Annotated in this window: 49 protein-coding genes, 1 tRNA gene and 3 pseudogenes (1 of these 53 running past the window's edge); 33 read left to right on the top strand and 20 right to left on the bottom strand. The window is 61.0% G+C overall.

All coding sequences use genetic code 11. The annotated features are described in order from the left end of the window. A protein-coding gene (kynU, locus tag AC0ZT5_RS03685) for a kynureninase (protein WP_488495326.1) crosses the window boundary here: on the top strand, positions 1-95 show its 3' end. The gene continues 1153 nt to the left of window position 1, outside the view; only the last 95 of its 1248 coding nucleotides appear in the window; its start codon lies beyond the left edge, outside the window; its stop codon occupies positions 93-95. A 28-nt stretch (positions 96-123) separates the two neighbouring features. Here the strand turns inward: kynU and kynA are convergent, their stop codons facing one another. Both kynA and AC0ZT5_RS03675 read right to left on the bottom strand, forming a co-directional pair. After that, positions 124-960, bottom strand: a complete 837-nt coding sequence (kynA, locus tag AC0ZT5_RS03680; protein WP_488495325.1) for a tryptophan 2,3-dioxygenase — start codon at positions 958-960, stop codon at positions 124-126. Continuing rightward, positions 957-2582 (bottom strand): AMP-binding protein, encoded by a 1626-nt coding sequence (locus AC0ZT5_RS03675; protein WP_488495324.1) that lies wholly within the window; start codon positions 2580-2582, stop codon positions 957-959. Before AC0ZT5_RS03675 ends, kynA begins: the two co-directional genes overlap by 4 nt. 311 nt (positions 2583-2893) lie before the next feature. On the opposite strand from AC0ZT5_RS03675, the gene AC0ZT5_RS03670 reads away from it, so the two are divergent. Next, on the top strand, positions 2894-3724 hold the full coding sequence (locus AC0ZT5_RS03670) for an alpha/beta hydrolase (protein WP_488495323.1): 831 nt from the start codon (positions 2894-2896) through the stop codon (positions 3722-3724). A gap of 45 nt (positions 3725-3769) precedes the next feature. Here the strand turns inward: AC0ZT5_RS03670 and AC0ZT5_RS03665 are convergent, their stop codons facing one another. From AC0ZT5_RS03665 to AC0ZT5_RS03645, 5 genes are read right to left on the bottom strand one after another with little or no spacing between them, the layout of a single operon-like run. After that, on the bottom strand, positions 3770-4975 hold the full coding sequence (locus AC0ZT5_RS03665) for a molybdopterin molybdotransferase MoeA (RefSeq protein WP_488495322.1): 1206 nt from the start codon (positions 4973-4975) through the stop codon (positions 3770-3772). After that, positions 4975-5457, bottom strand: coding sequence for a cyclic pyranopterin monophosphate synthase MoaC (gene moaC / locus AC0ZT5_RS03660; protein ID WP_488495694.1), 483 nt, complete (start codon positions 5455-5457; stop codon positions 4975-4977). Before moaC ends, AC0ZT5_RS03665 begins: the two co-directional genes overlap by 1 nt. Before the next feature lie 2 nt (positions 5458-5459). Next, the gene (gene trpC, locus AC0ZT5_RS03655) at positions 5460-6272 is read right to left on the bottom strand and encodes an indole-3-glycerol phosphate synthase TrpC (RefSeq protein ID WP_488495321.1); all 813 of its coding nucleotides are present in this window, start codon (positions 6270-6272) and stop codon (positions 5460-5462) included. 3 nt (positions 6273-6275) lie between these two features. Beyond that, positions 6276-7286: an anthranilate phosphoribosyltransferase gene (gene trpD, locus AC0ZT5_RS03650; protein ID WP_488495320.1), complete on the bottom strand. Its 1011-nt coding sequence runs from the start codon at positions 7284-7286 to the stop codon at positions 6276-6278. Further along, positions 7283-9175 carry a SurA N-terminal domain-containing protein gene (locus AC0ZT5_RS03645; protein ID WP_488495319.1) on the bottom strand — a complete coding sequence of 631 codons (1893 nt, stop codon included), beginning with the start codon at positions 9173-9175 and terminating at the stop codon, positions 7283-7285. The genes trpD and AC0ZT5_RS03645 overlap by 4 nt, the downstream gene beginning before the upstream one ends. A 143-nt stretch (positions 9176-9318) precedes the next feature. Here AC0ZT5_RS03645 and tpiA point away from each other — a divergent pair, with 143 nt between their 5' ends. The 5 genes from tpiA to AC0ZT5_RS03620 all read left to right on the top strand — a co-directional run bounded on the left by tpiA (position 9319) and on the right by AC0ZT5_RS03620 (position 14595). Next, a complete protein-coding gene (gene tpiA, locus AC0ZT5_RS03640) occupies positions 9319-10086 on the top strand; it encodes a triose-phosphate isomerase (protein WP_477288683.1) in 768 nt (255 codons plus the stop codon). A 148-nt stretch (positions 10087-10234) separates the two neighbouring features. Beyond that, positions 10235-10711, top strand: coding sequence for a preprotein translocase subunit SecG (secG, locus tag AC0ZT5_RS03635; RefSeq protein WP_457152008.1), 477 nt, complete (start codon positions 10235-10237; stop codon positions 10709-10711). A gap of 211 nt (positions 10712-10922) precedes the next feature. Next, positions 10923-12041: a L,D-transpeptidase gene (locus AC0ZT5_RS03630; RefSeq protein WP_488495318.1), complete on the top strand. Its 1119-nt coding sequence runs from the start codon at positions 10923-10925 to the stop codon at positions 12039-12041. Positions 12042-12282: 241 nt separating this feature from the next. Then, positions 12283-13920 (top strand): CTP synthase, encoded by a 1638-nt coding sequence (gene pyrG, locus AC0ZT5_RS03625; protein WP_488495317.1) that lies wholly within the window; start codon positions 12283-12285, stop codon positions 13918-13920. A 135-nt stretch (positions 13921-14055) separates the two neighbouring features. Next, positions 14056-14595: a DUF1697 domain-containing protein gene (locus AC0ZT5_RS03620; protein ID WP_488495316.1), complete on the top strand. Its 540-nt coding sequence runs from the start codon at positions 14056-14058 to the stop codon at positions 14593-14595. Positions 14596-14633: 38 nt separating this feature from the next. Here the strand turns inward: AC0ZT5_RS03620 and AC0ZT5_RS03615 are convergent, their stop codons facing one another. Further along, positions 14634-16091 carry an NCS1 family nucleobase:cation symporter-1 gene (locus AC0ZT5_RS03615; protein ID WP_488495315.1) on the bottom strand — a complete coding sequence of 486 codons (1458 nt, stop codon included), beginning with the start codon at positions 16089-16091 and terminating at the stop codon, positions 14634-14636. 297 nt (positions 16092-16388) lie between these two features. Here AC0ZT5_RS03615 and AC0ZT5_RS03610 point away from each other — a divergent pair, with 297 nt between their 5' ends. Then, the gene (locus AC0ZT5_RS03610; RefSeq protein WP_477288674.1) at positions 16389-16691 is read left to right on the top strand and encodes a DUF982 domain-containing protein; all 303 of its coding nucleotides are present in this window, start codon (positions 16389-16391) and stop codon (positions 16689-16691) included. A 124-nt stretch (positions 16692-16815) separates the two neighbouring features. Here the strand turns inward: AC0ZT5_RS03610 and AC0ZT5_RS03605 are convergent, their stop codons facing one another. Beyond that, a complete protein-coding gene (locus AC0ZT5_RS03605) occupies positions 16816-17175 on the bottom strand; it encodes a YybH family protein (protein ID WP_488495314.1) in 360 nt (119 codons plus the stop codon). Positions 17176-17256: 81 nt separating this feature from the next. On the opposite strand from AC0ZT5_RS03605, the gene AC0ZT5_RS03600 reads away from it, so the two are divergent. Further along, positions 17257-17333, top strand: a tRNA-Ala gene (locus AC0ZT5_RS03600). Positions 17334-17422: 89 nt separating this feature from the next. Here the strand turns inward: AC0ZT5_RS03600 and AC0ZT5_RS03595 are convergent. Together AC0ZT5_RS03595 and AC0ZT5_RS03590 are read right to left on the bottom strand one after the other, a co-directional pair. Beyond that, positions 17423-18232, bottom strand: a complete 810-nt coding sequence (locus AC0ZT5_RS03595; RefSeq protein WP_488495313.1) for an MBL fold metallo-hydrolase — start codon at positions 18230-18232, stop codon at positions 17423-17425. Between the two features lie 51 nt (positions 18233-18283). Then, positions 18284-18652 (bottom strand): nuclear transport factor 2 family protein, encoded by a 369-nt coding sequence (locus tag AC0ZT5_RS03590; RefSeq protein WP_488495312.1) that lies wholly within the window; start codon positions 18650-18652, stop codon positions 18284-18286. Positions 18653-18821: 169 nt separating this feature from the next. On the opposite strand from AC0ZT5_RS03590, the gene AC0ZT5_RS03585 reads away from it, so the two are divergent. From AC0ZT5_RS03585 to AC0ZT5_RS03560, 6 genes and pseudogenes are all read left to right on the top strand, one after another. Then, complete coding sequence (locus tag AC0ZT5_RS03585) at positions 18822-19706, top strand: LysR substrate-binding domain-containing protein (protein WP_488495311.1); 885 nt, start codon at positions 18822-18824, stop codon at positions 19704-19706. Between the two features lie 9 nt (positions 19707-19715). Further along, positions 19716-19805 (top strand): annotated as a pseudogene (locus AC0ZT5_RS03580) (aldehyde dehydrogenase family protein); the annotation flags it as partial. Positions 19806-20469: 664 nt separating this feature from the next. Then, positions 20470-21612 (top strand): hypothetical protein, encoded by a 1143-nt coding sequence (locus tag AC0ZT5_RS03575; protein ID WP_488495310.1) that lies wholly within the window; start codon positions 20470-20472, stop codon positions 21610-21612. Between the two features lie 52 nt (positions 21613-21664). After that, positions 21665-23731, top strand: coding sequence for a caspase family protein (locus AC0ZT5_RS03570; RefSeq protein ID WP_488495309.1), 2067 nt, complete (start codon positions 21665-21667; stop codon positions 23729-23731). Between the two features lie 110 nt (positions 23732-23841). Continuing rightward, positions 23842-24507 carry a lysozyme gene (locus tag AC0ZT5_RS03565; protein ID WP_488495308.1) on the top strand — a complete coding sequence of 222 codons (666 nt, stop codon included), beginning with the start codon at positions 23842-23844 and terminating at the stop codon, positions 24505-24507. A 205-nt stretch (positions 24508-24712) separates the two neighbouring features. After that, entirely contained in the window at positions 24713-28306 is a 3594-nt protein-coding gene (locus AC0ZT5_RS03560) for a caspase family protein (RefSeq protein WP_488495307.1), read from the top strand. Between the two features lie 376 nt (positions 28307-28682). On the opposite strand, the gene AC0ZT5_RS03555 is transcribed toward AC0ZT5_RS03560, so the two are convergent. The 3 genes from AC0ZT5_RS03555 to AC0ZT5_RS03545 are packed head-to-tail and all read right to left on the bottom strand — an operon-like array spanning position 28683 to position 31145. After that, positions 28683-29570: an SMP-30/gluconolactonase/LRE family protein gene (locus tag AC0ZT5_RS03555; protein WP_488495306.1), complete on the bottom strand. Its 888-nt coding sequence runs from the start codon at positions 29568-29570 to the stop codon at positions 28683-28685. Position 29571: 1 nt separating this feature from the next. Beyond that, on the bottom strand, positions 29572-30372 hold the full coding sequence (locus AC0ZT5_RS03550) for an SDR family oxidoreductase (RefSeq protein ID WP_488495305.1): 801 nt from the start codon (positions 30370-30372) through the stop codon (positions 29572-29574). Further along, complete coding sequence (locus tag AC0ZT5_RS03545; RefSeq protein ID WP_488495304.1) at positions 30369-31145, bottom strand: SDR family NAD(P)-dependent oxidoreductase; 777 nt, start codon at positions 31143-31145, stop codon at positions 30369-30371. Before AC0ZT5_RS03545 ends, AC0ZT5_RS03550 begins: the two co-directional genes overlap by 4 nt. 256 nt (positions 31146-31401) lie before the next feature. Here AC0ZT5_RS03545 and AC0ZT5_RS03540 point away from each other — a divergent pair, with 256 nt between their 5' ends. Continuing rightward, positions 31402-32796: a flavin-containing monooxygenase gene (locus tag AC0ZT5_RS03540; protein ID WP_488495303.1), complete on the top strand. Its 1395-nt coding sequence runs from the start codon at positions 31402-31404 to the stop codon at positions 32794-32796. A gap of 7 nt (positions 32797-32803) precedes the next feature. Here the strand turns inward: AC0ZT5_RS03540 and AC0ZT5_RS03535 are convergent, their stop codons facing one another. Beyond that, positions 32804-33883 (bottom strand): helix-turn-helix transcriptional regulator, encoded by a 1080-nt coding sequence (locus tag AC0ZT5_RS03535; RefSeq protein WP_488495302.1) that lies wholly within the window; start codon positions 33881-33883, stop codon positions 32804-32806. Positions 33884-33968: 85 nt separating this feature from the next. Between AC0ZT5_RS03535 and betI (AC0ZT5_RS03530) the strand changes: the two genes are divergently transcribed. From betI (AC0ZT5_RS03530) to AC0ZT5_RS03505, 6 genes are all read left to right on the top strand, one after another. Then, positions 33969-34601 carry a choline-binding transcriptional repressor BetI gene (betI, locus tag AC0ZT5_RS03530; RefSeq protein ID WP_488495301.1) on the top strand — a complete coding sequence of 211 codons (633 nt, stop codon included), beginning with the start codon at positions 33969-33971 and terminating at the stop codon, positions 34599-34601. A 144-nt stretch (positions 34602-34745) separates the two neighbouring features. After that, a complete protein-coding gene (locus tag AC0ZT5_RS03525) occupies positions 34746-35552 on the top strand; it encodes an SDR family oxidoreductase (RefSeq protein WP_488495300.1) in 807 nt (268 codons plus the stop codon). Positions 35553-35618: 66 nt separating this feature from the next. Further along, on the top strand, positions 35619-36557 hold the full coding sequence (locus AC0ZT5_RS03520; protein ID WP_488495299.1) for an ABC transporter substrate-binding protein: 939 nt from the start codon (positions 35619-35621) through the stop codon (positions 36555-36557). 82 nt (positions 36558-36639) lie between these two features. Further along, complete coding sequence (locus tag AC0ZT5_RS03515; protein ID WP_488495298.1) at positions 36640-37746, top strand: quaternary amine ABC transporter ATP-binding protein; 1107 nt, start codon at positions 36640-36642, stop codon at positions 37744-37746. Then, entirely contained in the window at positions 37743-39836 is a 2094-nt protein-coding gene (locus tag AC0ZT5_RS03510; protein WP_488495297.1) for an ABC transporter permease, read from the top strand. The genes AC0ZT5_RS03515 and AC0ZT5_RS03510 overlap by 4 nt, the downstream gene beginning before the upstream one ends. A 68-nt stretch (positions 39837-39904) precedes the next feature. Next, complete coding sequence (locus AC0ZT5_RS03505) at positions 39905-41029, top strand: serine hydrolase domain-containing protein (RefSeq protein ID WP_488495296.1); 1125 nt, start codon at positions 39905-39907, stop codon at positions 41027-41029. Positions 41030-41107: 78 nt separating this feature from the next. Here the strand turns inward: AC0ZT5_RS03505 and betI (AC0ZT5_RS03500) are convergent, their stop codons facing one another. After that, complete coding sequence (gene betI, locus AC0ZT5_RS03500) at positions 41108-41728, bottom strand: transcriptional regulator BetI (protein WP_488495295.1); 621 nt, start codon at positions 41726-41728, stop codon at positions 41108-41110. 415 nt (positions 41729-42143) lie between these two features. On the opposite strand from betI (AC0ZT5_RS03500), the gene AC0ZT5_RS03495 reads away from it, so the two are divergent. The 7 genes from AC0ZT5_RS03495 (at position 42144) to AC0ZT5_RS03465 (ending at position 50354) form a co-directional block, all read left to right on the top strand. Continuing rightward, a complete protein-coding gene (locus AC0ZT5_RS03495; RefSeq protein ID WP_488495294.1) occupies positions 42144-43112 on the top strand; it encodes a thiamine pyrophosphate-dependent dehydrogenase E1 component subunit alpha in 969 nt (322 codons plus the stop codon). 13 nt (positions 43113-43125) lie between these two features. Continuing rightward, positions 43126-44151, top strand: a complete 1026-nt coding sequence (locus AC0ZT5_RS03490) for an alpha-ketoacid dehydrogenase subunit beta (RefSeq protein WP_488495293.1) — start codon at positions 43126-43128, stop codon at positions 44149-44151. Further along, a complete protein-coding gene (locus AC0ZT5_RS03485) occupies positions 44151-45284 on the top strand; it encodes an acetoin dehydrogenase dihydrolipoyllysine-residue acetyltransferase subunit (protein ID WP_488495292.1) in 1134 nt (377 codons plus the stop codon). Before AC0ZT5_RS03490 ends, AC0ZT5_RS03485 begins: the two co-directional genes overlap by 1 nt. Then, on the top strand, positions 45281-46057 hold the full coding sequence (locus tag AC0ZT5_RS03480) for an SDR family NAD(P)-dependent oxidoreductase (protein ID WP_488495291.1): 777 nt from the start codon (positions 45281-45283) through the stop codon (positions 46055-46057). Before AC0ZT5_RS03485 ends, AC0ZT5_RS03480 begins: the two co-directional genes overlap by 4 nt. A 56-nt stretch (positions 46058-46113) precedes the next feature. Next, on the top strand, positions 46114-47058 hold the full coding sequence (locus AC0ZT5_RS03475) for an ABC transporter substrate-binding protein (RefSeq protein WP_488495290.1): 945 nt from the start codon (positions 46114-46116) through the stop codon (positions 47056-47058). Positions 47059-47343: 285 nt separating this feature from the next. Further along, positions 47344-48249, top strand: coding sequence for an ATP-binding cassette domain-containing protein (locus tag AC0ZT5_RS03470; RefSeq protein WP_488495289.1), 906 nt, complete (start codon positions 47344-47346; stop codon positions 48247-48249). After that, positions 48246-50354, top strand: a complete 2109-nt coding sequence (locus AC0ZT5_RS03465) for an ABC transporter permease (RefSeq protein WP_488495288.1) — start codon at positions 48246-48248, stop codon at positions 50352-50354. Before AC0ZT5_RS03470 ends, AC0ZT5_RS03465 begins: the two co-directional genes overlap by 4 nt. A gap of 1016 nt (positions 50355-51370) precedes the next feature. On the opposite strand, the pseudogene AC0ZT5_RS03460 reads toward AC0ZT5_RS03465, so the two are convergent. Together AC0ZT5_RS03460 and AC0ZT5_RS03455 are read right to left on the bottom strand one after the other, a co-directional pair. After that, positions 51371-51733, bottom strand: a pseudogene (locus AC0ZT5_RS03460) (alpha/beta fold hydrolase); the annotation flags it as partial. Beyond that, positions 51733-52360, bottom strand: a pseudogene (locus AC0ZT5_RS03455) (recombinase family protein); the annotation flags it as partial. The pseudogenes AC0ZT5_RS03455 and AC0ZT5_RS03460, both read right to left, overlap by 1 nt. Between AC0ZT5_RS03455 and AC0ZT5_RS03450 the strand changes: the two are divergent. The 4 genes from AC0ZT5_RS03450 (at position 52314) to AC0ZT5_RS03435 (ending at position 55846) form a co-directional block, all read left to right on the top strand. Next, a complete protein-coding gene (locus tag AC0ZT5_RS03450) occupies positions 52314-52583 on the top strand; it encodes a winged helix-turn-helix transcriptional regulator (protein WP_488495287.1) in 270 nt (89 codons plus the stop codon). The pseudogene AC0ZT5_RS03455 and the gene AC0ZT5_RS03450 overlap by 47 nt on opposite strands. Before the next feature lie 428 nt (positions 52584-53011). Next, on the top strand, positions 53012-53917 hold the full coding sequence (locus AC0ZT5_RS03445; RefSeq protein WP_488495286.1) for an SMP-30/gluconolactonase/LRE family protein: 906 nt from the start codon (positions 53012-53014) through the stop codon (positions 53915-53917). Then, positions 53914-55164: an alpha-hydroxy acid oxidase gene (locus tag AC0ZT5_RS03440; protein ID WP_488495285.1), complete on the top strand. Its 1251-nt coding sequence runs from the start codon at positions 53914-53916 to the stop codon at positions 55162-55164. Before AC0ZT5_RS03445 ends, AC0ZT5_RS03440 begins: the two co-directional genes overlap by 4 nt. Further along, positions 55157-55846 carry an RraA family protein gene (locus AC0ZT5_RS03435; RefSeq protein WP_488495284.1) on the top strand — a complete coding sequence of 230 codons (690 nt, stop codon included), beginning with the start codon at positions 55157-55159 and terminating at the stop codon, positions 55844-55846. Before AC0ZT5_RS03440 ends, AC0ZT5_RS03435 begins: the two co-directional genes overlap by 8 nt. A gap of 933 nt (positions 55847-56779) precedes the next feature. Here the strand turns inward: AC0ZT5_RS03435 and AC0ZT5_RS03430 are convergent. Further along, complete coding sequence (locus tag AC0ZT5_RS03430) at positions 56780-57106, bottom strand: hypothetical protein (RefSeq protein ID WP_488495283.1); 327 nt, start codon at positions 57104-57106, stop codon at positions 56780-56782. 37 nt (positions 57107-57143) lie between these two features. Next, a partial coding sequence (locus AC0ZT5_RS03425) for a hypothetical protein (protein WP_488495282.1) occupies positions 57144-57671 on the bottom strand: 528 nt, incomplete at its 5' end.

The following is a 57671-nucleotide window of genomic DNA, read 5'->3' as shown; positions in this document are numbered from 1 at the left end:
AGGATGTCTGGCAGGCGGTCGAGGTGCTGGAAGACATCTTGCGCACGGGTGCCTGGCAGGATGCGCGCTTCGCGGTCAAGACCGCGGTCACGTGAGTGTACGTCGCCCAAAAGCAAAGACAGATCAGAGCCGGGTGCGAACTGTCCAGAGTTCCGGAAACAGGACGACCTCGAGCATCTTCTTCAGGTAGGACGCACCCGACGTGCCACCGGTGCCGCGCTTTAGGCCGATGATGCGTTCGACCGTGGTGACGTGGTTGAAGCGCCAGCGGCGGAAATAATCCTCGAAGTCGACCAGCTTTTCAGCCAGTTCGTAGAACATCCAGTAGCGCTGCGGGTCGCGATAGACCGTCTGCCAGGCAACCAGGACCGCTTCATTCTCGGTGCGCGTCTCGCGCCAGTCGGCACGGTTGGCGTCGTCACCGATGTCGAATCCGTTGCGGGCGAGCAGCAGCAGCGCTTCGTCGTAGAGCGACGGCTCGGCCAGGATCGCCTCAAGCTTCCCGCTGAGGTCCGGCCGGTGCTTGTGCGGGCCGAGCATGGCGAGGTTGCGGTTGCCGGCCATGAACTCGATGGCGCGATACTGCCAGGACTGGAAACCCGAGGATTGGCCTAGCGCGTCGCGGAACTCTGTGTATTCGCTGGGTGTCATCGTCCGCAGCACGTCCCAGGCGTTGTTCAACTGCTCAAAGATGCGGGCGACGCGCGACAGCATCTTGAAGCTTGGCTCGAGGCGGTCGGCGCGGATCGAGCGGATCGCGGCACCGATCTCATGCAGGGCAAGCTTCATCCAGAGCTCGGAGGTCTGATGCTGGATGATGAACAGCATCTCGTCGTGTGCCGACGACAGCGGCGTCTGGGCCTCCAGCACTTTCTCCAGATGCAGATAGTCGCTGTAGGACATGCGCTCCTTGAACGACATCTGTGCGCCTTCGGATGCCGGATCGTATGGTTCGCTCAATTGATTTTCTCCGTGCGAAGCCGGAAGCGCTGGATTTTGCCGGTCTGCGTCTTGGGCAACGCAGCAATGAACTTCACAGATCGCGGATACTTGTAGGGCGCGATCGTCGCTTTGACATGGTCCTGCAGGCGCTTGATGGTCATCGCGTCAGGTGCCACACCTTGCACCAGCACGACATGCGCCTCGACGATCTGGCCGCGTTCGGCATCCTCAGCGCCGATCACAGCGCATTCAGCGACATCCGGATGCGCCAGCAGCGCCGCCTCGACCTCGGGGCCGGCGATGTTGTAGCCGGCGCTGACGATCATGTCGTCGGAGCGGGCGGCGAAATGGAAGAAGCCGTTTTCGTCCTGCGTGAAGGTGTCGCCGGTGAGGTTCCAGCCGTCGCGAACGTACTCCTTCTGCCTGTCGTCAGCCATGTAGCGGCAGCCGGTCGGGCCGCGCACCGCCAGCCTGCCGGTCGCGCCGCGCGGCACCTCGTGCATCTCGTCATCGACAATGCGCGCCTCGTAGCCGCCCACCGGCTTGCCGGTCGACGCAGGCTTCATATCGTCGAAGCGGTTGGAGATGAAGATGTGCAGCATTTCGGTGGCGCCGATGCCGTCGAGGATCGGCTTGCCGGTCTTTTGCGTCCACTCCTCGAAGACCGGGGCGGGCAAGGTCTCGCCGGCCGAAACGGCGACGCGCAGCGATGACAGGTCGGCACCCTCATCCATGGCCTTCAGCATGGCGCGATAGGCGGTCGGCGCGGTGAAGGAGATGGTTGCTTTGTAGGTCTCGATGATGTGGATCATGTTGGGTGGCGTCGCCTGTTCGAGCAGCGTCGCCGCCGCACCGAAGCGCAGGGGAAAGATGGCGAGGCCGCCAAGGCCAAAGGTGAAAGCCAATGGCGGCGAGCCCACAAAGATGTCGTCCGGCGTCACCTGGAGGATTTCGCGGGCATAGGCGTCGGCGATGATCAGGAGGTCGCGGTGGAAATGCATCGTAGCCTTCGGCACGCCTGTCGTGCCCGAGGTGAAGCCGAGCAGCGCGACGTCGTCGCGGCCAGTGTTGACGGCGCTGAAAACGACCGACTTGTCGAGGGCCGCCCGATCAAGTTCGGCATCATGATTGGCGGTGCCGTCGAAGCCGATGACCTGCTTGAGGAACGCGCTGTCCTTGGCGCAAGCGGTCATCTCGTCCATCAGCCTGGTGTCGCAAAGCGCGATCGTGATTTCCGCCTTGTCGACGATCTTGGCGAGCTCGCCGGCGCGTAGCATCGGCATGGTGTTGACGACCACGGCTCCGACCTTGGTGGCGGCCAGCCAGCAGGCGACCATGGCGGGGTTGTTGGCCGAGCGGATCAGCACCCGGTTACCCGGCTTGACGCCGTAGTTCTCGACCAGCGCGTGGGCCAGCCTGTTCGTCCAGTCGGACAGTTCCTTGTAGGTGCGGCGGCGGCCATTGCCGATCAGGGCGGTGTGGTCACCCAGGCCCTTCTCGACCAGCCTGTCGGTGAGTTCGACGCCTGCGTTGAGATGTTCGGGATAGTCGAAACCGTCGAGCAGGAAGTCCGGCCATTGCTCCGGCGGCGGCAGGTGATCGCGCGTGAACGTGTCGATATGCGCTGAAGGCCCAAGCATGTCGCCGCTATCCTGTCTGCTGCCTGGCCAGTGCGCGAAGGCGCCTGGCCTGATGGGGTGGATCTGAAGGTCCTGCTTTTGAGGAGGTTTTCGTGCTGCCAGTCGCACCTTGCTCGACACGACCCGAAAGGGCGTACATTGCAGGTTTGGGCAACACAGCAGACCTCCCATTGTCGGCTGTTCTTGACGGCAAGATCGCACCAGTCGAAATTTGTTTCAAGCCTAAAATGTTTTTGTCCTGGAGCATTGACGCATGGCGTGGCGGTGGCCATTGCTAGCGCAGAAACGATGCCGTTTGGGGGAGGGTACCGATGCCTAGACATCGCATTGCCGATTGGGACAATGCTTATGCCAACAGCGCGAACATCGCCGGCAGCGACCGCTGGCCAACCGCGTGGGTGGAGCCGGCGCAAGCGTTTCGTGACGCGCTTTCGGCAGAGGGTCGGGCACGGCTCGACATCACCTATGGCGGCGGACGGCGCAATCGCCTCGATCTTTTCCTACCCAGTGCCACGCCCAAGGGATTGGTGGTGTTCATCCATGGCGGTTACTGGATGGCGTTCGACAAGAGTTTCTGGTCGCATCTCGCCAATGGTGCGGTCAGCAGCGGCTTTGCCGTGGCGATGCCTTCCTACACGCTCTGCCCCGAAATCCGCATCGCCGGCATCGTCCAGGAGGTCGGCGGGGCGATCGGCAAGGCGGCAGGACTGATCGACGGGCCGCTGATGTTGACCGGCCATTCGGCCGGCGGACATCTCGCCAGCCGCATGGTGACGGCGACAACGCCCCTGGCGGCCGATGTGGCGCGGCGCATACGCCACGTCGTTTCGATTTCAGGCCTCCACGACCTGCGCCCGATCATGCGCACCGAGATGAACGCGACACTGGCAATCGACGAGCAGGAGGCGCTGGCCGAAAGCCCGGCGCTGTTGCGTCCAATGGATGGTGCCCGCATCACCTGCTGGGCCGGTGGTGGCGAACGCGCGGAGTTCCTGCGCCAGAACGCCTTGCTTGCCAATATCTGGACCGGGCTCGATGCCACGACCAGCGCCGTGGTCGAGCCCGACCAGCACCATTACAGCATCGTTGACGGCCTTGCCGATCCGGCGCATCCGCTGACCCGGACCTTGATCTCGGAATAGCCGAGTTGATTTTGGCTTGTTATCAATGGTTTGTTTGGCGAATCTTCAGCGCAACATCAGTACGCTGCAAGCTTCGCCAGCGGCTGCTGCGGGGGCAAACGGTGCCCGCACGATCAGCCCATTGGCATCAGCCAGCATTCTCAGCATTGAGGAATCCTGGATGCTGAACGGCGTCGCCATCAGCGCGCCGTTGTCGTCCCGGACCACCGCCCGCACATAGTCCTGGCGCAAATCATTGGCCGGCATTGCAGCGCCCAGTCGCGCAGGACGAATGTCCTGGCGGTGCTCGCGGCCACCGAGTCGCGCCAGCAGCGGCTTCAGGAACAGCTGCGAACAGACCAGGCTTGCCACCGGATTGCCGGGCAGGCCGATGCATCTGATGTGGCCGAGGCGGCCGAACATCAGCGGCTTGCCGGGGCGCATGGCGATCTTCCAGAAGCCGAGCGTCATGCCTTCGCCGGTCAGCACGTCGTGGATCAGATCATGGTCGCCGACCGAGGCACCACCCAGCGTGACGATGACGTCCGCACCGGCCGCGACCGCCTTCCGCACCAGCGCGGCGATGGCCTCCTCGCGGTCGGAGGCAATGCCGAGATCGAGCGCACGTGCACCGACCGACTGCGCCGCCACGGCGACGCCATAGGCATTGGACGAGATGATCTGGTCCGGCCCGAGTTCGCTGCCGGGCGGCAACAATTCGTCGCCGGTGGCGATGATGGCGACCAGCGGCCGTTTCACCACGTTGACCCGTGGATGGTTGGCCGACGCCGTCAGCGACAATGCCGCCGGATCGAGCACGCGGCCTTTTTCCAGCAGGATATCGCCTTTCGAGAAGTCGAGGCCGACGCGGCGGATGTTGCGCCATTCCGCCGTCGGCTCGGTTACTTCGACGTCGCCACCACCGAGGTCGCGGACATTCTCCTGAATGACGATGGTATCGGCGCCTTGGGGTAGCGGCGCACCGGTGAAGATACGCACGGCTTGTGCCTTGCCGACCGTGCCGTCAAAGCCACGCCCGGCAGGCGCCATGCCGATCACGGAAAGTCTGGATGGCACCGACGCCACATCGACGGCGCGCACCGCGTAGCCATCCATGGCGGAAGCGTTGAAAGGTGGCTGGGTGCGGAGCGCTGCGACCGGTTCGGCCAGCACGCGATCAACAGCCTCGAACAGCGGAACGCTTTCGCTCGCCAAAGGTGCTGCACCCTCAAGCAAGCGTTCGAGCGCCTCGGCGACCGGAACCAGCGCCATCAGGCGTCCACTTTGTAGTCGCCCGACTTGCCGCCGGTCTTTTCGACCAGTCGGATGCCGGAAATGATCATGGCGCGATCCACCGCCTTGGCCATGTCGTAGATGGTGAGGCAGGCCACCGAAGCGGCGGTCAACGCTTCCATCTCGACGCCCGTCTTGCCGGTGACACGCGCCAGCGCGGTGACCTTCAGTCCGGGCAAGGCATGGTCGGGCTCGATGTCGACGGAAACCTTCGTCAGGAGCAGCGGATGGCAGAGCGGGATCAATTCATGCGCTTTCTTCGCCGCCATGATGCCGGCGATGCGCGCAGTGCCAAGCACATCGCCCTTCTTGGCGTTGCCTTCGAGAATCATGGTCAGCGTCTCAGGCTGCATCGCGACAAAACCCTCCGCGATTGCGGTACGCGTCGTCTCCGCCTTGTCGCCGACATCGACCATGCTGGCCTCGCCCTGGGCGCCGAGATGGGTGAGGGCGGCCGCCATCATCAGACGGCCTCGGCCGGCGCCTTGCCCGTCAGAAGCAGGCGCGTCGCCGTGGTGACGTCCTGTTGCCGCATCAGGCTTTCGCCGACAAGGAAGGTGCCGATGTCGCTCTTTTGCAGCCTGAGGCAATCGTCATGCGAGAAAATGCCGCTCTCGCTGACCAGCAGGCGGTCGGCTGGCACCATCGACGCCAGCCGCTCCGAGGTTTCGAGGCTGGTCTCGAATGTTCTGAGATTGCGGTTGTTGATGCCGATCAGCCGCGACGACAGTTTTAGCGCGCGCTGCGTCTCGGCTTCGTCATGCACTTCGACCAGCGCATCCATGCCGAGTTCAAGCGCCGTCGATTCGAGATCGCTGGCCAATGCGTCGTCGACGCTGGCCATGATGATCAGGATGGCGTCCGCGCCCCAGGCGCGGGCCTCATAGACCTGATACGGATCGAACAGGAAATCCTTGCGCAAAGCGGGCAGGGCGACGGCGGCTCGCGCCCTGGTGAGAAATTCGGGCGCGCCCTGGAAAGACGGCGCGTCGGTCAGCACCGAAAGACAGGCGGCGCCGCCTTTCGCATAGGCCTGCGCCAGTGCCGGCGGGTTGAAATCGGCGCGGATCAGGCCCTTGGAAGGGCTTGCCTTCTTGATCTCGGCGATCAGCGCGAAGGCGCCGGATTTGCGCTTGGTCTCGAGCGCGGCAAGAAAGCCGCGCGGTGCGTCCGCGTCCTTCGCTCGCGCCTTGATCTCGGCCAAAGGCACGCGTGCCTTTGCCGTTGCGATCTCGTCGCGCTTGTAGGCCTCGATCTTGCGAAGAATGTCAGACACGCTCTACCCGTTCGAAATCTCGATCAGCCGGTCAAGCACTTGCAGCGCCCGGCCGCTGTCGATGGCTTGTGCGGCGAGCGCGATGCCGTCGCCAAGTGTCGTCGCCTTGCCGGCGACCACAAGTCCGGCGCCGGCATTCATCAGCACAGTATCGCGATAGGCGCCGGCAGCGCCACTCAGCATATCGCGCAATGCGTCGGCGTTGTAGGCTGCGTCGCCACCACGCAATTCATCCTTGGTGTGACGCGCCAGCCCTACCGCTTCCGGGGTCAGCGTGAAGCTGCGGATCTCGCCGCCGATCAGTTCGGCGACATGGGTCTCCCCGGTGGTCGTGATCTCGTCATAGCCGTCGCCATGGGCAACCCAGGCATGCTCGGCACCCAGCGCTTTCAGCGTCTCGGCCACCGGCAAGATCCATTCCGGCAGGAACACACCGACCATCTGCCGCTTGACGCCAGCCGGATTGGAGAGGGGCCCAAGCAGGTTGAAGATGGTGCGGGTGCCGAGTTCGACGCGGGTCGGGCCGACATGCTTCATCGCCGGATGGTGTGCGGGCGCGAACATGAACCCGACGCCCGCCTCATGGATGCAACGGCCGATGAATTCGGGCGAGATATCGATCTTGACCCCGAGTGCGACCAGTACGTCGGCGGCCCCGGTCAGCGACGACAGCCCGCGATTGCCGTGCTTGGCAACCGGCACACCGCTGCCGGCGATAACAAACGCCGACCCCGTCGAGATGTTGACGCTGTGAGAATTGTCACCGCCGGTGCCGACGATATCGATGGCGCCGGCCGGTGCGTCGACGCGCAGCATCTTGGCGCGCATGGTGGCGACAGCGCCGGAAATCTCGCTCACCGTCTCGCCGCGCACGCGCAGCGCCATCAGGAAGCCGCCGATCTGGCCGGGGGTGGCGTCACCCGACATGATGATGTCGAAGGCCTCGCGCGCTTCCTCGAAGGAAAGCGGGCTTCCGGTCGCGACCTTGGCGATATGGGTTTTCAGCGCGCTCATCTTGTCGAGGCTTGGGCAACGGCGGCCTGGTCGATGCGAACGTCGAATTGCGTCTGCAACTGCGCCACCAACTGGTCGAGCAGATCGTCCGACATGCCGGAGGTGAAGGATTTCTGTGCGTCGTCCGGCACTGAGCTGGCGTCAGCTCCGGCGGGCTCGAACACTTCGGCGACCTTGTACAGGATCTGTCCGTCGCCAGTAGGCGAGGGGATCAGCCCGGTGCCGCCTTCGCCGACGCCGAACATCGCCGCCGCGCCCTCCTTGCCGAAGTCGACATCGTCGGCCTCGCGCTTGACGCCGCGCTTGGTCTGCTTTTCCAGCTTCAGTTCGCCGGCGATGACGTCGAGCGTGGCGCCGGCCTTGAGCCGCTTCTCGAGTTCGTCTGCCTTGGCCGTGAGCCGCTTGGTCGTTTCGGCCGCGGTCCAGTCGGCGACGACTTTCTGGCGGGCCTCGTCCAGTGTGCGGTCGCGAGCCGGTGTGATGGAAGCCACTTCGTAGAAAACGAAACCGTTGTCCGCCGTGGTCAAGGCGTCGTTTTCCGTGTTGGGTTCAGCGTCGAAGACAGCCTTGATCAATTCCGGCGATTGCGGCAGGTCCTTGACGATGCTTGCGTCAGGTCTCAGGCCACTGCGATCGATGGCGTCGATGGTGACGATCTTCAGCTTCAACTTGGTGGCGGCCTCGGCCAGGGAGCCGCCAGCGGCACGGGTGTCTTCGTAATTGTCACGCACGTCCAGGAGGATGCGACTTGCCTCGCCCAGCGCCAGATCCTTGCGGATCTGGTCGGACACTTCGGCCAGCGGCTTCACCACCTGGGGCTTGATTTCGGTGACGCGCAGCAGCACCGGACCGAAGGCGCCCTGCACGACCGGGCTGACTTCATTCGCATTGAGTGCGAAGGCCGCGTCGGCGACCGCCTTGTCGGCGATCTTGTCCTTGGCCAGCGTGCCGAGCAACGTATCGGCCGGGGTCTTGCCTTCCGCCGTGACAAGCTTGTCGAAGGTGGCGCCGGCCTTGAGCGAATCGAGCGCGGCCTTGGCCGCGTCAGGTGTCTTGAACACAAGCTGCTCGATGGTGCGCAGCTCCGGCGTCGTGTAACGCGCCTTGTTCTTGTTGTAGTCGTCGCTGACCTGTTGGTCGGTGACGGCGGTCGTATCCATGATGTCGACCGGTTCGAGGCGGACGTAGGAGAATTTGCGGTATTCTGGTGCCGCGTATGTCTTCTTGTTGGCGTCGAAATAGGCCGAGAGCACGCTGTCGGACGGCGTCCCGATCGGCTCGATCAGCGTCTTGGGCAGCGTCAAATAGTCGATGGTGCGGTCTTCGCCGCGATAGAGCGCGACGGCCTTGAAGAAAGTATCCGGCGCCTTGAGGCCATCCGAGACCGCTTCGACGATCTGCTGGCGCACCGCCACCTGGGCACGGTTCTTCAGATAATCCGCAGGCCGCATGCCAATCTGCTGCAACATATATTCGAAGGTTCGCCTGTCGAACTGGCCGCCAGGACCCTTGAAGGCCGGATCTTCGCGTGTCAGCTCGGCCAGCCGGTCCTTGGACAGGCCAAGGCCCAGCTTGCGGGCCTGTTCGTCGAGAACGGCTCCCGAGACGAGCTGCGCCAGTACCTGGTTGTCGATACCGAGCGCCTTTGCCTGTTCGTGGGTGAGACGCTGGCCGAATTGCTGCGACATGACGGCGAGCTGGCGGTCATAGGCGAGACGGTATTCGTTGATCGACACCTTGGTGCCGCCGGCGAAAATAACCGAATCGTGGCCGGCGAAACCGCCCATCAGCCGTCCGGAAATGCCCCAGACCAAAAAGCTGAGCACCAGCAACACTAGTAGACCCTTCGCGACCCAGGTACCCGCCGCGCTTCTCAATACACCAAGCATCGTTACTTCCGATTTATGCGCATTTTCGCATGCGCCGAGTCTGAAACAAGCGCAATAGCGCCCTTCCGGTCCACTGTCGATTGCTTTGTGGCCTGATTTTGGTAGTGAGGGCCAGAGCCTGATATCGCCCGGAGAAGCAACCCATGACGCCAGGAATTCGCCCGCTCGTCGCCGGCAACTGGAAAATGAACGGCACCAGTGCCTCGCTCAACGAGCTCAGGATGATCGGCAACGGTTTCATGAGTGGGCTCGATGCGGAGACCGAAGCGCTGGTTTGCGTTCCCGCAACCCTGCTTGCCCACGCAGCCGAGATTCTGTCACGCACTCCGGTCCACGCTGGCGGCGAGGATTGCCACACCAAGGAAAGCGGCGCCTACACCGGCTGCATCTCGGCGGAAATGCTGAAGGATGCCGGCGCGAGCCATGTCATCGTCGGCCATTCCGAGTGCCGCGAGCAACGCGGTGAGGATGACGCGACGGTCCAGGCCAAGGCTTCAGCCGCCTGGCGCGCCGGGCTTGTGGCCATCATTTGCATTGGCGAGACGCAGCAGCAGCGTGAAGCGGGCGCCACGCTCGATGTGCTGTCGCGGCAGGTCGCCGGCTCGGTACCGCCAAGCGCCACCCCGTCCAACACCGTCATTGCCTATGAGCCAGTGTGGGCGATCGGCACCGGCCTGACGCCGACCGCGACCGATGTGGCCGAAGCACACGCACATATCCGCGAAAAACTGTCGGAAAAGCTCGACGGCGTTGCAGCCAAGATGCGCATTCTCTATGGCGGCTCGGTCAAGCCCTCCAACGCGGTCGAACTGCTCGGCGTCAGGAATGTCGACGGCGCGCTCGTCGGCGGCGCCAGCCTGAAAGCGGCGGACTTCCTTGCCATCGCCGAGGCTTATCGCAGCATCGCCTAGGGATGGACGGCGCCGGAAATCGTTGCAAAGGGAGCGTTGCTTCCCATATTCCGGCCACGGGCTTGGAAATGCCATCAAAGCATTGTATTGAGCCGCCTCCAATTCACCGGTCGGTCCGCGACCGGGCAAGGCCTTGCCAGGATAAACTATGGAAACCGTACTGATCGTCATCCATCTCATGGTCGTGCTCGCCCTTGTCGGCGTGGTGCTGCTGCAGCGCTCCGAAGGCGGCGGCCTCGGCATCGGCGGCGGATCCGGCTTCATGACCGCGCGCGGTGCGGCCAATGCGCTGACGCGTGCGACGGCGATCCTGGCGGCCGCCTTCTTCGCCACGTCGCTGACACTGTCGATCGTCGCCCGCTACGGCGAGAAGCCGATCGACATCCTCGACCGCGTGCCCGCGACATCTGACGGCGCCGGCAAGGGTGTGCTCAACCAATTGCCCGGCACGACCACTCCGGCGCCCGCCGGCAACACCGCGCCGAAGCCGCCGTCCGGCAACGATGCCGCGGCAACGCCTCCGGCGACTGCCCCGGCCATGGCGCCCGCCGCCGGCTCGACTCAGCCCGCGACCAACGGTACCACGCCCGCTGCACCGGCGACCCCGCAGGTCCCGAACCAGTAGTCTCCAGCGCCTGAAGCCGCGATCTGTTGTCGTTTGAACACAGTCGCGGCAAATGCAGCACGATCACGAAGAATCGAGTGCTTGCAATGTGGCGTTACCCTTGAGGCGTCCGCGCTTATTCGACTATAGATTGCGCGCGGCATTTCCGGCGCCCTTGGGGGGCGCTGAGCGACGCCGTGGGCAACAAGCATAGAACGATCGGATCTTCGCCATGCAGCTTCGCAGCTTCATTTTCATGGGACTCTGCGCCGTACTCGGCATGAGTTCACCGGCTTTCGCCGGCATGCCGGCCAATATGGCCGCAAATCAATCGGCTGACACAACCAGTGCCATCAACGTCGCCGTCAAGAGTGATGCGGCGCAATTGAAGCTTCTCAAGAAGAAGAAAAGCCCGACACCGGACGATCTCGCCCAGATCAAGAAGATCGAGGCCAAGATCGTTGCCGACAAGGAAGCAGCCAAGGCCAAAGCACTCGAAGCCAGGAAGCTGGCGATGCGCGAAGCGGCGAAGGCCAAGGCCGAGGCGGAACGGCAGGCGTTCCTCGCCAAAAGGGGCAAGACCGCTTCGACAACCGAAGTGGCCGACGCCAAGCCTGCCAAGAAGACGGTCAACATCATCGAGCCGATTGCGCCGATCGAACCGATCCAGTCGGCTGAGTCACTCCCCGCCGAAGCGATGAATGTCGCATTGACCGGAAACAATGGCGAGTTGCGCAGCGAAGTCATCGGCAAGAAGCAGTCGAGCGGTGGCCTGTTCGCCGGCCTCTTCGGCGGCAGCTCCTCGTCTTCGATCTCATATCTCCCCGAGACACGTGCGCTGGACCAGGCTCTCGCCAAGAAGGAAGCCAAGAAGCAGTTCAAGGTGAAGCCGGAGTTCGTGCCGCAGGACGTGGAATTCACCGGCTACGATGCTGGCACCATCGTCATCGACACCAGCGCTCGCCGCCTCTACCTCGTCGAATCGTCTTCCACCGCTCGCCGCTACGCCATTGCGGTCGGCCGCGAAGGCTTGCAGTTCAAGGGCACGGTCGCGGTCGGCGACAAGCAGGAATGGCCGCGTTGGATCCCGACGCTGGACATGCAGAAGCGCGAGCCCAAGCACTATGGTCAGTACAAGGACGGCATGCCCGGCGGTGGCCAGAACCCGCTCGGCGCCCGCGCCATCTATCTCTATGACGGCAAGAAGGACACGCATCTGCGCATCCACGGCACCATCGCGCCGCAGTCGATCGGAACGAGCGCCTCCAACGGCTGCTTCCGCATGATCAACGAGCACGTCATGGACCTTTACAGCCGCGTCAGGGTAGGCACCAAGGTCGTCATCATCTGACACCTGCATCTATCATGCCGAAGGGCCGGCCTTTGCCGGCCCTTTTGTTTTGACTTGCCCCTAAGCGCGTTGCGTTGAAACGAATTCAATCGACGCGCTTTAGTTCTTTGTTTTGTGCATGTCGTTGCCCCAAAAACTGCTTCGCGCTTTGGGCGACATGCATAGGGGTATCGCGCCTTCTTGGGAAAAAACCTTTGCGGCGGTTTTTTCTCTGGCGGAATCAATCCGGCCGCGTTAAGCGATGACTCCCATGGCGCGATATGTATTCATCACAGGCGGCGTGGTTTCCTCACTTGGAAAAGGCATTGCCGCAGCGGCCCTTGGGGCTCTCTTGCAGGCGCGAGGCTATCGCGCACGCATCAAAAAACTCGACCCTTACCTCAATGTCGATCCGGGCACGATGTCGCCGTACCAGCATGGCGAGGTTTTCGTCACCGATGACGGTGCGGAGACCGATCTCGATCTTGGCCACTATGAGCGCTTCACAGGCCGCTCGGCCAACCAGCAGGACAACATCACCACCGGCCGCATCTACAAGAACATCATCGAGCGCGAGCGACGCGGCGACTATCTCGGTGCCACCGTGCAGGTCATTCCGCACGTTACCGATGAGATCAAGAATTTCGTCCTCAACGGCAATGATGACTATGATTTCGTGCTGTGCGAGATCGGCGGTACGGTCGGCGATATCGAGGCGATGCCGTTCCTTGAGGCGATCCGTCAGCTTGGCAATGACCTGCCCCGCAACAACGCCGTCTACGTGCATCTGACGCTGATGCCCTACATCCCGACGGCGGGCGAGCTGAAAACCAAACCGACCCAGCATTCGGTCAAGGAACTGCGCGGCATCGGCATCGCGCCAGACATTCTGCTGGTTCGCGCCGACCGCGCCATTCCGAAGGAAGAACGCAGAAAACTGTCGCTGTTCTGCAATGTGCGCGAAAGTGCTGTGATCCAGGCGCTCGACGTGCCGCATATCTACGATGTGCCGATGGCCTATCACAAGGAAGGGCTTGATTCGGAAGTGCTGGCCGCGTTCGGCATCGATCCGGCGCCGAAGCCGCGCATGGAACCCTGGCAGGCGGTGTCGAACCGCATCCACAATCCGGAAGGCGAGGTCACCATCGCCGTGGTCGGCAAATACACCGGCCTCAAGGATGCCTACAAATCGTTGATCGAGGCGCTTTCGCATGGCGGCCTGGCCAACCACGTCAAGGTCAAGCTCGACTGGATCGAATCGGAGATCTTCGAAAAGGAAGATCCGACGCCCTGGCTGGAAAAGGTGCACGGCATCCTGGTGCCCGGCGGCTTTGGCGAGCGTGGCTCCGAAGGCAAGATCCTGGCGGCGAAGTTCGCGCGTGAACGCAAGGTGCCGTATTTCGGCATCTGCTTCGGCATGCAGATGGCCTGCATCGAAGCCGCGCGGTCGCTGGCCGGCGTGGAGCATGCCTCATCGACCGAATTCGGCCCAACCGACGAACCGGTGGTCGGGCTGATGACCGAATGGCTGAAAGGCAACATGCTGGAGAAGCGCCGGGAAACCGGTGATCTCGGCGGCACGATGCGGCTCGGCGCCTATCAGGCCGATCTCGCCAAGGGCTCCAAGATCGCCGATATCTATGGCGATACGCAGATTTCCGAGCGCCATCGCCACCGCTACGAGGTCAATGTCGATTACAAGGAGCGGCTCGAGGATTGCGGACTGGTGTTTGCCGGCATGTCGCCCGATGGCGTGTTGCCGGAGACGGTCGAATACCCCGACCATCCCTGGTTCATCGGCGTTCAGTATCATCCGGAACTGAAAAGCCGGCCGCTCGACCCGCATCCGCTGTTCGCCAGCTTCATCGAGGCAGCAGTGGAACAGAGCCGCTTGGTGTAACGACGTCTGGCTGGCTAGAGCATGATGCCGGAAAGTGTGAAGCGGTTTTCGGACGACATCATGACCTATCTCTTTGATTTAGAGGTGGATTCAGATTTCCGGTCGATTCGACCAGAAATCATCCGGCTCTAGGCGATGCAGACCTATGTCGCGCTCCTCTACAGCATCATCCTGGGCGAGGGACGGCGGGTCGTCATGACCGACCTGAAGGCGATGGCGGAAGACCTCGGCCTGAAGAATGTTCGCACCTTGGTTGCGACTGGCAACCTGGTCTTCGAGACGTCGGCAACGGCCGTCGCTGATCTGGAGCAACTGCTGGAAGCAGCCTTCGAAAAAACCTTCGGCCGGCATGTCGATATCATCGTGCGCGGTGCCGAGGGCTGGCGGAGGCTTGCCGCCAGCAATCCGTTCCCGGGCGAGTCGGCCGAAGCCGGCGACCAGGTGGCGGTGCGCGTGATGCGCAAACCCGCGCCAGTCGATGCTGTAGCGGCGCTCCAGGCCTATGCCGCCGCGGACGAGAAGGTGCTGTCGGTTGGTGGCGACATCTGGGTTGTTTTTTCGCGTGAGCGGCCCAGTTCGCGGCTTCTGGCGGCAACGAGCCACAAACGTCTGGGCATCGGCACGTCGCGCAACTGGAACACTTTGCGCAAACTGGCCGAGATGGTCAGCGCATAGGATCCGGGGCGGCTTTGCGCCGCCCCGGACGATGCTTGTCAGACCTTCGCGGTCTTGACGCCAGCGCCCAAAGCCGCTGTGCGCAGCACGTAGTAGATGGTGCCGGCGATGCCAACGCCGAAGAACCAGCCATAGACACCCCACCAGGACGGCAGCCAGTTGGTAAAGTTGGGCAGGATCGACGAGAAGATGGCGCCGATGCCGGCGGCGATGAAGGCATTGACGTGCCAGCCGCCCTGGAAGCGGAACTCGCCGTCCTCGCGATAGAGCGCTTCGACGTCGACCTCACCTTTGCGGACCAGATAGTAGTCGACCATCATCACCCCGAAAATCGGTCCCATCGTCGCGCCGATGATGTTGACGAAGGAGGCGGCACTGCCTTCCCACGGCGCGAATGGGTAGAGCACCAGCGCGATCAGCGCCGCGATATAGCCACCCTTCTTGAAGTCGATCTGCCTGGGAAAGACGTTCGAGAAGTCGAAGGCCGGCGACACGAAGTTGGCGACGACGTTGATGCCAAGCGTCGCCACGGCGAAGGTCAGGGCCGCAAGGGCTGCCAGGAACCAGCTGTCGAATTTCGCCGAGATCTGGTCGGGGTGCAGCAGCACCTCGTGATAGACGTCGTAGGCGGCAATGGTGGTGACGCCGGCGACAAGCGAGAACAGGATGAGGTTGACCGGCAGGCCCCAGATGTTGCCCTTGCGCAGCGACGCCTGATCGGGCGCATAGCGGGCGAAATCGCAGAAGTTGAGATAGAGCGCCGAAAAATAGGTCACCCAGATCGCGGCCACCGCAAACAGCGCGGTCCACGAGCCCGGCGTTCCCGGCACGCCCGCATCCTTGGTCTTCTCCAACAACACGTCCATCGGGATGTCGCTGGTGAAGGCGAAGGTTCCGGATTTGACGCACAGGTAAATCGCCAGGATCAGCATCATCACCCAGACCGCCGGACCCGCCCAATCCTGGAAGCGGCGCACCGTCTCCATGCCGCGCTGGATGATCAGAAGCTGCAGCGCCCAGATAACGACGAAGCAGATCACTTCCAGGCCGGAATGACCGAGGAAATGCGAGTTGGCGTTGAAATCGGCGAACCATTGCGAGCGGATCAAGAGTGCCACGATGGCGCCGGAGGCTGCCGACGTCTGCGCGCCATACCAGAAGCAGGCGACGATGGCGCGCACCAGCGCCGGTATATTGGCGCCCCAGATGCCGAATGAGGCGCGGGCGAGCACGGGATAGGGCACGCCAGTCTTCACGCCGGCATAACCGACCATGTTCATCAGCGCGTAGATGATCAGCGAACCGATGCCGATGGCGATTATGAAGTTGACGAAGCCGCCACAGAAAAGGAATAGGCTGGCAGCCAGGTAGTAGCCCCAGAGGCTGTGAACGTCCGACGTCCAGACGTTGAAGATCGAGAATGGTCCCCAGTTTCGAATTTTGGCCGGAGCCAGATCCTCGTTGTACAGATCAGGTGAAGCACCCTGTATCGTCATTGCAATGTTCCCCTTTTGCAGCACGCGCCCTCACGCGTTGGCCGCATGCAGGGTAAGCCTGACGTTGGGGAACGGACAAGCAACCTATTTGCCGGCTTTGGCCTTAAAGATATTCAATGAGAACTGCGATTATCGAAGGGGCGCGATGGTGGGCCGTTTTGCGTTTGCCGGTCGAATGATTCGAAATTCGGCATAGGGCGATTTTTTATGATTCCGCTTCTTTACACGGAACCAAACCGTGGATGGTACGTTTCCTAAGGTTCGATCGCGTGCATCGCGGTCAACCGGGAGGAAATAATGGATTATCTGCACTTCTTTTCGCCTGTGCGGATTTCGCGCGGGCAGGGGTATCCTGCTGAAGAAATCGATAGTGTTGCCGAGGCCATGGTGTTCTTGAGGAAATGGCCGACAGGACGGCGCGGTCCAGTCTATCAGTGCGCGCTCAATTGCTGCTCGGCCGCCCTGTCGGGCCAGATGTCGCCAGAGGAAGCAAGGAAAGCGTTCACAGGCTTTGCCCGCATCACGCGCCTTCTCGACGATGACATGGCGTTGCCGGCAGCCAGCGAAAGCATGGCAAAGGTGTACGCGCTGCGGCGGTAAGCGCCTGTTGTCTTGACGGTCATGCGAGGGTCTCGCGCCGTGACGGCGCGGGGCGAGGTTAAGATGTGCTCCAAAAAATGATTGGTCGAAAGCTCCTCCGGATCAGGCGCTTGCCTCGGGTGGCTCAGGTGACGGAATAACGATCGATCACCCATAACCAGCTGCCATCGCCTTGCCTCCGGGCAACCTCGCTGGTTACGTCGCCGTCGGGAAGTCGGGTCGAGGTCAGAGCAAGGTCGCCGCAAACGAGCGCCGGCCGCTGCTCGCCCACGGCAAACTTCCGTCCGGACGCGACGATCTCGGCATAGTAGTTGTGGATGGCCTCCCTGCCGCGCAGCAAATTTCCCCCGCCACGGTCGATCACGGCATCGGGTTCGAACAGAGCCGTCATGCCGTCGACGTCGCCCGCGTGCTGCCGCGAAACCAGCAACGGCTCCAGTTGCTGGGGATCGTAGACAGGTTCTCTGTCGGCTGTGTCGTCCATGCTGACCTCCGCACGTCATCTAGTCGGAATCATATCGCAAAAGTTCTAGGCGTGTCGGACTGGGACTAGCGTAAGCAGGATGCACCCGTAGCTCAGCTGGACAAAACGCTACCCTCGCAAGGTGGAGGCCACACGTTCGAATCGTGTCGGGTGCGCCACTTCGGTATGAAACTGGGAACCTCGACGCGTTGCGCGAGCGCATGCAAATGGTCTCGCCAGTACATTCCATCTTCGTTCTGCAACTGGGCTACACGGCCGAAACAAATGCATATCCGTGCCCCTCCTTGACTATTCTGCCGATGCCTGGTCGTCCTAGGTGAGCGCCGGCTAGCCAGGTATGTGCACCAGCTGCGTCTTCGAGCAGCTTGATCCGGCTAGCCCTCGCCATGGACTCGTCAGCGTCATAGGCCCAACCAAGCTCGGGATGGGCAAACTGTGCAGCAGGAACGTGGATCAGGTCGCCGCAGAACAAGATATCGTCCTCGCCAGTGCTGAGGAGATAACCCATATGGCCCGGAGCATGCCCGGGTATCGCCACCGCCAGCAAATGTTCGTCCAGCCGGTCTCCTCCACTGATTGGGGCCAGGAGTGGCCGAAAATCCGCTAGTCGTGGCTCGGCAAGGAAATCCTCAACGGCGTCCTCTCCAATCACGATCTTGCTCAAGTTCCTGAATGCTCGACGCCCGTCAGGCGTAAGAAGACCGTTGATGTGGTCGCCATGGGCATGGGTGAGTCCGATCATCGTGATGGATGATGTGTCGATGCCTGCCTCGAACATGGCCTCCTCGAGGTGGCCCATGGACGGGTCCCAGCTTCCTCCCGCTCCACAATCTATCAAAACGCGGTCGATGCCGAAGCGATCGAGCAAGAAGCAGTTGACCGAAAGTCGAACGAGCGCCTCTTCCCGTTGAGGCGATACTGTCTGCGTGCATATTTTGTCGTTCGGATGTCTGAGCAATTGGGCCGGCAGGTCGACATATCCGTCGGAGAGCGACCAAACCTTCGATGATCCCGAAGCACAGGCCATGGTGTTGGCGCTTTGAGACAGAAATTTCACGGGTAGCCTGCCAAGCGGGTAATCCAATTTTCTAGTACGGGACTGAAGCCGTTACGTTTTCGAAGTCATCACCTTCTGAACGATCTTCCAGGTTCCGTTGACTTTCAAGCATGACAGGAGGTCCGTGAAGTGGTGTGGCGGTACCCGCAGTTTTACCTTCAGAAGCGCGAGGTCTCTTTCGACGTCAATTGATAGAATCTCGTCGTCACGCTCCACGCCTTGTTGTTTTGGAGCTTTCGTTTTGCGGACAACGGCTAGCCACGTCGCAACCGGCATCACGCCCACGTCGCCGTCGTCGGCGACCTTCGTCACGGAGCTCGAGGGATGAAATATGGATGCAAATTTGTCAGCATCCATTTCATAAGCTGCGTCAAAATAGGTCTGCGCCAGGGTGCGCAAGCCGCGAACATCGGTATCCATGGATCACCTCGTTGTTACGTCCAACCATTTCCATACACGCGGCAATTACGCGACGAGCACCAGGCAAGCCGGTGACGAGTCGACTTTCTGTCGGTCAAACCTAGGACGGAGGCGCTTATGAGACTAGGTATGTTGGACAGGATGGAGTCATGAGTGAGATTCATAAATCATGGGAAATGAGCTGAATGAACTCGCGGCGTTTGCAGTCGTCGCCAGCGAGCGAAGCTTTACGCATGCTGCAGCGAAGCTGGGCGTCTCCCAGTCCGCCCTGAGCCACACGATCCGGAGACTTGAGCAGCGTCTCGAGCTCCAGCTTCTTGCTCGGACGACCAAGAGTGTAGCGCCAACCGCAGCGGGCGCAGCTCTTTTGAAGGAGCTGTCTCCGGCGCTTGAGCAAATTACTCGTGCGCTGGACAAAGCCCGAAGCGTTCGCCACCGACCTGCGGGACGCCTTAGAATTGTAATGTCGCGGTCGGCTGCGACGATGGTATTGTTGCCGAGGCTCACAGCATTCGCCGAGGCTTACCCTGACGTCGTTCTTGACGTTGTCACTGTCACTGGTCCCGTAGACATCGTCGCGGGCGAGTTCGATGCCGGTATTCAACTCGGCGAGTATATTCAAAAGGACATGATCGCGGTGCGCGTCTCGCAGGAGTTGCGTTTGGCGGTAGTGGGATCGCCCGGCTATTTTGCGTCACGAAGCATTCCTCGGAAGCCCAAGGATCTAAATGATCATCGATGTCTAAACCTGCGTCTTCCGAACGGTCCGTATCGGTGGCAGTTCGAGCAGGGACGCAAGGCGATCACAATCGGTGTGAACGGCCCGCTCGTAATCGACGATACCAACCTGGTGATTCAGGCGGCGCTCACCGGAGCCGGCCTTGGGCTCGCTTATGAAGAGCAGGTTGCGGGGCATATTGCTGAGCACCGCCTCATTCGAGTGCTTGAGAACTGGACGCCCCCCATTCCCGGCTTCTTCATGTACTACCCCAGTCGCCAGCATCAGCCTGCTGCACTAACTGCGCTGGTAAACACGCTGCGATGCACTAAATAGCCATCGCGCGGCGGCATCAAGCAGTCAGTATCCGGCCGGGGAGGTTCTAAATGTGGCATCGATGATTACCTGGAGCTGAAATCCTCGTGTATTGGTGGCCCCCTCGACGGAAGGCGGTGCCGTCTGCCTATGATTGAATGGGAAAATTCGATAAATTCGTGTGCACTTGGCAGGGTCTAGCGATTTAATGTTAAAGGAAAAATGCTGAAAAATCAGGAATTTAGAATAGCCGTTGCGCCGATGATGGACTGGAAAGATAGATTAATAAAATCAGATAGTTATGGCGGCGTGTGTGCAAAAATCGCACACGAAAGTTCTCCTTCTCTTCCATTTTCGTTGGTGCGATGCGGCGGCCAACTGGCCGCTTGAGGCGCCTCTTGTACAGCGCCGCTGACCTGTCTTGAGAGGATCGTCGCGGGCGTACCCCTGAGTAGCCGCCAGTTAGATGGTTGACGTCGCATAGGTCGGTCTACCGAGATCGCGCTGATGCCATCAATCAAGCGACGCCACGGATTTCTTAGACTCCAACGCCCTGGCCTCGCAGGGTTGCCAGTACGTCCGTGAGCGAGTTCAGGAACTCGACTTCTTATAGCTAGGCAGGGACAGCGCGTCGCTTTGCCATTCAGCTTTCGGGACGCAGATTATGAACGGCAACCGGCTAACCCCTTGGTGTGGCTGCGCAACAGAAATCTTCACTTTGGATGCGTTCCCCTTCCTAATCGTAGAAATGGAGAGTACGCTATAAGCTATTCCGGGGGGTGAAATGCGTTTCAGGCAACTGATTGCATCTCTTGTTCTTGTACTTTTCGAACTTTCTGGCGCGCTGGCCGATGAGTTTACCGCCGTAACGCGCCCAAGCTTCGCAGCTGTTGAGCCGAGGCTGGTTTATGGGCTCATCACCTACGATTTTGCGTTTACTGGAAAGGATGGCGCTGCGAGAAGCCAATCGGCTTCGGCGTTCTTGCAGTCGCTGATAAAATCGCGGTTTCAAAACAAATCTGGAAACTACATCGTAAGTATCGATGTGGAGATTGGTGACAAGATTATTGCTACAGAGCCGATTATGTCAGCAACGTGGGAGGAGAGCAAATTCCTCTTTGTCACTACATCCGAAAAATCAAATATCGTTGTCAACAGGAACGGTATCCTTGTCGATGACATCGTCGTGGATTCGGACACAAATACTATCTCATTTTCGATGAAGGTCAGATACAGCTCCAACACGTCGGTAGACATGTCGTTGCTGACCGAGTTGTCGCAACTGGCAAGAACCGCCTCCCTGGCCGGTTTGTCACCAGGAGTTCAGGCGGTTTCGGATGCCTATGCTCCATTCGCGACCATTCTCACCAAACTTCTCAGCAAATATACCGACGTGTCGATCGTCGACAACACCACCGGCGCGTTCACACTCCTGGATGACGGATTTCCCAATCAGTTGCGATATAACGGAAGCAACTTCAAAGTAAACATATACCTGAAGACACTGAACTCGCAGCTGCCTACGAACTTCTCGCCTGAGGGGTTCAAAATCTCCAATTTCGGCCTGCCGCTGACCGAGGTGAAGAGCGGTGTCGGCGCAGCACGGGCACCGGTAATCGATCTGATATCGACGGGAACCGACAAGGTTGCCGGATTTGTCAAGGCGATCACGGACGGCACGCCGCTTGAATCCCCCAAGCCGATATCCGAAACGGAAATCCACGACAGTTGCGTCGCCCTCAAGAACAAACTCAACAAATTCGTCACCTCAAGGGATTCGGCGTTGGTCTACTGGTCGTTCCTTCGAAGCTTCCGCGCGGCGCTGGTGCAATACAAGGACGGCGCCAGCTGCGGCCGGGGCGATTTGGTTGAAGATCTGAGCGCGCTGAATTTGTCGCTTAGCGCAAGCGACTGGCCTGCCCAGTAGGCTTCGAATATCGGGTGCCTTGCAGATCTCCGGATTGCCCAGGAGCGAAACGATGGCTACAGATGGGAAGCGGCATTACCGGGCGCTTTTGGCGGCTTTGGTTCTCTTACTATATCCTCGCGTCGTATTTGCAGACGAGCCGGCCGTGTTCGCGCTGCTTGTCGGCATAAACAGCTATGCAAAGACGCCCGGTTCCCCCTACAACGCATCGGACCTTCATGGCACCGCAAACGACGTTGCCCTGGTCAAGGACCTGCTGATCGGCACCTACCAAGTTCCCGACGATAGTGATCATTTCTGGGTTTTGCTGGATGCCCAGGCGACCCACGCCCGTATCCGGGACGCGTTTGCAAATCAGCTTATCGAGAAGGCAAAAACGCATCCCGATGCGACGTTTCTATTCTACTTCAGCGGCCACGGTTCCTTGGCCGTCGATGACAATGGTGACGAGGGCGATGGCTATGACGAAACCATCGTGGCGCAGGACAGCCGTGGCCCAGGTGGCTCCGATATACGCGACGATGAAATCGAGCAGTGGCTAGACGATCTGAAGCAATACACTCATAACATCGTGCTGATTTTCGACAGCTGCCACTCCGGTACGATATCGAAAGAGCCGACGCTTGTCGCCCGGATGGCACCGCTGGACGGCAGGCTGCTAAAAGATGCGCCTGTGGAGCGTCACGGCAAGGATGCGTCGATCGCGGATTCAGGCCGGTCATATTCGATCATAGAGGGGTCCAAGGCCGATGAAACGTCCAACGAGGATCTTGTCACTACCGCATCGGGTTCGCAGTATCACGGCCTACTGACCTACTATCTGGTCCAAGCACTCAAGCGAGACCCACAGCTGACTTATCGCGAAGCGGTCATGCAAACCGAGAGAGATGTACAGAAACGTGCGCCGTCCCAACACCCTCAGGCGGAAGGAGACTTCGACAGGGTGGTTTTGGGCGGGATAGGAACTCGCCAGACCCCCTTCATTCCCGTGACGTCCGTGGCCGCGGACACGATTTCGGTCGCGGTTGGCCAAGCGCAAGGGATTCAGCCAGGTGCGCTCCTGGCCGTGTATTCCAGCAAGGCAACCAAGCTGGTAGGCGAAGATGGCAAGATCGCGAGCGCGTTCGTGATTTCGTCGGATATCGCGTCTTCCGTTGCCCGCCTGGTCAAAACACCAAGCGAGCCCGTGACCACGGCATCGAAAGTTCGGATCGTCTCACCCTATTCGGTCGAGCAAAAGCTTACAGTGGCTATTTCCGAACCACCGCCGGAGCTGAGCATCGCAGCGGCGGCTCTGCCGATAAAGGCTGCGCTCACTGAGCAGCTGCGTGACAACACGCTGGTGCGGGCGGCGAACGATCCAGGCCAGGCATCGATGATGATCGCCATGGGTTGCCTGGACGGCGGCAAGCTTGTTCCGATGGAGGATCATAAATCGCTCAGTTCCACCTGCGATAAGGTCTATTACGTTACCCCACGAGACCAGGTTGGGGCGATGCACGGCTACACGGTGTCCGCAAAGGACGACAGTGCCGCTGTCGATGGCATTACGGGCGCCCTCGAGAAGATAGCCCGGCAGGAAAACCTGCGCGCGTTAACGAACAGCGTTTCGCCGCTGGCTGGCGCGGTCAAGGTTTCGCTTGTCCGTGTGACGGTCAAAACCGAGAACGGCAAGGCAAGTGTGGAGAGCGAGACGCCGGTGGTTTCATCGGGCATAGAGCCGATGAAGCAAGGAGAATATTTTCGCTTCAGCGTTACGAATGCGGGATCGGTAGATCTCTACTACTCCATTATTGGATTGGGCAGCAGTGGCTCTGTGTATGTCCTGGGAGATGGTGGTTCAGGGGACAAGTTGCAGGCCGGCATCACGATCGGCACGAAGCCACCGCTCAAGGTCGGGCCGCCGGCTGGTCTTGAGTCCTACGTGCTGCTTGCGACGACTTCGCCGGTCAACGTCCATTTCCTGGAGCAGCAGGGCATAGATCCCAAGGACGCTGGCCCACTTGGCTGGCTTCTCGACGGACTCTCTAATCCCGGTTTTAAAGATTCCACCCAGGTTCCGGATCTTGATCTGAATTCCTGGGCAACCACGCGGATGGATATTGAAATTCAACCTTAACTTGGCAAGTCGGAAAAGGGCGAAAAATGACGGTTTTCAAGAAATCACAATCGGACAGGCAATGCTTCAAGCGTGCGTCATGGTCGCGGGCTGTCCTTCTGGCGTTATGTATGACAACGGTTTCGATCGCGCCCGTCCAAGCTGGCCAGGCGGTAAAAACCCTCAAGGGCAAGCACGCGCCGGGCATCCTGCTTGAAGACACCAAGGATGTGCTGCCGCAGGGTGTTGAATTGCGCAAGGTCTATAAGCCCGGTATCGAACTGACCAAGAAATGGGAGGGGTGGGTGCCGAAGCGCTACAATGACGCCGTTGGCTACTGCACCGTCGGCTACGGCCATCTCCTGAAGAAAAAGAACTGCGATGGCACGGGCAACGAGGTGGAGTTCCTTAATGGCATCTCGAAAAAGCGCGGCGAGGAACTGCTTATCGAGGATATGGCCAAGGCCCAGATCACGGTCCAATTGGCCGTGCCAAAGGATATCGACGACGGCGCATATGCCGCGCTTGTCGACTTTACCTTCAATGTCGGCGGCAACAATTTCAAGAACTCGACCCTGCTGGCGGTCGTCAAGAAAAAGCAGTTCGATCGCGTCCCCGAACAACTCCTCAGATGGACGCGGGCGGCGGGCGTCGAACTGGCGGGATTGAAGAAACGCCGCCAGGACGAAATCAAGGTGTTCTTCGACGGGAAGCCGGTCCCGAGGCCCGCCCCCATACCTGGCGAGGACCTGTCGCCTCTCAATATCGATGTTGTTGCAGAAAAGGCGCCGAACTAGGATGTGCGCGTATGAGTGCATCCAGGCTCTGGATCTAGGAACACGCAAGGCGTCATAGCGAGAGAATCGTCGTGCGCCACCACGCTGCGCTACTTGCACGACGTGGTGGCGTGCCGGATTTTGAGAAGCAAGCGATGACTGTGAGCTTGGTCCGTCTTAAGGCGAGTTCGCGTCCGGTAGCGGCAGCTTTCAATGAGGGCTGTGCATGCGACCGCACCTGATAATTTTTGAGCTCCTGTGCTTAGTCCTGACGTACTCGGTGCTGTGCGGCGGCGCCCTTCCACAGGACATTGGCAGTCGCAGCCCCGACAATTTCGTTGCGCTGGTTCCTAACCTGCGGCCGCAAGAGGCTGCGTTCGTGACGTTCTCTCCCAATGGCAAGCTGCTGGCCTCAGGTGGCGGATATGATGAGCCGGCAGCACGGCTTTGGGACGCGGAGACCGGGCGTTTTTTGCGCGTTATCGACAGCAGCAACACCAAAGCTTCGATCGGAGTGCCCACCAGTGCCCTTGGGTTCTCAGATGATGGCCTGACCGCTGTAACAGGAGGCGCTGATGGGCGGCTTCTGTTGTGGGACCTCAAGAGCGGTCGAGTGCTGCAGGAATATTCAACGCAACACCAGGCGATCTATTCGGTTGCGATCTCGTCCGACGGAAAAGAGGTGACGATCGCCGAGGAGGGCGGCATTGAGATATTCGACACTGCGATTGCGAAGCCGATATTTTACCGCAAAACGCCCGACATAAGCTACGGCAAGGTCGAACGCCATGGAACTGGTTGGGCGGCCCTGTCATGGGCCCCCGGCAGGGTCCTGTTCCTTGACGCCAAGGGCAGCAGCGACACAGAAGTTGATCTGGATGACGACGCCACCAGCGTGTCGTTCTCGGACAATGTTGGCAAGATGCTGGTAACCACGCCCAATCAAGTATCGATCAGGGACCTGAGCAACCAGTTACTGGCCAGAATTCCAGTTCGAAAGAACGTGCCGACGCAATCCGCCATTTCTCCCGATGGGCGCTATGTGGCCCTAGGATATCGCATGGGTATTGTTGAGTTTCTAGACGCGAGCACCCTGAGGCTTCTGCGCACCGTTCTCGTTGAAGGAGACCTCGATTCCCTTGACTTCTCGCCTGCCGAACCAGGGCTTCTGGCGGTCGGACTCCGATCGAACGGCTCTCCGGTCGTTTTGCTGAACGTCAATTCCGACAAGGGCGACAAGACCGTCGGCGCATCTATTGATCCTATTGGGTCTGCGGCATTCCGGCGTTCCGGAAACCACCTGATACTCGCTCCCCGGGCAGGGCCGGTTGCTCTATGGCGCGACGACGATGGCCTAGGCGTGTTCGAGAACCTGGGCAGCGGGCCGATATATTCGAGCTCCATCGCGCTGTCCTCGGACGGTCACCTGCTGGTTGTCGATTCAAAGAACGAAACGCGTCTCTGGAATATCGACTCAAAGATTGGTTCACGCCTTCAAAAGGGCAGTCTGGACCATCACGATGCCTGCAACGCGGCTCAAGCCTTCCTTCCAAAGACCCATCAACTGGTGACGACCGACGGCGCGGGGCGCGTGTTGATATCGGATCTGGACTCTCATGCTCGTTTTGTCCTGGACAAGAGTGTCTCGGATAGCCGTCGCTGCGTCGCGGTTTCCGCCGACGGAGCCATGATCGCGGTCTCGGACGAAGCCAAGGCAATGATCTCGCTCTGGGATACAAGAAGTCGAAAGAGGATCAGAAATCTCGTTGGTTTGTCGTCCAACATCGGAGGCCTGGCGTTTTCACCCGATGGTTCGAGGATTGCCGTGGTCAGTCCCGCTGAAGGTTTCAGCCTGTTGGACATACGCACAGGTGAGAAACTCAAGGCCGTGGACGTCCCCTTGCTGGGATTGACGTTTCTCCTGGATGGCAGGCGACTTGCATTCGGCAAGGATGATGGCGAGATCGCAATTCTCGACTATGTCGCAGGCAAGATCGAGCGATCGTTTTTTGGCCACGTAGCGAGAATTTCTTCACTCAACGTGTCCGACGACGGCACGCTGCTGGTTTCGGCGAGTGACGATGGCTCCGCAAAGGTATGGGACATTCGAAGCGGGAAGCTGATGCAGACGATCGTCTTTGGACGGCAGGGCACCTGCCCGAGCCGCGTTGAAGGCAAGCACGCTGGCAATGGCCAGGATGAGGCGGATCAATCGACTCCGACATCTTGCTGGATGGGCTTTGACGCCGACGGTCGATTTGATTCATCGGCGCTGGAGTCCATGCCGCTGGTCAGCTGGGTCGTCGGCGATGATCCCTTCAAGGCCCTTCTGCCCGAGATATTCATGCGGGATTACTATGAGCCGAACCTGCTTGGCCGGTTGTTGGCCTGCCATGAGGCTGAGGCGAGCGGGAAGAATGCCGATGCGTGCGCTGAAACGTTCAAGCCGGTGCGGCCGCTGGCCTCGCTGAACCGGATCCAGCCTGATGTGCGGATCGTGGGTGTGAAGCCGGGACCGACATCCGATGTTGCGCTGGTGGAGGTTGAGGCTTCGGGCAAGGCCGATGCCACGCAGCCGAACGGCAAGACGAGCACCGGGGTCTATGACGTGCGGCTGTTTCGCGATGGGCAGATTGTGGGGCAGTGGCCGCCACAGGCGGATGTTGCCGCTGCCGACGATGTTGATGCCTGGCGGGGCGCCTCGCGTGTCGAGATACCGGCTGGACAGACGAGCGCACGCCATACCTTCCCGGTCTGGCTCGCCGGTGCTGACCGGGGCAAGAAGGTGACGTTCACGGCCTATGGGTTCAACGAGGACCGGGTGAAGAGTTTGACGGCGACCGACGACAACTACACGGTGCCGCAGGACATAGCCGTTCCGGCCAAGCCACGGGCCTATGTGGTGACGGTGGGAGTGAACGAGTACGAGAACGAGGCGCTGCGGTTGAACTTCGCGGTGGCGGATGCTGGGGCGATCGAGACGGCGCTGCAGGGGATCAAGGACTACGATGTGGTTCCTGTGCTGCTGACGTCTGACTATGCGCGTGCGGAAGGGAATAAAGCGATCCCGGCGGTCGACCATGCCGCCAAGGCTGACATTCGGGCCGTGCTCGACCTTCTGGCAGGCAAGGGGGAGGCGGAACGACAACGGCTGCGGCAGGAGATCGGTCCGGTCATCGACCGGCTGGCTAAGGCGACGCCCGACGATCTCGTGATCCTTGCCTTCTCCGGCCATGGCCACAACCAGCAGGGCCGCTTCTACATCCTGCCATCCGATTCGGGCACGGATCTGACCAGGTTCGACAAGCTGATCTCAAGCGAGGAGTTGACTGCGTGGCTGCGCGATGTCGATGCCGGCGAGATGGTGATGATCGTCGATGCCTGCCACTCCGCGGCCGGCGTTCCCGCAGGCTTCAAGCCTGGCCCGATGGGCGATCGTGGACTTGGGCAACTGGCCTACGACAAGGGCATGCGCATCCTTGTGGCCACGCAGGCCGACGACGTTGCGCTGGAGAGCGGCTCACTCGGGCAGGGATTGCTGACCTACGCGCTCAAGGAGGGGCTGATGGCCGGCACCGGTGGGCACAAACTTGCCGACACCGATGGCGACGGCGCCATCACCATGAAGGAATGGCTGACCTATGCCGAGACCCGGGTCCCCGGCCTCTACCAGGACGTGATCGCCGGAAAGATCCAGAAGACCAAGGACTCCAGCCCCGATCCCAACCTCCTCGAGGACACCACCAGACACGCACAGACGCCAGCACTGTTTGACTTCGTGAGAGGACATGCACAAGACCCCGTTGTTGAAGCTCAATGAGGATGGTTTCTCAGACATTCCTGATATCGTGAAAGTGCTGATGGATGGGGCGGATAGATAAATAAAATCAATTGGTTATACGTGTTTGTGTGCAAAAACTGCACACGAAAGTTCTACTTCTCTACCTTTTTCGTTCCTGCGATGGGGTGGCCAACGGGTCTCTTGGGAAGCTCTTTTGTGCTCAGCATCAGCCGGCGTCGCGAACAACTCAGCCAGCGCCACCTTGTGTGCGAAAGTGGCATTGGCCGCGGGACGTGAGATTGCTAGGACCGGCACCTCCGGCGACACAGCAAGCTTGTCCAGTTCTCGTTCTCAAACTGTCTGTGCGTCAGCCTTTCCCCATATTCGGCCGCGCCGCATGATCGCATTTCGTATCCTAAAGCGCGATGACGGGCTCCGGTAGGCCTGGACCATCGACTGGCCGCATGAAAACCGCGCCGCCAACATCGTCTGCCTTCGTCGCTTCAGTCGTGCTGCTGTCCCAACCGGTCGTCACATACAGTGTCTTGAGTTCTGGCCCGCCGAAACAGAGGCTTGTGACAAAAGTGGCCGGCAAATAGAGCGACCTTCGGAGCGTGCCCCTGGCGTCAATGCACACAATTTTGCCGCCGCCATAGAGTGCGCACCAGACATTACCGGCGCTATCAACGGCGAGGCCGTCGGGCATTCCGTCATTGTTTGCAAATGTGAAAAAGACCCGCCGGCCGGATATTATCCCGTCCCCGTTGAGATCGTAGGAGAGGATGCGGTGGCCGACCGTATCACTGAAATAAAGCTTGCGATTGTCGGGTGAAAAGGTCGGGCCATTGCAGATGACAAAGCCCTTATCGGCCACTTCTGCGTTGCCGCGCGGTCCCACTCGGTAGAAAACCGCGCCAGGTTGCCTCTCGGAGAGATCATAAGTTCCGATCCAGTAGCGTCCGGCACGGTCGACCTTGCCGTCGTTGTAGGCCAGGTTCATTTTCCCGTTTTTAGGATCAGCGAAGAAGCGTGTTTTGCCAGTGCGCGTATCGAGGAGGTGAAGGCCGTGATCAACGGCGAGAAGGAGGCGGCCCTTGTCGGCAAAGACGAGCGATCCGATCGTCTCCCCTAAATCGATTGTCCAGCTTTCGACTGCGTCGCTGCCCCACTTTTGGCGATGCACGGATGGGCCGTAGAAATCGATCCAGTAAAGCGCTTTCTCCACCGGATGCCACAAGATGCTCTCGCCCAGTCGGTCGCGCGTTGGAGCACAGATCTGCCATTCTGCGTTGCCCGTTGGCATGTCAGCTGCCTATGTGGAACGTCTCGGTGTGCCCGTCGACGGCGATTGCCTGGCCGCTCACCATATTCGCGGCGGGCGATGCCAGGAAGACGCACATATCGGCAATCTCTTCTGGGTTCACGAAGCGCTTGATCGACTGGCCCTGAACATACTCCTTGTGGACGGTCTCGAGTGACACGCCTCGGCTGTCCGCTTCTGCCTTCATCACGTGCTGCATTCGGGCGCCATCGACGGACCCCGGGCAAATGGCATTGGCGCGCACCCCATATGGGCCGAGTTCGACGGCAAGCGATTTGGTCAATCCGATGACCGCCCATTTGGCTGCGGCGTAGGGCGTGCGAAGGCCATAGCCGTAGAGCCCGGCGGTTGAAGAGATGTTGACGATGGTGCCTGAGCGCTGCTCCTTCATGACAGGCGTGGCGCGTCTGGCGCAGAGGAACTGCGAATCCAGACAGACACTCAGGCATGCGCGCCAGTCGTCGAGCCCGATTTCTTCGACGTAGCCAGTCGGCCCTTTGGTGCCGGCATTGTTGACCAGCACATCAAGGCCGTTCAGGTCGCCCAAGGCATCATCAAACCAGCGGTCGATCGCTTCCTCGTCCGTCAGATCGAGCCGCCTGACGGCGATCTGCGGATATGTCTTGGTGACCTCGTCCAGTGCCCGTTTGTCGACATCGCAAATATGGACTTTGGCGCCACTATCGGCGAACGCCTTGGCGATCGCCCATCCTATGCCTGAGCCACCCGCTGTGATCATGACCCGCTGCGACGGTTTGGCGGCTGCCGATGATGCTTCAATCATCGCGAAAGCTCTCCGCCGTCCACGACGATATTGGATCCGTTGACGTAGGAGCAGAGGCCGGAGCAGAGCGCTACGGCGACAGAAGCAATCTCGTGGGGTTGCGCGAAGCGCCCCATCGGAATAGCCGCCTCATAGCTGGCGCGAATAGCCCCGGCATCAGCTCCCGATTGCCGCGCAATATTGGTGGTCGTTGATGCGACCATCTCCGTGTCGACGCTGCCGGGCGAAATCGTATTCACGCGTATGCCCTGCGGCGCGAGTTCCCCCACGAGCGTGTCCGCCAGCCTGAGGACGCCGGCCTTGGAGGCGCAATAGGCTCCCCACAGGGGCCAGCCCTTGAGGCCGTACTGCGACGCGACAAGGACGAGATTGCCGCCGCGGCGCAAATGGCGCGTCGCCTCTCGCGCGACCAGGAAAGTACCGGTCAAATTCACGTCGAGCACACGGCGGAACTCCGCTACGGACATGTCAGCCAGGGCGGCGACGGCGCCAATGGCGGCTGCGTGGACGACGTCATCGATAGGGCCTTCGGCGGCAATGTCCCCGAATGCACGCCTGACAGAGTCCTCGTCGGCAATATCGCAGCCGCGAACGACGTCGGATGGATTGATATCAAGACGAACCACGGTCGCCCCGGCCTGGTCAAAGGCATCGGCGATCGCCTTGCCAATTCCGCGACCTGCACCTGTGACGACAGCACGGCGTCCAACAAGAAGCGGCGGCATCTGGAATTGGGTCGAAGACCTTTCAGGTGGCGGATGATTGAGTGTCATTGAAAGGCTCCCGGCAAAGTGATTTTGGCTGTTCGAGAAGGCTATTTCACGGATCGGGGCCCCAACAATGGTGCCGACGGTCACTATCTATCGAGCGTCACGCTGCTGCGATTGGGGCCAACAGTTCGCAAAGTTTATACGCCAGGCCGTTCAAACGGCCCGTACTTGATGGTGACCGTCGGCACCATTGTTGGCGCCTCAGAGCGTGAACTAGGATTCTGGCACGTCCACGATTGTCTTGCCGGGAGCCTTTGCCATGAAGCCTGATACTCTTCCCAAATGCTGCATCATCGGGGCCGGCTGCAGCGGGATCGTCACCGCCAAGGCGCTTGCCGAACGCGGCATCCCTTTTGACTGGTTTGACATGAGCGACCGGATTGGCGGCCAATGGGCATTCGGGAATCCAAATGGGAAGTCGGCAGCCTATCGCTCACTGCACATCGATACGTCGAAGCTGCAGCTTCAGCTGTCGGACTTTCCGATGCCCGCCGATACGCCTCACTATCTGCACCACACGCAAGTGCTGGCCTATCTAACGGCCTATGTGGAGCACTTCGGCCTGTCAGGCAAAGTCCAGCTCAACACGGAAGTCATCGAGGCAACTCGTGACGGTCAGGGAACATGGCAAATTCGCTTGGGCGACGGCCAGACGCGCTCTTACGATGCCCTGTTCGTCTGCAATGGGCATCACTGGGATTCCCGTTTGCCGGAGCCCGCCTATCCAGGCCACTTCGACGGCACTCAAATTCACTCGCATGGCTATCGCGACCCGTTCACCCCTGTCGACTTCAGGGGCAAGAGTGTTCTCGTTGTCGGAATGGGCAATTCGGCAATGGACATCGCCACCGAGCTTTGCCCACGCCACATAACGTCGAAGCTCTTCGTCAGCACGCGTCGCGGCGCGCATATCTTTCCACGATTTCTGCTCGGCAAGCCGGCCGACAAGGGCAAGCTATATCCCTGGCTGCCGCTGTCGTTGCAGCGCTGGGTCGGTCGTCGGATATTCCATTTCGCAGTCGGCCACATGGAAGACTTCGGTCTGCCGAAGCCGGACCACCGCGTCTTCGAGGCGCATGTCTCGGTATCGGACACGTTCCCAACTCTGGTCGCGTCGGGCGACATCGAGATTCGGCCTGGCATCAGGGAGCTTGATGGGGATAGCGTCGTTTTCGAAGATGGGCGTCGCGAAAAGATCGATATCATCGTCTGGGCCACCGGCTACAAGGTCAGTTTTCCGTTCTTCGATCCCTCTTTCATAGCGGCGCCCGGCAATCGGCTGCCGCTCTTCAAGCGCGTCCTCAAGCCCGGGATCCCGAACCTGTTCTTCATCGCTTTGGCGCAACCCAGCATCACGCTGTTTGCGCTGGCCGATCGCCAGGCAAAATGGATCGCGGCCTATCTATCGGGTGAATATGCATTGCCTAACGCGGAGGAACAGGCGCGCACGATCGTCGCCGACGAGAAGAGACATATGGCGCGCTACTACGCATCGGCGCGCCACACCATGCAGCTCGATCAGGACATTTATTTTGCCGAGCTGGACAGTGAACTGCGTCGTGGCCGCAAGCGCGCGCGTTCCCTTGGCTTCGGACGCACTCGGTTGCCTGTGCCTCGCCTTGTTAACGCCGAGGTTGCCTCTGCTGCCGAGTGATCAGGCCTCATCTGGTATGGACCCGCAGATGCTGCATGTAGGTGAGAAAGAGTTCTCTCTCGGTGGTGATGTCGAGCTTGTGGTAGAGGCGCAAGCGATGGTTCTTGATGGTGCCGCGCTTGAGGCCGAGGCGGCTGGCTATGCTGGCGATCGGATGCCCCTCAAGAGTGAGTGTCACGATTTGTCTCTCGCGGCAGGTAAGGCACTCTAGCCAGCCATTGTCTTGTCCACGCGGAGCGGGCTCGGCGGATACTTCCACCTGATCACACAGGCCGCCGGGAGCGACACCGAAGTCGGCTGCCAAGGGTGACCTGATAAGGAGCCGGCCGTCGGCAAGCGATGTCTGCGTCCTGCCGGCTCTGGCCAAGTCTGCCAGCGCCTCAGTGAGCCCGCCTTTTGGATCAGCCGCCAGCGCCCTCCAGGCACGATTGGCGGCGAGCTCCTTGCCGCTGCGGTCGATCAGCCGGAACGGTTTTTCGGTCGAATGGTCGACCAGGCCACGGCCTATGATCGCCTTGAGATGGGCTTTGTGCAGCCCCGACAAAAGCGGAAAAACGCTCTCGATGCGCGCGATCTCAACGACGCTGAATTCGCCCACGGCCCGATCCAGGATAAGCGTCGGGCTGGCGCCGCCGATCGGCGGCAAAAACACCGCGATTTCATCGCTGATGCGCGCGGCGCGCAGGAACTCCAGTGCGTAGCGGCTCTTCCACAGTTCCGCCGGCGCCAGTCCCCGCAATGATTTCACGGCGGGCTCCGCGACAGTGCGCCAATAATGATGGAAAGGGTCGAACGCGTAGAGACCTGAGTCATAAGGCCCCGCAACCTCGGTCCTGATCTGGCGCGGAATGACAAGGTCCGGCGCACCAAAACTGGAATAGCGGACCAACGACAGGAGATCGGCTTCGACCAATGAAGTCAGCACCTCCAGCAGCCGGTCATAGAAAGCCTCGCCGCCTATGGCAGCGCTTGCACGCTCCATGGCGTCCCAGAATCCCGTCCCGGCCATGCCCTGTGGATTTTCGAAGGCACTCAACGACACGGCATGGTCTCGAACTTCGGCACGAACCGGAGAAAGAACGTTCATGTCTCACCTCCTTGGCTGGTTGGCTTGAAAATTGGTCGCCTGGCCAATTCTTGATCCCATTAGCCAAATATGTCAATGTCAGTGCATGAGCCTGACCAGAATAAGCGATATCCGACGCCGAGAACTGCGCCACGCGGCCTATGAGGTCCTACAGGCGGAAGGGATGAGCGGAGCAACCATCGAAAAGGTTGCGCAGAGGGCGGGCGCGTCCAAGGGCATTGTCCACCACTATTTCAAAACCAAACAGGAACTGTTCGAGCACGCGATGCGTCACTCCAACACGCTGCTGCGGGATGAAGTCATTAAAAGGATGCGCTTGGCGCGCAGCCCCGATCAGCGACTGTGGGCAATCATCGAAGGCAATTTCAGCACGGCATTCTTCACGCCAGGTATTTGTCATGCTTGGCTCGCCCTTTGCGCCGAGGTTCCCCGAGAGCCGCAACTTGCCCGCATCCAGCGCATCGTTCATGCCCGTATGCACTCGAATTTAATGTCCTCTCTCTCCGATCTCGTTCCTTCAGAGCAGTGTGAGACCGTCGCGCTTGGGATCACGACGCTTATCGATGGCTTTTGGCTTAGACTGGGCCTGCATCCAGGGCAGCTGACCGCTTCGGAAGCGCTGATTCAAATGGCCGATTATCTTGACCACCGCATCCCACATGTCGAATGGAATGACCATCTGTCGCGGGCTAACGCTGCGAGTGCACAACCACGCTAGCTGGCCGTCTCCAACGAGGCGGGTTTACGTCGAGCGAGCGTTGCATCGTCATGTGCCACGGACGACATGGTGACTGTTGGCACCATTGTTGGCGCTCGGATGCCTGAATAGGCTTCGACCTTGATGAACTTCAGGGAGCGCTTCGTGACCGGACGGCTATCGGGCAAGGTAACTCTTATCTCGGGGGGCGCTTCGGGGATCGGCCGGGAAACTGCGCGCCTGTTTGCGCGCGAGGGTGCCGAGGTCTTTCTGGGTGACATCGATTCCGTGGGAGGCGCGGCTGCTGCCGCGGAGATCGGTTCGCAGGCGCAGTTTGTCGCGCTCAACGTTACGCAGGAGCACTCATGGTCGGCGGCGCTCGAAGTCGTGCTCGCGCGCGCCGGCCGAATCGACATCCTGGTCAACTCTGCCGGCATATGGACAGGAGGTGATTTCATCGACTGCTCGCTGGCCGACTGGGAGCAGACGATGGATGTCAATGCCACCGGCACCTTCCTGGGGTGTCGTGAAGCGGTAAAGGCGATGAAGGCAACGGGCAATCCGGGCGCGATCGTCAACATCTCGTCGATCTACGGCAATATCGCCGCGGATGATGCCGTCGCCTATGCCGCGAGCAAGGGCGCTGTTCGGCTGTTGACCAAAGGCGTTGCGCTCTATTGCGCGGCCAATTCACTGCCCATCCGCTGCAATTCCGTTCACCCCACCTACGTCGATTCCGAAATGCTGGAACGGTTTGCCGAAGCCGTTGGCGGACGGGAGATGGAGGTCGCCAGACTGAGCAGCGTCGTGCCGATGCGCAAGCTGCCGGTGCCATCCGATATCGCCGAAGCCATTCTCTTTCTCGCGTCGGACGCGGCTCGATTGATCACTGGGGCTGAACTGCCGGTCGATGGCGGGATGCTGGCCGGCATAGTCGCTCCCACCAGCATTCCGGCGCGGCTTGTGTCCTGACCGGCAGGGAAGCGCGATCCGGATTACGAGTCAGACAAGACAACAAAAAATGGGAGGATGCAGTTCATGCTTACCAAGATCAGAGTTGCCTTATGGGCCATCCCGATCGCCTTGGGTGTTACGGTGGCATCTGGCGCGATAGCCAAACCACTCGGGGATGCGAATTCGGCGATCAAAATCGCGATCAATGAATGGACCGGCCAGAATCTGACCGCGCATATTGCTGGCAAGCTGCTGGAAAAACTCGGTTACAAAGTCGAATACGTAACGGCCGGAACGCTGCCGCAATTCACCGGCATTGCCAGCGGTAGCCTGTCTCTTTCTCCCGAAGTCTGGCCCAGCAATCTCGGCGACGCCTATCCGAAGGCCAAAGCTGAAGGGAAACTCGAGGAGATCGGCGAACTTGGCCTGCAGACCCGGGATGGCTGGATCTATACGGTCGATACCAAAGCCGTTTGCCCAGGGCTTCCCGATTGGACAGCGTTGAAGAACCCGTCCTGTGTCCAGGCCCTGGCAACGCCGGAGACTTTCCCGAACGGCCGGCTGTTGGACTACCCGGCCGATTGGGGATCGGCGAGTGGTCCGGAACTCAAGAATGCCGACATTCCGTTCACGACCGTGCCGGCCGGATCCGAAGGCTCTCTGATTGCCGAACTGCAGGCCGCCACCGCGGCCCACAAGCCGTTGCTGATGCGCTTCTGGGCACCGCATTGGGTTCTGGCCGAAGTGCCGGTCGAGTGGCTGAAGATGCCCCCTTGCGATGAAAACAACCTGGCGGAGTGCATCGTCGCGCCACCCGTGATCAAGGTCGTCTGGTCGGGTTTCGCGGAAAAATGGCCGGCGGGCTATGCCCTGATGAAATCACTCCAGGTCCATGCCGATGACCAGCAGAAAATGATCTACGCCGTCGACAAGCAAGGCAAGAGCCTGGACGTCGCTGTCGATGAGTGGATGGACCAGCACCAGAACGATTGGCAGGACTGGTTCAAGGCAGCACAGAATTGATCGCGCGGAGCGAGGTTACGGATCTTCCGTTCACGGCCCGATATCTCGTCACTTCACTGATCGCCGTAGAGAAAGTTGGTTCATGATGAACCCTGTCGATGGGGCAGGCTTATCGAGCGGGTCAACCGCTGAGGCAGTCGCCAAGCTTCGGTGCCGTAATATCTGGAAGATTTATGGACAGCGGCCCGACAAGGCACTGGCCACGGCGCTCGAAGCTTCGGAACCACCACTGACATTGAAGCGTCGGTTGGAGGAGACTGGGCATTTTCTCGCCTTGGCGGATGTCAGTTTTGACGTCAGGCAAGGAGAGATCTTTGTCGTCATGGGCCTCTCCGGATCGGGCAAATCAACGTTGGTGCGGTGTCTGTCGCGTCTCGTCGAGCCAACGACTGGCGAAGTCTGGCTTGGCGGCGAGAACCTGCTGGCAGCGAGTGAGCGCCGGATGGTTCAAGTCCGGCGCAAGGTCATGGGGATGGTGTTCCAGAACTTCGGCCTATTGCCGCACCTGGATGTCCTCGACAATGTCGCGTTTCCGTTGCGGATGCAGGGTATGCCGCCGGCCGATCGGACTGCGAAGGCTCGTGACATGATCGAGTTGGTGGGGTTGCGCGGCCGGGAAAACAGCATGCCCCTCGAGCTTTCCGGAGGACAACAACAGCGTGTCGGCATCGCTCGATCGCTCGCTGTCGACCCTGAGCTATGGTTCCTCGATGAACCCTTCTCGGCGCTCGATCCGCTGATCCGGCGCCAGATGCAGGACGAATTCTTGCGCCTGCAACAGCTGTTGCAGAAGACGATTGTGTTTATTACCCACGATATTCAAGAAGCCTTCCGTCTGGCGGATCGGATCGCGATCATGCGCGAAGGGCGGATTATCCAGATTGGCACGCCTGCCGACATTCTGCTCACGCCTGTCGACGCCTACGTTGCGAGCTTCACAGAGGATGTCTCGCTGGCCAAGGTGGTGACCGCAGGCTCCGTCATGGCAAAGCTTCCCGGCAACTGGGACGCAAGTCGGGGTCACGAAGTCGACGCGGCGACGCCGATCGAGATGCTGTTGCCGCACAGCCTTGCCGGCACACAGACATTTGTCATCACCCGCGAAGGGGAGGGACCGGTCGGCTTGCTGACCTCCGAGATCATTGGGAAAGTGTTGGCCAATGACACGGCGCGAAGGGTGGCGCGGTGAGCATTCTGGCCGCTTCGCCTGTACGGGTCGACAGTCCGCCCCTGTGGTTTCGGCGGCAGACGGTCTGGTTCTGTATCCTGATTTTCGTTTTGTTTTGCCTTGCCCAGCGAACAGCCTGGCCCTGGCTTCTGACTTACCCCAAGGCTTGGATCCTGCCCGTCGCGCCGGCTGTCAACGGCATCTTTGACTGGCTCGTGCCGCTGCTCTCCCCGTTCTGCGCGGTGTTATCTTCGGTGCTGGGGGCTGCCCTCGATACCTGTGGTTTTGTCTTGCGCTGGATGCCGTGGCCGGCCTCAATCGTTTTCTTCGCATTGCTTGGTTGGCGGGCGCAAAGCTGGCGACTGGCGCTCTTTACCCTGGTCGCTCTCGGCTACATCGTGCTCGCCGGTTACTGGCAGCAAGGCATGAACACCTTGTCCATGGTAACGCTTGCTGTGCCGCTTGCGGTGGCGATCGGCTTCCTGCTCGGCGTCGCAGCTCACACGTCGCGCCCTGTGCGAAGGGTGACCTTGGTGGCGCTGGATCTGTTGCAGACGGTGCCGGCCTTTGCCTTTCTCATTCCGCTTTTGCTGTTGTTCGGCTTTGGACCGATCGCGGGCCTGGTTGCCTGCGTGGCTTACGCGATCCCGCCCATGGTCCATTGCACCATGCTCGGCCTCGCCCGCGTGCCTGTTTCCCTGCTGGAAGTGGGTGGCATGGCCGGTTGTACGCGATGGCAACGCTTCTGGCATGTCGTATTGCCGACCGTCCGACAGCAAATTCTGACAGGCGTCAACCAGACGACCATGGCGAGCTTCAGCATGGTAATCATGGCGGCGATCATAGGCGGCTTCAACGATGTCGGCTGGGAAGTTCTCAATGCGATGCGCAAGGCGGATTTCGGCCACAGCCTGTTATCCGGCCTGGTGATCGCAGTGCTGGCGATGGTGGTCGATCGCATCACCCGCGGCTTTGCGCAACCGCGTCACGGCTCGGGCCGCCAAACGAGACATGATGCAATTCGTGTGGCTGCCTTCCTGGCAGTCCCGCTTCTCGGCGGCGTTCTGTTGCACCTTGTGCCCGCAAGCATGGCGCGGATTGACACATTGCAGGGCGTGATCGATCCCAATGCCCTGAATGCGCTCGTGCTCGATATGGTCCGTGCCTTTTCGGCACCACTCGACAGTTTCAAGGTGTTTGTCCTCTATCATTTCATGCTGCCGCTTCGGATCGGTCTGGCCGCTGCGGTGACGCCGTTCACCTGGGGTTTCGCCTGGACACCGCAGGTAAGCGCCCTCTATGCCGCGATGACGCTGGTGCTGGCGGCCTGGCTGATGGTCAAGGGTCGGTGGGGCGTCGGCATCGTGGTGCTGTTGGGAGCCGCATTGCTGCTCTTTGGCTTCAACGGGTTCCCCTGGCCAGCATTCATCGCGGTGATAGCAGGGCTTGCCTGGTCGGTCGGCGGCGGCAAGTTGGCGGTTCCGGTCGTGATCGGGACGTCCTTCGTCGTTACAGCAGGTCTCTACGAGCCACTAGGACAATCCCTCTATCTTTGCGTCCTGGCTGTCCTGATCTGCACTTTTTCAGGGGGACTGATTGGCATCGCGGCGGCAAAAAGCGACCGATTCTCGGCTCTCCTGCGGCCATGCTGCGACACGCTGCAAACCATGCCGCAATTCATTTTCCTTATCCCGGCATTGATGTTCTTTCAGGTGGGTGAACTCACGGGCCTGATTGCGATAGCACTCTATGCAATCGTGCCGCCAATTCGCTACGTCGAATATGGGATAAGAAGCGTGCCCGCCGATCATGTCGAGACGTCGCGTCAGATCGGCTGTACTGCCTGGCAGCGCTTGATCCATGTTGAATTTCCAGTCGCAAAGCCGGAAATCGTGCTTGGCGTCAATCAAACCATCATGGCTGCATTGTCGATGTTGCCTGTGGCCGCTCTGGTCGGCACGAAAGATCTCGGTCAGCAGGTTTACATCGGACTGAGCAAAGCAGATGCGGGTCTAGGGCTGGTGGCCGGCCTATCGATCGCGATTGTCGCTATGATCTCGGATCGCATCATGCGAGCCACCGTTTCAAGAGCTGGTAACTCACTGGACTAGCGGGCTAGGTGAGAACAGGTTTCAATGACTTCAGTCATTAACAACGACATTTGGTGAGAAATCCGCGCATGAACATAGAGGGCATCTGCGATCCGAGCTTTGCCGGCGTGCGCGATGCGTTTGGTCTGTGTTTCGCCCAAGGCCGGCATGGCGGCGGCGTGTCGGTCGTGGTGCACGGCAGGACTGTCGTTGATCTGTGGGGAGGTCATGTCGACGCTGCGCGCACCCGCCCGTGGCGGCAGGACACGCTGGTCAACGTCTGGTCTTCAACCAAAGGCGTTGTGGCCCTGGCCATCGCCATGTTGGTGGAGCGCGGCAAGCTGGACTATGCTGCCTCCGTTGCGCGCTACTGGCCCGAATTCGCGGCCGGCGGCAAGGAGCGCATCCCGCTTGATCTGGTGATGTCGCACCAGGCCGGACTGAATGGTCTCACCGTGCCGATGGACGAGACAGGCCTGCTTGCCTGGACGCCCTTTGTTGATGCGCTTGCCGCCATGTCGCCGCTGTGGGAGCCGGGCAGCCGCTGCATCTATCATGCACTGACTTACGGCCACCTCGCCGGTGAAGTGTTGCGTCGCGTCGACGGGCGTAGCATCGGCCGCTTCATTGCAGAAGAGATCGCACGTCCGCTCGGGGCCGACTTTCATATCGGCCTGCCGGAACAGGACGACAACAGGGTCGCCGAGATGATCGAGGGCCCGAAGGCTTCGGACTGGATCGACGTTGCGCGCGCCTCTCCCTTTCCCCACGCATGCGACAATCCGGCACCCCGCGCACTGGCGCCCAACGACCGCGCCTGGCGCGCCGCCGAGGTGCCGGGCGGCAATGGCCAGTCGACTGCACATGCACTGGCACGCATCTACGGCATGATGGCCGCCGGTGGTGTTCGGGAAGGCAAGCCTCTGATCAGTCGCGCAGCAATCGAAGAAGCAGCGAGACCTCGCTTCCGCGGCATGGATGAAAGCTTCGGGGGGCCAGCCGCCTTCGCCGCCGGCTATCAGATCGAGGATCCTGTGTATGCCGGCCGCGCATCACCGCAAACGTTCGGCCACACGGGCTGGGGCGGCGCCATCGGCTTTGCCGATCTCGGTGCGGGTCTCGGATTCGGCTATGTTACGAACGATATGCTCGGTTTCGACGACATCGATCCACGCCGAAAGGCCTTGATAGATGCAGTTTACGACTCGCTCTGACGCGATGGCCGAGCGGCTCGGCGGCGCTTGGCCTGCCACGGCACTGACGCAGGATTCGCCGCACTATCTCTTCTTGCCTTATTGGCGTTTGGACCTTTGCAGACGACCAACCTTCGGCGGGCTACTTGAACCCAACAGGCTGTCGACCAGGCTGGTCAACATGGCTAGCGCTGCCTCTCGTGACGGTTCGGCCTTGGTCGCAGCCATGCGAACCCAGATGCCATCCATCAACATGGCGATCATTTCAGCCGCGCGCTCGGCCTCCACTTTGGGCAGGAGCTGTCGCAGTTCGTGCAGCAGATTGCTGCGCATGCGCGCGTTCTGGACATTAAGCAATCTTGCAAAGCGTGCCGAGAAGGTTGCCTGGGCGCAGTAGGAAATCCAATATTGAGCCCGACTGGCGATGTACATCCGCTCGTCGAAATTGCCATTGCAGATTGTGGTTAGACGCTCGTGCGGTGTCTTGCAGCGGCGCAGGCTCGCCGCGATCTGTTCCGAGATCAGCCGATTCCCGAAGCGTACGGCGGCTTCCAGCAATTCATCCTTGCTGATGAAGTAATGGTGGACCAAGCCGCGCGACATGCCGAGACGTTCGGCTACCTTGGCCAGGGTCACGCCATGGAAACCTTCCTCGGCAAGGACGTCGAACGCCACCTGCTGCATGTCCTTGCGTCGTATGTCGCGAATTCGTGTTTTCATTCAATCCTCTGGAGCATGATCCCGAAAAGTAGAATCCGGTTTTCGGAAAAGATCATGCTCAAACAAAGAGATAGAGCCCCATCCCGATTCTATCGGGATGGGGCGGCTGTAGGCCACTGACAGCACGCGCCCGGGCCGACAGTCAAGGCAGATTATGCCATCAGCCTATAAATTGGCACTCTGCCAAAAAATTGGCTTGTGAGTCAACTTTTTGTTGACAAGAGCCTGCCCCGACGCCAACCTGCTCTGATCGGATTGACGATAGGGAGAGGCGAATGGGCCAGCTCAACGACAGAGTTGCGCTGATTTCAGGCGGCGCAGCAGGCGAGGTTGCGGTCGACGGCGGAATGTTGGCCGACATAGACGCGCCCGTCACCGTTCCAAACTCGATCGGCGCATGGCGGAGGACCCACTCATGCAGATGAGCCGGGACAGATTGCGCATCGCCTATCGCCAGATGCGGACAATCCGCGCTTTCGAGGACGCGGTGAACCGCGCTTTCTCCAATGGCGAGATACCGGGATTCGTTCACCTCTATAGCGGTCAGGAAGCCTGCGCTGTCGGTGTTTGCATGCATCTCGATGACCGTGACTACATAGGCTCGACTCATCGCGGCCACGGTCATTGCATCGCCAAGGGGTGTGATATCGACGGCATGATGATGGAGATCTTCGGCAAGGTAGGCGGTCTCTGCGGCGGCAAAGGCGGCTCGATGCACATCGCCGACATCGAGCGCGGCATGCTCGGTGCCAATGCGATCGTGGGCGGCAGCCCACCCTTGGCGGTCGGGGCCGCACTGACTGCCAAGACACTCGGAACCGATCGTGTCGCCGTCGCCTTCAGCGGTGATGGGGGCTCCAACCAGGGCACGATGTTCGAAGCCATGAACATGGCCGTCGTGCTCAAGCTTCCGGTCATTTTCGTTGTCGAGAATAACGGCTATGCGGAGGGAACCGGTGTCGGCTACGCCGTCGGTTCCAGAGACATCACCGCCCGTGCCGCTGGCTTTGGCCTGCCGGCGGAGCGCATCGATGGCCTTGATTTCTTCGCCGTCCATGAGGCGATGGCAGAAGCCCTGACACGAGCCCGCGGTGGTGCAGGGCCCAGTTTCATCGAGGCGCGCTGCGTGCGCCATCACGGCCACTATTGCGGCGATCCGCAGAGCTACCGGTCCAGGGAGGAGCTGCAGTCGGTACGGGCCGACGGGGACTCGCTGCTCCACTTCCGTGCCCGCGTCGGCGCGTCGGCGCTTCTGGACGCAACCGAACTCGACACCATCGACGCCGAGGTCGAACAGCAAATCGCAGCCGCCGTCGTGAAGGCGCGGGCGGCGGCCGATCCGTCGCCCGCCGCCCTGCTGGCCGACGTCTATCTCAGCTATTGATCGGACGCACCGCATGTCAAAGAAGACCTTCCGCCAAGCGATCAACGAAGCGCTCCATGCCGAGATGCGGCGCGATCCGCGCGTGGTGGTGATCGGAGAGGATGTCGCCGGCGGCGCCGGCGGTACCGGGGTGGACGATGCCTATGGCGGCGTCATGGGAGTGACGCGCGGGCTGGTCGGTGCCTTCGGCCGCGAGCGCGTCATCGACACGCCGATCACCGAAAGTGCCATCATGGGCATGGCGGCGGGCGCCGCCGTCACTGGCTTGCGGCCGATAGCCGAACTGATGTTCGTCGACTTCATCGGCGTCTGCTTCGACCAGATATACAACCAGGCCGCCAAGTTTCGCTACATGTTCGGCGGAAAGGCGAAGACGCCATTGGTCATCCGGGCGATGTTCGGTGCCGGCTTCAGCGCCGGCGCGCAGCATTCGCAATGTCTCTATTCCTTCTTCACCCATGTTCCGGGCCTGAAGGTCGTCATCCCGTCGACGCCCTATGACGCCAAGGGGTTGCTGATCGAAGCCATCCGCGACGACGATCCGGTCATCTTCCTCGAGCACACCAAGCTCTACGACATCGAGGGGCAGGTGCCCGACGAGGCCTATACGGTGCCCTTCGGCGAAGCCTCCGTTCTACGCGAAGGGGCAGATGTGACGATCGTCGCGCTGGCGCGGATGGTGCATGTCGCGCTGGAGGCCGCCGATCGGCTCGCGGCGTCCGGTATCCATGCGACGGTCATCGATCCGCGCACGACCTCACCGATCGACGAGGACACCATCCTGGAGAGCGTCACGGCAACCGGCCGCCTCGTGGTGGTCGACGAAGCCAATCCGCGCTGCAGCGTGGCCAGCGAGATCGCGGCGTTCGTCGCGGACAAGGCCTTCCCCGCCCTGAAGGCGCCGATCCGGCGCGTGACCGCTCCGCACACGCCGGTCCCCTTCGCGCCAGTGCTGGAGGCCGCCTACATCCCGAATGCCGGACAGGTCGAAGCCGCCGCCCGGCAATTGGTCAACGATTACGCCGATCGAAAGCGATGATGATGCAGATCACACCCATATCGATGCCGACCTGGGGCCTGTCCATGGAAGAGGGAACGCTGGTCGAATGGGTTGTGCCCGAAGGTGCGCGCGTCGCGCCGGGCATGGAGCTGGCCGAAATCGAGACGACGAAGGTCAACAACATGCTCGAAGCGCAGGAGGCCGGCGTGCTGCGCCGACATGTCATCGCCGAGGGGGAAACGCGGACCTGTGGCGCCCTGATCGGCATCCTCGCCGACGAGACCGTGCCCGACGCCGAGGTCGACGCCTTCATCGCCCGTTTCGCCGAGAGCGCTGCCGCCGAGGCGGCCCTAGCGCAGGCGCCGGAGCCTGAGCAGCTCGATCTGCCCGATGGACGCAGGCTCCGCTATCTGCGGGTCGGCGAGGGCGGTACGGCGGCCCTGCTGATCCACGGCCTCGGCGGCGATCTCGACGCCTGGCAGATGACCCAGGCGACCCTGGCCGTCGACCGGGCGGTCTATGCGATCGACCTGCCGGGGCACGGCGAGTCGACGAAGGAGATACGGATCGGAGATCTCGCGGAGCTTGCCGAAACGGTCGGGCAGGCGATGGACGCGCTTGGGCTCGAGCGGGCGCATCTGGTGGGCCATTCGCTCGGGGCAGGCACTGCCCTGCAACTGGCGCTGACACATCCAGGCCGTGTCGCCTCGCTCGCCCTGATCGCGCCTGCCAGCCTTGCCGAGGAGATCGATCCCACCTTCCCGGCCGAGTTTCTTGCCGCCAGGAAGACGCGCGACCTGCAGCAATGCCTGGGCAGGCTGTTTGCCGACCCCTCGATGGTGGGCCGTGAGTTCGCCGACCGGGTCGCCCGCAACAAGCGGCTGGACGGCGCCGAGGCGGCTCTCTCGAAGATCATCGCGGCCTGCTTCCCGGATGGGCGCCAGCGCACAGTGCTGCTGTCGGCCTTGGCGACCTGGAGCGCCGACAATCCGGCGATCCCTGTCACTGTCATCTGGGGAGAGGAGGACGCCATCCTGTCGCCTGACCCGCTAGGCCAGCTTCCTGCGTCGGTTGCCGCGTTTTTGCTGCCGGGCGTCGGCCATATGCCCCAGCTGGAGGCCGCGAAGAAGGTCAACGCCATCCTCTCCGCGCATGTGGGAGCAGCGGCATGACCGGTCGGCTGGCAGGACGCGCCGCCTATGTGACGGGTGCAAGCCGTGGCATCGGGCGCGGCATTGCGCTGGCGCTTGCGAGCGAGGGCGCCGGGGTCGTCGTAACCGACATCGAGGCAGAAGCCGTGGAGGCCGTTGCCGCGGAAATCCGCGGAGCAGGCGGGCGGGCTGAGTCGCGTGTCGTCGATGTCAGGAAATGGGACGACTTCGTCGCTCTGGTGGCGCATGTCGAACGGCAATTCGGCCGGCTCGACATCGCCGTCAACTGCGCCGGGGTCATCAGCGTCGCCGCTGTCGAGCACCTGGCGGAAGCGGAATGGGACCGGGTGATGGATGTCAATGCCAAGGGCGTGTTCCTGTCGTGCAAGGCCGCGGTCCCCGCGATGAAGCGCAATGGCTTCGGGCGGATCATCAACATCTCCTCGATTTCCGGAAAGGACGGCTACCCGAAGCTGGCGCTTTACAGCGCCTCAAAATATGCGGTGCTCGGCTTCACGAATTCCCTCGCCAAGGAGGTCGCTCGCGACGGCATCACCGTGAACGCGATCTGCCCCGGTGTCGTGAAAACGCACATGTGGGACATGCTGTCGGACGAATTCAGAGATCAAGGGGAAACGGCGGAGCAGTCCTGGCAGCGGCATGTGCTGGAGTTCGTGCCGCAGGGCCGGCCGCAGACGCCCGAGGAGATCGGAGACCTCGCAATCTATCTGGCGCTTGCGCCGAGCGTCACCGGACAGTCGATCAACATCGACGGCGGACTGACGTCGCACTGACATCGGGTTCCGTCGTCGTAGAGAAAACTGGGACAATGACAACAGGGAGAGAAGAGATGTCCAAGTCGAGGTTTTTCAAGTTCACCTCAGGCTCGCTCGTGGCGATGCTCGTCGCAATGGGATCCGGTGCGGCGCGGGCCGCCGACATGGGGGCCAAGGACGAGCCCATCAAGCTCGTGATGGCCGAATGGACCGGCCAGCACGTGACCACACATATCGTCGGGACCCTTCTGCAACGCATGGGCTACAAGATCGAGTATGTGACCGCGGGTGGCTATCCGCAGTTCACGGGCCTCGCTGACGGTACGCTCGACGTGACGCTCGAGATCTGGATGAACAATGTGGGCGACATCTTCCCGAAGGTGCTGAAGGAGGGGAAGGTGGAAGACATTGGCCAGCTCGGCCTCGAGACAAAGGAGGGCTGGGTCTATCCCAAGTACATGACGGATGTCTGCCCCGGCCTGCCGGACTGGACCGCGCTCACCAAGCCGGGCTGCGTCCAGGCGCTGACGAGCCCGGACACCTTCCCGAACGGCCGCCTGCTCGACTACCCGGCCGACTGGGGCTCCCGCTCCGCGCAGATCATCAAAGACAACAACCTGCCCCTGACCACCGTGCCGGGCGGGTCCGAGGGCGCGATGGTTGCCGAGCTAGAATCCGCGGTGGCGGCCAAGAAACCTCTGCTCATGATGTTCTGGGCGCCGCACTACATCTTCGCGGAAGCCGACATGGGATGGGTGACGATGCCGCCCTGCAAATCGCAGGATAACGATCACTGCATCAATCCTCCCGAGGTCCACAAGGTGGTATGGTCGGGCTTCAAGGACAAATGGCCAGCGGCCTATGAATTCCTGAAGGCGTTCCGGGAGGACGCGGCCACCCAGCAGCAGATGATCCTGGCGATCGACAGGAAGGGCCAGGACATCGATACGGTCGTCAACGCCTGGATCGACCAGCATCAGGATGTCTGGCAGCCCTGGGTGCAGGAGGCCACGCGCTGATGCGAGAACCGCTCGACAACCTGGCGTCGGCGGCATCTCGAGATATCAGGGCGTCGGCGCCCCGGAGAACGGCGATCGGCACATGACTCCAACACCGATCCTAACGAGAGGGGAGCCTGCGCCATGATTAAGGCGGAGCCGGAGCGGCCCGTGAAGCTGTCCTGCCGAAGCCTATGGAAGGTCTACGGCGCCCACGCCGAACGCCTCGTCCGAAAGGGGGAACTCGTTTCCGGCGACCCGAGCACTGTAAGCGAACGGCTCAAGCGGAACGGGCAAATCCCGGCGGTGATCGATGCCAGCTTCGATGTCCATGTCGGCGAGATTTTCGTCGTCATGGGCCTGTCCGGCTCCGGAAAATCGACATTGCTGCGCTGTCTCTCGCGTCTGATCGAGTCCAGCCATGGCCAGGTGCTCCTGGACGGCGAGGACCTGCTCGCCGCCAGTCCACAGCGGCTGATAGAGCTACGCCGCAGCAGCATGGGCATGGTGTTCCAGCATTTCGGGCTGCTGCCGCATCTGAGCGTCCTCGACAACGTGGCCTTTCCGCTCCGCGTCCAGGGATGTTCCATGAACGAGCGGTATGCGAGGGCGAGGGAAATGATTGCGCTGGTCGGCCTCGAAGGACGCGAGACGGCTTTTCCGCATCAGCTTTCCGGTGGCCAGCAGCAGCGCGTGGGAATTGCACGCTCGCTGGCGGTCGGGCCGGGGCTCTGGTTCCTCGACGAACCGTTCTCGGCGCTCGATCCACTGATCCGGCGGCAGATGCAAGACGAGTTTCTAAGGCTCCAGAAGAAACTCGGCAAGACCATCGTCTTCATCACCCACGACATCCAGGAAGCCTTCCGCCTGGCGGACCGGATCGCCATCATGCGCCAGGGCGAGATCATCCAGATCGGTCGGCCAACCGATATCCTGCGCAAGCCGGTCGACGACTACGTGGCGCAGTTTGTCGAAGACATATCGCTGCTTCGCGCGGTCCATGCGGCCGATATTGCAGTTAAGAGCGGCGTCGACTGCGGCCCGTGCGTCGAGACTGTGCCGGACACGGTGTACGTGGAGGAGCTCGTGGCCAAGGTCGCCACCGGCATCACCGGATTCCGCGTGGTCAATGCAGCCGGAAAAATTGTGGGGACTATCGATCGCCAAACCGTATTGCAGCTCCTTGAGCGAGACAGGGAACGGCGGCATTGAATACGTTCAACACAGCCGCACCGCGGCGGTTGCACTTGGATGCAGGCCTGTCGGTCTGGATGGCGGCGGTATTCTTTACGGTGCTTTGCCTGGCGCTACGCGGCGTCCTGCCTTGGCTCGCCACCTATCCTTCCGATTGGGTCGCGCCAATAGCACAATGGGTGGACGCTTGGAGCGCCGTCGTCACCGACCTGGTTCGGCCGGTATTTCGCGGCATCTCCTGGCTGCTCAAATGGCCGATGGTGGGTGTGCAGACTGGCCTGCAATGGCTTCCCTGGCCGATAACGATGCTCGTGGTCGGCGTTATCGCGCTCCGTGCCGGCGGCTATCGCCTCGCCGCCTTTTCGATCTTTACGCTCGGTTACCTCCTGGTGACCAAATACTGGCCCCAGAGCATGAACACCATGGCTCTCGTCCTGTTGGCCATTCCAATCTCCGTCTTCGTAGGATTCGCTATTGGCGTCCTCGCCTTTCATGTGAAACAGGCGCGGGGGACCATCAACGTCGCGCTAGACGTGATGCAGACAATGCCAGCCTTCGCCTATCTCATCCCGTTGCTGCTGCTGTTCGGATTCGGGCCGGTGGTCGGGCTGATTGCCAGCGCCGTCTATGCCATCCCTTTCATGGTGAAGAATACGATACTGGGCCTTGAGCGTGTCCCGAGCGACATTGCCGAGGCCGGCGTGATGAGCGGCTGCACGCCGCGGCAGCGCTTCTGGCTGGTGGATGTGCCGACGGCGGCACCTCAGCTCCTGGTTGGGATCAACCAGACGACGATGGCCGCGTTTAGCATCATGATCATCGCCTCGATAATCGGCGGCTTCGCGGATATCGGCTGGGAAGTCCTTTCTTCGATGCGCGCGGCCGCGTTCGGCCAGAGCTTGCTCGCCGGCGGTGCGATTGCGCTTCTCGCCATGGTCATGGACCGGATCACGCTCGGCCTGGCCGGCCACGGTGGCGCCGCGCCGCACCCGGCCTGGCTCACCAGCCGGCGCATGTGGAGCGTCATCGCCATAGCACTGATTGGCGCGTGGCTCATCCCACTGAGCGGGATCGCCGTCACGCTCCCTTTTGCCTCCACGCGAGGCCTGATCGACGCCGATGCAGTCAATCATTGGGTGTTGGGCCTCGTTACGCGCTTTGACGGCCCGATCGAGACTTTCAAGAACGGGGTTCTCTACTACTTTATCCTGCCGCTCCGGATTGGCATGATCCGCGCTGTAACGCCGCTCTCCTGGGGCATTGCCTTAACCCCAACAGTGATCGTCGTTTACGTCACATCGGTAGCCGTCATCGCCTATGGCCTCGCGCTGCGCTTCGGCTGGCGTCCGGCATTGGCTGTAGTCGTTGCCGCGCTCTATTTCTTCTTCGGATTTTCCACCTTCCCGTGGCCCGCCACGATCGCGCTGATTGTCACTCTGGCCTGGCGATGCGCCGGTCGCGCAGTTGCGCTATTCTCGCTCTCAAGCTGCATCTTCATCCTGTTGACGGGACTCTGGGAGCCTTTCATGCAGTCGGCCTATCTCTGTGGCTTGGCGGTAGTGTTGTGTTTGGCGATCGGTGGGGCTCTCGGCATCTGGGCAGCACACAGCGACACGGTTTCACGGGTGCTGCGGCCCGTCCAGGATGCGCTGCAGACGATACCTCAGTTCGTCTTCCTCATTCCGGTTTTGATGTTCTTCAAGGTGGGGGAACTCACAGCTCTGATTGCAATCATGCTCTACGCGATCGTGCCACCGATCCGTTACACCGAGCATGGCATCCGCAGCGTACGCGTCGATTGCATCGAGGCGGGCCGGCAATGTGGCTGCACGCCCGCGCAACTGCTGTTTCAGGTCAAGCTGCCCCTCGCCATGCCAAACGTGATGCTCGGCCTCAATCAGACCATCATGGCCGCCTTGTCCATGGTAGTGGTCGCGGCCCTAGTCGGGACCAAGGATCTTGGCCAACAGGTCTACATCGCGCTCGGTAATGCAAGCGCCGGGCTAGGTCTCACGTCCGGCTTGGCGATCGCACTGGTTGCAATGGTGGCTGATCGCATCATCCGCGGTTGGTATGATCGGCACCAGTCGGCCCGCGAAGGCCATCAACTGATCGAGTGTTAGATCGCCGTCGCGGAAGACCTACCCGACCCTAGGGCTGACCTCCAAACCGTGAACCGCAGCAGCGTGAGACAGGACAAGCTTGTTGTTGCCGATGGTCACCTGCGTCCTGGGCGGCGCGTTCGCGGCCAAATCGGATCACCCGCCTCGCGATCGAGAGCAGCCATATTGCGCTTTCCAAGCTGCCGCTTCAGGATATCAGGCGTCGCAGCTTTCGAGCGGAGAGGGGGCTTGCCCACATCGCACATGTCGTCGATATGAAGGTCAATGAGTTCGCCGAAGGTCCTGAGGCGCGAAATTCGCGACACACTCGGTATCTCGCCGCGTTCGATTTGATGCCGGATGTCGTGTGCAAAAATCGCACACGAAAGTTCTGCTTCTCTTCTTTTTTCGTTCCCACGACAGAGCCGCCGACAGTCCTATTTGGACGCTCTTTTGCCGACGATATTGGCCGCTTCATCGCGGACGTTCGCTGCAATATCCGTGGGACGTAATGTCTGATGCGGCCTCCAATTCCCCTGGGGTTCCTGGAAGCTTTTCGAACTTTCTGTCTTGCGGCTCCGGGGGTTCGAGTCGGTAGAGCGCTACCGCCTTTCCCCCCACTCATCGAACTGCCGGTTCCGGCTTCGCTGCTACGGTTGATCGCAGCCAGTCGATCTAACTGCGCCTGGGGCTCAATGTCTCGGGCGCCGAAGGCAGAGATCGTCCTCGACCCGCGGTCGGACTTTCGAGCGCCGGAACTGCGATCTCGGTCTCGATGGAGTCTGACAGGCGTCACACGCTGCATCTGATGGAATAAGGCGTCAAGCAGCCGACCCTCCAAATCCGAGCGCATTATCCGCTCGAAAAGGTCGGCCTACCAATGCTCCTGCGTGGGGGGTGGCATATTAACTCAACATTGATGCGTGCATCAGCACGCGGGCTGGCCCGCGTGGCTGGATTGGAACGTAACCGGAGCGATCGGCAGTGAGGCTGCTGATCTCGTGGTGTCGAGGTGTACTCGAACGGTTCAGTCTCACCTATTGTGCAGTTGCCGCGCTCTCGATCATCTGCGCGACGGCCGCGGGGTTCGATACCATCACCACGTGCGAAGCCCCTTTGATGACTACCGTTTGCTTGGAGTGCGCCCGTTCCGCCATGAACCCCAGAGCCTGCGGCGGAATATTCAAGTCCTTGTCGCCATAGATGAACCACGACGGAATCTTTTTCCAGGCGGCATCACCTGATTCCTCTTTGAGAGCAGTTTCGGTGACCGGCCGCTGCGCCGCAGCCATCAAGGTTGCATCTGGTTCCGGAACATCCGCCGCGAATTGATCATGGAACTTGTCCTGCTGAATGTAGAGATCAATCCCGCCACTCGACAGCGTCACAGGCGGAGCTAGCCCGTGACCTTGGCTATGGCTGATGCACCAGCCCGTGCCCAGCATTGTAACCACCGTGTCGAATGCCTCACGGTCGTAGCTCGGCTTCCTGCCACGGTACGACCTGGGGTCGGACTTGGCGTCCTCAATGCCTGCCTTCTGGGCTTCCTTGGTGGCGACCGCCTGTGCTTCCGCCGTTGCTGCCATGAAGGCTATCAGCGCGTCCCTAATGGCCTGCTGGATGGGGTCTTTGGTCGCTCCGTCGAACACCATGGCATTGATGACGGTCTTGATCACCACACCGTCACGCATGAACAGCCGGATGCTATCCGACAGGTCCCGATAGTCGCGGCCCAGCCGGTCGACCCAGCGCACCACCAGCGTGTCACCAGGGCGGAGGATGTCGAACAGCCGCCTTCCTCAAGGTCGCTCCGCCAGCTTGGTCGAGATGCCGGAAACACCGTGATCGGCAATCTCTTGATCTATCTTGAAACCTGCTAGCTCGGCCTGCCTGCGTTGATGCGCAAGCGTCTGGTCGGCAGTCGAGACGCGGGCATAAAAGACTGTCTTGGCCACAGGGCGATTCCTATCCGAAAGGGTTATGTCACCGCGCCGATTTAACGAGATCAAGCGAGGAATCGAGGGCATTTCGCAACAGATGCTGACACGGACCCTGCGGGGACTGGAGCGCGACGGGCTTGTTACGCGCACGATCATGCCGACCAGTCCGCCCCAGGTAGAATATGCGCTCACCGGACTGGGACGGTCTCTCAGCAAGCCTGTCCTCGCGCTCGGCCAATGGGCTTGTGAGCATATTGATCAGGTCGACAAGGCCCAGCGACGGTTCGATGAGCGGCACGGCGACATCTGAACGCATCGCGCCATACCAGTGATGCGAGTGCCGCCGCTCATCACGCCTCCGGCACGTGCTATCAGCTTGGTTTCACCGCCAGGGCGGAACCCATGATCGGAATTCGCCGCTGTCCCCTTGTTGCCGGCGCACCAACGTCCGCAATCGGGGCGCGGAGAAGACCTGAACCGCCAGTCACACCGACGACCGGTTCTAGCCCATCTCGGCCATTGGCGGGAGCCTGCTGAGTGCCTTTGACCCTAGAGGGCTAGCGTGTGAGATTGCCGCCGCCGGGGCGACCTGATGCCGATCAGCCCCCCGGCCTTGTCGGCGGCGGGGGTAGGGGTGGGCTTGTGGAGCCCCACCACGCCGCACGTCCGACCGCCAGATCGCCCCGGCTGGATTATACCCGACAAATCTTGGTAGGCTGTTGGTCTGGAGATCGCGCGATGAACGAGGTTGAAAACCTGGCGGTCGAGGTTGTCGCCACCGGCCTCGGCTGGCCCGAGGGCCCGACGGTGCTCCCTGATGGGCGCGTTGTCATCGTCGAAAGCTATCGCAGTCAGCTGACGGCCATAGGTCATGACGGAACGGCTCGCCAGTTCGCGTATGTTGCGGGAGCGCCCAATGCCTGCGTTCTCGGATCGGATGGCCTGCTCTATGTCTGCCAGAACGGCGGCACGACCGGACCCTGGCGGGCCGCAGAGATGACGACGCCATCGATCCAGCGAGTTGCCGAAGGCGGAAAGCCGGAAATCCTACTGACGGAAGTTGCGGGCATTCGGCTCAACGGTCCAAACGATCTCGTATTTGCATCTGATGGCCGGCTTATCTTCAGCGATCCTGGCACGTACAATCCGGGGAATCCCGACCCCAGCTACATCTTTGCCATCAACCCCGATGGCAGTGCGTACCTTGCCTTGGGCTTCGAAGAGCCGACCTTCCCGAATGGAGTGGCGATCGAGCCCGACGGCTCGATCGTTTGGGGCGAGTCCTATACAGGCCGCGTCAAGCGCCAGCGTCCTGATGGTGGCGTCGAAGACCTTGGCCGCTTGCCAGGGGCTAATCCGATCCCCGACGGGCTGAAGGTCGGCGCCGATGGCCGCCTTTATGTCACGGATATTGCCGCCAACGGCATTCATGTGCTCAAGCCGGACGGCACTGCGGAAGGCTTCTTCATCTGCGGCAAGGCAACGACCAACTGCGTCTTCTCGGGCGAGATGCTTTGGGTGACAAATGCCGGCGTGTTGGCGACCGGCAGCGACCCCTCCTTTGAGGGCACGCTCTGCTGCATGCGTGTCCCGGGAGGCGGTGGACCGACGCATCATGGTCGCATCGGCGACAAGAAACCGTGAGTAGCGCTTCAACTGTCTCGAACACTGGCCCTGGGCTAAACGACGGTGCCGCCGTTGCGGTGTCGCGTGCTTCGCCGGCAGCGCTGAAGCGCCTGTACAGCGTGGCCGCGGTCCGCGACGCCGCGCAGCGGACCTTGCCGCGCCCGGTGTTCGACTTCGCCGACGGCGGCGCCGAGGATGAGCGAACGCTGCGCCGCAACGAGCAGGCGTTCAACGAGGTTGCCCTTCTGCCGCGACCGCTCAACGGGGCAGCGATCCGGGATCTCTCCCTTGACCTCTTCGGCGCGAAGCTTGCCATCCCGGTCGGCGTCGCGCCAACCGGCCTGGCCGGTCTGTTCTGGCCCGACGGCGAGTGCGCGGCAGCACGAGCCGCGGCAGCCGCTGGCACCTTCTACTGCGCCAGCCACGGATCGGCCTGCACGCTGGAGGACATAGCAGCCACCGGGACCAGCCCGCGGTGGATGCAGGTATTCGTCTATACCGATCGCGGTTTCACCCGCGAAATGGTGGATCGGGCGAGTGCCTCAGGATATGACGCGCTGGTGCTCACTATCGACAATCAGATGCTTGGCCACCGGGAACGCGACATCCGCAACGGTTTTACAATCCCGCCGCGTTTCGGCGTGGCCGGGACGCTCGCGGCTGCCACCAAGGCGGCGTGGCTGCTGCGCATGCGCACCCGACTCCCGAAACTGACCTTCGGCAACTACGCGCGTCCCGGCGAGACGGCGACGGTCGGCGCGCTGGCGGGCCGCATGGCCGCACTGCTCGACCCCGGGCTCTCCTGGGCCGACGTGGACTGGCTGCGCACCGTTTGGACCGGACCGTTGTTGCTGAAGGGCGTCCTGCATCCCGGTGAAGCCACCGAGGCCGTGGCGCGCGGTATCGACGGCGTCATCGTATCTAATCACGGCGGACGCCAGCTTGACGGCGCCGCCGCGTCGCTCGACGCGCTGCCGGCTGTCGTCGCGGCTGTCGACGGCCGCATACCGGTGCTGATTGACGGCGGCATCAGGCGAGGCTCCGATGTCGTCAAGGCGTTGGCGCTCGGCGCCTCCTGCTGTCTGGTCGGTCGGCCGCAGTTATGGGGGCTAGCGGTCGCCGGCGAGGATGGTGTGGGACACGTGCTCGAACTCTATCGCAAGGAGATCGACCGGGTCATGGCACTGATGGGAGCACGGACCCTGCGCGACCTCGGGCCGGACTGTCTTTCGTTCGTCCAGGCTAGGAGGCTGCCACGTGATTGAAGACCCGCCTTTGCTCACCATCAAGCGCCGTTTCGAACGGCCTGCCGCAGAAATCATCAATGCCTTTTCGGGCGTGCCCGTCAGCCACGTCGTCGACGCCATGGGTGGGCGCGGGGCCTTGCACTATGCAATCAAGCCCCTATCGCCAAGTACTGCTACGCTGATCGGCGTCGCCGTGACATGTCACTGCGGCCCCGCCGACAATCTCGCTTTGTTTGGGGCGTTGGATGCCGCAATAAATGGCGATGTCATTGTTGCGGCCACCGACAGCTTTGCCGGTGCGGCAGTCACTGGGGATCTCGTGCTCGGCATGGCGCGGAACAAAGGGATCGCCGGCTTCATCACGGATGGCCTCGTTCGCGATATTGTCGGAATCGAGGCGGTCGGGTTGCCGGTCTACTGTGCTGGGGTCATCGCGAACTCGCCGGCGCGCAATGGTCCAGGCACGGTCGGATTTCCGGTGGTGCTGGGAGGAGTGACTATCTCGCCGGGAGACATACTCGTCGGCGACCGCGATGGCGTCGCCGTAGTACCCCGCCTGGAAGCTAAGACAGTGCTGGCGCGGCTCGCCGCCGTCAGGGCGGCCGAGCAGGTTCTTGAGGCCCAGGTCCGCCAGGGTCTGGAAGTGCCCGACTTTGCTGAGGTGGTCCTCAGGTCCGACAGGACGCGCTTCGTCGACTGAATTGGGGCGCCGAATTGCAAAAGAGATTTGAGGGGACGACATGATAGCCGACGAAGTGGCGCCTAACCGCGAGCGCGCGAAGCCCCAGAGTCATGTCAGTGTCGGTACCGTGGCTTGATGACCACGGTGCCAAGCGAAGCCGAGGCAAGGTCTCTGGGCGGGGCTACATAGGGGGCTCCTGCAAGACATACGCTTTACGTGATGGGCATACTTCCGCCAAGGGTGGCATCGAGATCGAAACAAGCTGGAAACAGACCTGGCGGCCAGCGGAATTGGTCGGTTACGAGATCGAGCTATGCCTAGGCCATCGGAGCTTCGCGTCACGTCAAAGGCGGCTGATGCGTTGGAAGCCACTACCGTCCTAACAGTTTCTACGAGAGGAATTAGCTATGCGAACCGCAACGGTTCTCTCGTCGTTGCTCGCGCCGGCTCTATGGGCGGTTCATCTTTTGCTCGTCGTCTGGGGACTTAACGCCGCGGCACGGTCCGAGCCGGTGTTTTGTTCCAGCGATTCATCGATCCTGGCGACATCGAATCAGACAACGGGGACCGCAACGGCATGTCCGTTTGTGCTTGCGGGATCATCAAGCAATGGATCGGGGTGATTGGAATTTGGCTTTGCGAACTCAAATGCCGAGCATCGGCCGGTGGTCTTGGCGAGCGTGGCGCAGGCTGTCACGCCACAAATCCGAATTGCCGAAGAAATTTAGCAACGCTCACCGAAAGCGCGCGAAGGTCAGCCCACGAAAGGGCGGCGATGAAAACGGCCGAGGTCGACTGCAGCGCGTCGTTGAGCGAAGTGGGCACCCGAACGGGCTCGACGTGGGTCGACGGCGGTGACGATGCTGTTGTGGTGATCACAGTAGACGCAATCCGGCGAAATAGGCCCAGCACAAAAACGGTAACCGCCCGGTACGAGTCACAAAACCGTTGTCAGTTGACGTGGACGACCACGTACTTCGAACCCGAGTGCTGATAATATTTCCCGCCGCAATGCCAGATTGCCGTCCCATTGACCGAAGTCTTGGCGCAACCGGCAGGCAGCCTGGCCACGTACACGCTTGTTCTCCGAATTGTCCGCCGGGTCGTGCGTCGCGCGACGCCCGCTGCGCTGTCGGGCGTAAGAGGCTGGCCAACCTTGGCAATCGCTTCAGACGACATCGATCCTCGCGTCACCAGGGAGACCGGATCAAGTTCCACGAAAGTCGCCAAAGCCAAGGCCATGACGATGCAGTTGCGCAGGGTAGATTTCGTTGTCATCAGTTCCTCCCTTATTTGTCGGATGTAGATCCTGGGTCTAAAAACGCATGACCAGTCCCATGATCGGTCCTTGCTGGACGACATCGAAGACGAAGCCGTCATTGCGGTAGTTGACGCCGAGCGCGCGGTAGCCGGCGACCGCCGAAAACCGCTCGTTGAACCGGTAGCCCAGTGCGGCGGCGACATCCCAGTCGACATTGGCGCCGCCCGCACCAACCATACCCCAGCCCGTCAGATAGACTTCAGGCGTGAGCGAGTAGTTCGCGCGAACGCCAACCAGCCCGTCCACCCAGGTCGCTCCGTCGCTGCCGGATACGCCGTCCAGGATACCGCCATGGAAGTCGAGGTCGGTGTCTACGGACCAGACCCTCATGGCGCCGACAAAATCGAGACGTCCGGCGTCACTCTGGAGGATCGAATAGCCCGCTCCGACCAGCCCTGAAAATGTCTGCGACGAGACCTCGACACTGTTGGCGACGACGCCTCTTGGTGTGCCGCTTTCTCCCGACAGTTTTACGTACATGAGGTCGCCGAAAATGCTGTAGCGGTCGTAGCGAGCCTCGGC

Source organism: Mesorhizobium sp. CNPSo 4670, from assembly GCF_057784235.1.
This window is presented reverse-complemented; position numbering and strand designations above follow the sequence as displayed.

Coding starts and splice junctions, on each gene's coding strand:
- AC0ZT5_RS03675 (WP_488495324.1), bottom strand. CDS start 2,582: ATGCTTGGGCCTTCAGCGCATATCGACACGTTCACGCGCGATCACCTG.
- AC0ZT5_RS03670 (WP_488495323.1), top strand. CDS start 2,894: ATGCCTAGACATCGCATTGCCGATTGGGACAATGCTTATGCCAACAGC.
- AC0ZT5_RS03665 (WP_488495322.1), bottom strand. CDS start 4,975: ATGGCGCTGGTTCCGGTCGCCGAGGCGCTCGAACGCTTGCTTGAGGGT.
- moaC (WP_488495694.1), bottom strand. CDS start 5,457: ATGGCGGCCGCCCTCACCCATCTCGGCGCCCAGGGCGAGGCCAGCATG.
- trpD (WP_488495320.1), bottom strand. CDS start 7,286: ATGAGCGCGCTGAAAACCCATATCGCCAAGGTCGCGACCGGAAGCCCG.
- AC0ZT5_RS03645 (WP_488495319.1), bottom strand. CDS start 9,175: ATGCTTGGTGTATTGAGAAGCGCGGCGGGTACCTGGGTCGCGAAGGGT.
- tpiA (WP_477288683.1), top strand. CDS start 9,319: ATGACGCCAGGAATTCGCCCGCTCGTCGCCGGCAACTGGAAAATGAAC.
- secG (WP_457152008.1), top strand. CDS start 10,235: ATGGAAACCGTACTGATCGTCATCCATCTCATGGTCGTGCTCGCCCTT.
- AC0ZT5_RS03630 (WP_488495318.1), top strand. CDS start 10,923: ATGCAGCTTCGCAGCTTCATTTTCATGGGACTCTGCGCCGTACTCGGC.
- pyrG (WP_488495317.1), top strand. CDS start 12,283: ATGACTCCCATGGCGCGATATGTATTCATCACAGGCGGCGTGGTTTCC.
- AC0ZT5_RS03620 (WP_488495316.1), top strand. CDS start 14,056: ATGCAGACCTATGTCGCGCTCCTCTACAGCATCATCCTGGGCGAGGGA.
- AC0ZT5_RS03615 (WP_488495315.1), bottom strand. CDS start 16,091: ATGACGATACAGGGTGCTTCACCTGATCTGTACAACGAGGATCTGGCT.
- AC0ZT5_RS03610 (WP_477288674.1), top strand. CDS start 16,389: ATGGATTATCTGCACTTCTTTTCGCCTGTGCGGATTTCGCGCGGGCAG.
- AC0ZT5_RS03605 (WP_488495314.1), bottom strand. CDS start 17,175: ATGGACGACACAGCCGACAGAGAACCTGTCTACGATCCCCAGCAACTG.
- AC0ZT5_RS03590 (WP_488495312.1), bottom strand. CDS start 18,652: ATGGATACCGATGTTCGCGGCTTGCGCACCCTGGCGCAGACCTATTTT.
- AC0ZT5_RS03585 (WP_488495311.1), top strand. CDS start 18,822: ATGGGAAATGAGCTGAATGAACTCGCGGCGTTTGCAGTCGTCGCCAGC.
- AC0ZT5_RS03575 (WP_488495310.1), top strand. CDS start 20,470: ATGCGTTTCAGGCAACTGATTGCATCTCTTGTTCTTGTACTTTTCGAA.
- AC0ZT5_RS03570 (WP_488495309.1), top strand. CDS start 21,665: ATGGCTACAGATGGGAAGCGGCATTACCGGGCGCTTTTGGCGGCTTTG.
- AC0ZT5_RS03565 (WP_488495308.1), top strand. CDS start 23,842: ATGACAACGGTTTCGATCGCGCCCGTCCAAGCTGGCCAGGCGGTAAAA.
- AC0ZT5_RS03560 (WP_488495307.1), top strand. CDS start 24,713: ATGCGACCGCACCTGATAATTTTTGAGCTCCTGTGCTTAGTCCTGACG.
- AC0ZT5_RS03555 (WP_488495306.1), bottom strand. CDS start 29,570: ATGCCAACGGGCAACGCAGAATGGCAGATCTGTGCTCCAACGCGCGAC.
- AC0ZT5_RS03550 (WP_488495305.1), bottom strand. CDS start 30,372: ATGATTGAAGCATCATCGGCAGCCGCCAAACCGTCGCAGCGGGTCATG.
- AC0ZT5_RS03545 (WP_488495304.1), bottom strand. CDS start 31,145: ATGACACTCAATCATCCGCCACCTGAAAGGTCTTCGACCCAATTCCAG.
- AC0ZT5_RS03540 (WP_488495303.1), top strand. CDS start 31,402: ATGAAGCCTGATACTCTTCCCAAATGCTGCATCATCGGGGCCGGCTGC.
- AC0ZT5_RS03535 (WP_488495302.1), bottom strand. CDS start 33,883: ATGAACGTTCTTTCTCCGGTTCGTGCCGAAGTTCGAGACCATGCCGTG.
- betI (WP_488495301.1), top strand. CDS start 33,969: ATGAGCCTGACCAGAATAAGCGATATCCGACGCCGAGAACTGCGCCAC.
- AC0ZT5_RS03520 (WP_488495299.1), top strand. CDS start 35,619: ATGCTTACCAAGATCAGAGTTGCCTTATGGGCCATCCCGATCGCCTTG.
- AC0ZT5_RS03515 (WP_488495298.1), top strand. CDS start 36,640: ATGATGAACCCTGTCGATGGGGCAGGCTTATCGAGCGGGTCAACCGCT.
- AC0ZT5_RS03505 (WP_488495296.1), top strand. CDS start 39,905: ATGAACATAGAGGGCATCTGCGATCCGAGCTTTGCCGGCGTGCGCGAT.
- betI (WP_488495295.1), bottom strand. CDS start 41,728: ATGAAAACACGAATTCGCGACATACGACGCAAGGACATGCAGCAGGTG.
- AC0ZT5_RS03495 (WP_488495294.1), top strand. CDS start 42,144: ATGCAGATGAGCCGGGACAGATTGCGCATCGCCTATCGCCAGATGCGG.
- AC0ZT5_RS03490 (WP_488495293.1), top strand. CDS start 43,126: ATGTCAAAGAAGACCTTCCGCCAAGCGATCAACGAAGCGCTCCATGCC.
- AC0ZT5_RS03485 (WP_488495292.1), top strand. CDS start 44,151: ATGATGCAGATCACACCCATATCGATGCCGACCTGGGGCCTGTCCATG.
- AC0ZT5_RS03480 (WP_488495291.1), top strand. CDS start 45,281: ATGACCGGTCGGCTGGCAGGACGCGCCGCCTATGTGACGGGTGCAAGC.
- AC0ZT5_RS03475 (WP_488495290.1), top strand. CDS start 46,114: ATGTCCAAGTCGAGGTTTTTCAAGTTCACCTCAGGCTCGCTCGTGGCG.
- AC0ZT5_RS03450 (WP_488495287.1), top strand. CDS start 52,314: ATGTCACCGCGCCGATTTAACGAGATCAAGCGAGGAATCGAGGGCATT.
- AC0ZT5_RS03445 (WP_488495286.1), top strand. CDS start 53,012: ATGAACGAGGTTGAAAACCTGGCGGTCGAGGTTGTCGCCACCGGCCTC.
- AC0ZT5_RS03430 (WP_488495283.1), bottom strand. CDS start 57,106: ATGACAACGAAATCTACCCTGCGCAACTGCATCGTCATGGCCTTGGCT.